Genomic DNA, 56,176 nt, shown 5'->3' with positions numbered 1-56,176 from the left:
TTCGATCTTCCACTCGCCGGACAAAACTGCAGAAACAGCGGCGCCAATTGCAACGCCCGGAACCAGACCAATGCCAAAGGACAGCGCAATGTTCCGTTCGGCCACCAGCGCCATCAATGTGTCCGTTGCCGGGCCGGTGAACGTGACCGAAGACACCGGCACGACTTCGAAGGAGGCTTGTGCAATCGCAAATGTCATCAACCAGCCAAGCGCCACTGCGACACCAACTCCGGCGGCCGTGACAATCTTTGTAACTGTCACCTGCTGGCGCGCTGCAAACACGACAGCCAGAACAAAGGTCCCTGCGGCAAAGACTGTGTATGCGATGGGCGAAAACCCAAGTAGTGCCGAAAGGTCGCGCGCATTGCCACCTGTGATCGTCCAAAGACCGGACAGCGCCTCGCGCGCGGGGCTGAGCACACCCGTGTAAGCCGCTTGCGCAACCAATGTCAGAACCAGCCCCGTCACCATAGCCCGCAGGTTGCCGCATGAGGCCAACACCAACAGGCGCGACGCGCATCCGCGTGCCAAAATCATTCCGGCGCCAAACATCAGACCGCCGATCACTGCCCCACTCAGGCTGCCTGTTGACGCAATTGAACGCGCCCCGGACAAATCGAGCCATTCAATCGAGACGAACCCCTGTACCAGCATCAGCGCCGACGTGAATGCGATCAGCCAGACGGCCAGACGTGGCCCAAGCTCGCCCTCGGCGACTTCAACAGTGGATGCCCGCAAGCAGAAATGAGATTTCTGAGCGGTGACTCCGAACAGGATGCCGACAAGCAAACCGGCAACGGCCAATGTGCCCGAATCTCCCAGCAGATCGATGAGGCGTTCCATAGACAAAAACTCTCACCTCTTTACGTGTCCGTCTTTGCCTTCCGTCAAGTTCTCACTGTGCGGCCATCGGTTTGCGCGCAAGCTGGCACTGTGTCCACAACGCACCCAATGCCTCGACCAACAGGGTTACATCTTCTGACGAATGTACAGGTGAAGGCGTAATCCGAAGACGTTCGGTGCCTTTTGGGACAGTGGGATAGTTTATCGGCTGGATATAAATCCCGTAGTCGCGCATCAAGACATCTGAGATAAAGCGGCACTTAACCGGATCGCCGACCATGACCGGGATTATGTGGCTTGGGTTGGGTGTGTGCGGTATGCCCAAAGCGTCCAGCCTGCCTCGAACCTCGCATACGCGTTGTTGATGCAGACACCTCTCCTCATTGCTTTGTTTGAGGTGCCGTACGGACGCTGCGGCACCAGCGGCGACGGCCGGGGGCAATGCGGTGGTAAAGATAAATCCGCTGGCAAAAGAACGGACAAAGTCGACAAGTTCCTTTGACGCCGCGATGTACCCACCAACCACGCCGAACGCTTTGCCCAACGTGCCTTCGATGACCGTCAGGCGATCCATCAACCCTTCGCGTTCGGCGATGCCACCACCACGCGGCCCATACAGCCCTACTGCATGAACCTCGTCCAGATAGGTCATCGCGCCGTATCGATCCGCCAGATCGCAGATTTCGGCAATCGGTGCGATATCGCCATCCATCGAGTACACACTTTCAAACGCGATCAGTTTTGGCGCGTTGAACGGCAGGTCCATGAGATGTCGTTCAAGGTCCTTCAAATCATTATGCTTCCAGACCCGCTTTGCGCAACGACTGTGGCGGATACCCTCGATCATCGACGCGTGGTTCAATTCGTCGGACAGAACCGTGATACCGGGAATTCGAGAGGCCAGAGTTCCCAAAGCAGCCCAATTTGAAACATACCCGGACGTGAATAGCAGCGCTGCTTCCTTGCCATGCAGATCTGCAAGCTCGCGCTCAAGCAGAACATGTTCATGCGTGGTCCCCGAAATATTCCGGGTCCCGCCAGCCCCTGCGCCGCAGCTATCAATCGCCCGGTGCATGGCTGCCAGAACCTTTGGATGCTGACCCATTCCCAGATAATCGTTCGAGCACCAGACAGTGACTTTCTCAGGTCCGTTTTCTGCATGGTTGTGTGCAGTTGGAAATGCTCCGCAATGGCGCTCAAGCTCGGCGAAGACCCGGTAATTTCCTTCGTCCTGCAACTGCATCAGTTGATCACGAAAATACTGTTGGTAGTTCATGTCAGTTTCCAACAGCTTCTTCTACGATACCGGCCAACAGGGCTTCGACTTTCTCCATCGGTCCGTCAGGATAGCTTCGGTAGCCCACTTTGACACCGCCTTCGTCCTCGGCCACGAATATTCCGTAGGGGCAATAGCCGATATTCATCGGGTCGGCCTCCATCATCTCGCGCGAGAGCTTTGCGGAACAGAAGATAAATATCTCAGCGGCTGTGAAGATTTGCTTGTCGCTGCCGACATCCGCCCCCGTCCGATTCAGCATCTCACCAACATGGCTCACATAATCGATAACCAGCCCCTGCCCAACAATTGCTGATTCAACGGCAAAGGTTGCATCATCAAAGCTCCCATCAAAGGGAACGGCAATGACCTCCTCTGCAATAACCGGGTTTGCCAATGCAACTGAAAGTGCGGCTGATGCGATAAAGTGTTTCATGATGATGTTCCTCCTCCTGAACCACATTTCTTCAGATTTCACCGCCAAGGCTTTGACACCGGTCAAAGCCTTGGCGTTTTTTAGCCGAACATGTCCGATGTGATGCCGGCATACCAACCCAGCGACTCTTGGTAGGTTGCTTTTCTCAGGTCGGAATTCTCGCCGGTCTGGCTGATAAAGCCGTCCACCTTGGCAATTTTTTCAGGCGTCGCTTCATAAGTGGCACCGACCTTGACCCCGTCATCCGTATCAATGAGCGACCAGCACGTGTTCGAAAACTTGGCCGGGAAGATCTTTGATCCGGTCAATGCGCCACGAACCGCATTGGCACAGACTTTCGCCTGGCTGTTGGCCGAAAAACCGGATTTCGGCATGTCACCTTGCTGGCTGGCATCACCAAGAACATAGATGTCAGGGTCAGCTTTCGATGACATGTTCACCGCGTTCACCGGTGCCCAGTTGCCATCGGTTACACCGGCCATTTCCGCAATGCGCCCGGCTTTCATGGCCGGGATCACGTTGCACACGTCGACCTTGGTTTCTTCACCGTCGATGGTCACCGTCATGGCATCCGGATTGACCGAGACATTGCCGCCGCCAAAATCCTCTCCGATCCAGTCGATCATGCCTTCGTAATGGTCGGCCCAACCTTCCTGGAACAAAGACATCTTGGAGAATTTGGCCTTCGGATCAGCAATGATGATTTTCGCTGTCGGATTGTTTGCCTTCAGAACATGCGCAACCATCGAAACCCGCTCATAAGGTCCGGGCGGGCAACGGTACGGGTTCGGAGGTGCGACCATCGCAAAGGTTCCACCCTCGGGCATCGCCATAACCTGCGCCTTCAACAGCTCGGTTTGAGAGCCCGCCTTATACGCATGCGGCATCTTGTTCTGTGCAGTTACATCCCACCCCTCGACCGCGCCATCGACAAAGTCGATACCCGGGCTCAGGATCAATTTGTCATAAGGAATAGATCCGCCACCCGCCAATGAGACGGTTTTGGCGTCGCGGTCGACGCCCACGGCCCAATCGTGAACAACGTTGATGCCGTATTTTGCAGCAAGCGTGCCATAGCTGTGCGCAATGTCCGAAAGCTCTTGAAACCCGCCTAGATACAGGTTCGAGAAAAAACAGGTGTAATATGATTTGGACGGCTCGATCAGAATGACGTCAATCTCGCCTTTACTGTCTTTGGCGATATAGCGCGCCGCGGTTGCGCCGCCTGCCCCGCCCCCAACCACCACGACACGGGGCTTGCCCTGCGCCAGCACCATCGGGGCCGACAGCCCGGCAGCAAGTACCCCTGCGGTTCCCAGAAATGTCCGTCTGTTGAGTGTCATCGCGGTTCCTCCCCTTGGGCATTGTCACTGTGGGTTGTTGAAGTAAGCGGCCAATGCCGCGATCTCATCGCTGCTCAGGCGGCCCGCGATCATCTGCATGACAGGATGCTGCCGCTGCTTGTCCTTGTAGGCGTGCATGGCGACAACAAAATCTTGGTCGGGCCAGTAAACGATCGAAGGGATCCCATCATCAGCTCCTTCTATCTGGTGGCATGTCGTGCATTCGCTGCTCAGATATTCACCGTATTCTGGATCTCCCTGTATCGCGAGGATTTCGGGGTTGACGGAATGGTCCGTTCCCTTTGCCGTTGGGTCGGCTTCGGGGATGTCTTGCGGGTTGTCGGAAAACACACGCAAATAGGCAATTACATTGGCCCGATCTTCCGGGTTCTCGAGCCCGCGAAAGCTCATTCTGGTGCCGGATGCGAAGGCACGGGGGTTTTCAATGTAAGCCGACAATGTGTCGGCGTGCCATTCCAACCCCGAGGTGCCGGCACGGATCAGGCTTTTGGAATAGGTGAACTCCTCAAGCCCGGCCGCCCGGCGGCCAAAAATACCATTCAGATGCGGACCAATCCTGTTTTCAGCGCTCGCGCCGACCTGATGACATCCTTCGCATTGGGCAAACACAAGCTTTCCGGCCTCTGCATCGCCAAGGTCCTCAGTCGCGTTGGCAGCGGTTGCCAGGAAACTCGCAGCAAACATGACACCTGTTGCCCACCGCCGCCGCATGATCAGCTGCCGAAAGAATTCAAGTAAACAATGACCGCGTCGATATCATCCTGTTTCTTTAGCCCGGCAAAGGACATGCGTGTCCCCTTCATGTAGGCTTTAGGCTTGGCCAGAAACGCGGCCATCTCTTCATCCGTCCAGATCAAGCCATCCTCGGCGGCAGCTTTCATGGCCTTGGAGTACTTAAAGCCTTCGACGGAGGCCGCATTGGCACCGGCAACGCCGTTCAATGCCGGACCCGTGCGATGCTTGGCCCCTTCCCCGACCTGATGGCATGACTTGCACTTTTTGAAAACTTTTTCGCCTTTTTCGATCATTTCGGGATCAAGTGCCGCTGTGTCGTCAGCGGTTTCTTTGACCTCGACGGATGCTTCCTCGGAAACAGATGCCGGGTCCGCGCTGTCGGCCCCGGCTTCATCAGGAGTTACATCCAGAACGGCGGCGCGCATGGTAATTTCCACACCTTCTTTGCAATCCGTCATGCATGGCTCATCCGTCCAGAAATGCGCCTCGGCGGTTTCGCGGTCATCCACGATGAAACCACCGGCATTCGGCATTTCCACTTCAAGGAAATTTTCGTGCGACAGCGTGAACTCATCATCAACGATGTCATTGGAATACAGTATATAGGCGACAATCGCGTAAACGTCGTCAGGCTCCAGCGTTTGTGCGTCTCCAAACGGCATCGAACGGTTCACATAGTCCCATACCGTCGAAAGGTGCGGCCAGTAAGAGCCCACTGTTTTCAGCGGGTCCTTATCTGCAAGCGTGCCCTCGCCGCCCGCCAGTTTCGGCCAATTGTCCACACCTTCGGCAAAATCGCCATGACAGATCGCGCACCGTTCGGCAAAGACCTCTTCACCGGTGAACACGTCGCCAGAACCTTCGGGCAATCCGGTTCCGTCAGGTGCAACGTCGTGGTTCCATGCCGCGATTTCTTCGGGCAACGCAGGGCGCCCAAGTCCAAGCTTGTCTGCATGGGCTGGAACCGCCACGCATAACCCAAGGGCCGAGGCGGCCAATAGCCTACGATACTTCGACATTTTCCGCCTCTCCGTTTTCCTTGATCCACCAGGTCTGGATACAATTGTTGTGGTAGATTGAGTTCTCGCCCCGCACGTCCCGCAGCTGAGCTTTGCTGGGTTGGACGTAACCGGTCGAATCCTTCGCGCGGGCCTGTAACAGCATCTCTGAACCGTCCCAGTTATAGTCCAGATAAAACCGGGTCAGCGCCTTGTCTGTCCCGGGGGCCGCCAGACGTGCCGGAACCCAGTTCTTGCCACCATCCACCGACACGTCGACGCCGGTAATCGAGCCCCGCCCGGACCAGGCCAACCCGGTGATCACCAACGGCCCCGGCCCATGCGTGATAGGCGCTTGCGGGCTGGGCGACGTGACGACCGATTTGGCGTCCATGACCCATGTCCACTTGCGTGATGTTCCGTCTTCGAGAGTATCCGTATACTTGGATGTCTCTTCGCGGCTTTCGATAGCCATCTCGGTGACCTCGACCCGGCGCAGCCACTTGACCCACATGTTGCCTTCCCAGCCGGGAACGACAAGACGAACGGGATAACCGTGTTCTTTGCGCAAAGCCTCACCATTGGCTTTGAATGCTACAAGTACGTCGTCCATCGCCTTTTCCAGCGGGATCGAGCGACCATTCGAGGATGCATCCGCGCCTTCGACGTAAACCCATTTGCCTTCGGTCTTTACCCCCGCCTCTTCCAGCAGGGTGCGCAGCGGAACACCGGAATATTCCATGTTGTGGATCATTCCGTGCGTGAACTGCGCGCCGTTGAGCTGCGCACCGGCCCATTCCATACCGGTATTGGCGGCGCATTCGCAGAAATAGATACGGTTTTCACGCGGGAAACGTTCCAGATCTTCATATGTGAAGATCAGCGGAGTTTCGACCAGACCGTTGATCATCAGACGGTAGTCCGCCTTGCTCAGCTCGATGGCACCCGAATGGTGCCGCTCGAACGCGCAACCCTGCGGGGTGATCGTGCCATCCAGCGCGTGGATCGGCGTGAAATTGATCGAACTGATCGTGTCTGCGGTCAACCACTCGACGTTGCGCCGCACGACATCACTCTCGAATTGGATTGGCAGGCCGTAGGGGGTTGCATCCACGCCTTCGCCCGTTGCCTGTGCCCATTCCTGAACCTGCGTGATCAGCGGGTCAGGGCCTGCGGCGCGCGCCGCTGAGGCACCGACCGCACCTACGCCAACCGCGGCGGCACCGCTTAGAAACTGGCGACGCGATGGGGCTTTTGCCCTTGGGTTCTCGCTCATTTTGTTTGCCTCCGTCTTTCGATCAGCAAATCTTGTATTCAATGTTTGACATTCGGTTCGCGCTGTCAGGCTCCGATCACCTCGACCGAGGTATTCGGCTCGACGGTTACGGTGCCCTGACTGCGAATGTGGTTTTCGACGACATCCCAGATGGGCGGGCCTTCGGTGCCCTCGTTGACGCTGGCCCAACCGGCCACAACATAGGATTTCGCCGGATCAATCGCCTCACCTGTCTTGAGCAGGGTCATGTCGCTGATCCGCTGCCCTTGCGGTTTGGTGACATCGATACGGTATCCAAGGCCGCCGACACGCACCATGTCGCCACCCTGCTGGTAATAGGGATCGGGATTGAACAGGTTATCGCCAACATCCTCGAGGATCACGTGAATGAATTCACCCGTCATTTCCGTACGATACGCATTCGGATAGGACATCGAAGTGACGTTCCAGATATCCTCACGCGTGATCTCCTGACCGGGCAGGATCGACGGACCCCATCGCACACCCGGCGACATGGCAATGTCTGCCTCGCGCTCGCTGATCAGTGCATCACAGATCAGATCGTCCCACGTGCCATTGAAGTTTCCGCGCCGATACAGCAGCGAGTCCGTCTTGCCGATCACTTCGCTTAGTGCCGCATCATATGGTGCGCGCTGCTCGTTGATCAGTGCCGTGATTGCCGGATCAGGCGCGATGACGTCTGAAAGGATCGGGATCAGCTTGTGCTTCAGCCCCATCATCTGGCCATCCCGCACGTCCAGATCAACGCGGCTGACGAATTTGCCGTTCGAGCCAGACGCGATGATATGCGTCTTTTCGACTAGAACCGGTTCAGGCAAAGCGTCATGGGTGTGACCGCTCAGGATTACGTCAATCCCTTGAACGCGGCTCGCCATCTTTTTGTCCACGTCAAAGCCGTTATGGCTGAGGACGATGACAACATCGGCACCTGCGTCGCGCACCTCGTCCACCATGGCCTGCATGTTCTCATCACGGATCCCGAACGAGTATTCCGGGAACATCCAACTGGGGTTGGCAATTGGCATATACGGGAAAGCCTGTCCGATGACGGCAATCTTGGCCCCGCCGCGTTCGAAGAACTTGTAGGGCTTGAAAAGCTCCGCAGGTTCATCCCATTCCGCGTCAAAGATATTCTGACCCAGCGCCGCAAAAGGCAAACCTTCAACGATCTCGTTGACCCGCTCGCTGCCCAACGTGAACTCCCAATGGAATGTCATCGCATCGGGCTTGAGTGCATTCATCACGTTGACCATGTCCTGACCCGCCGTCTGATAGCAGGTATACGAGCCATGCCAGGTATCGCCCCCATCCAGCAACAGCGCATCTGGCCGGTCGGCACGGATGGCGTTGATAACGGTCGAAACCCGGTCAAGCCCTCCGACGCGGCCATAGGTCTTCGCCAATGAAGCAAAGTCATTGTAGGTCAGCGCATAGGCGGACGGGCTGCCATCTTCGATCCCGTAAGCCTTGCGAAACGCGGCCCCCGTCACATGCGGCATTTGCCCGCGCGCGTCTCCGATGCCCAGGTTGACCTCGGGCTCGCGGAAGTAGATCGGTTTGAGCTGCGCGTGGATATCCGTGATATGAATCAGGCTGATATTTCCAAAGGTCTCAAATTCCAGCAACTGGTCCTGGGTCAGGCTTTGCTGGGCCGCCAGCCTTGCCCAGTTCCCGAAACCGGATGCCCCGTACAGCGCTGAGGCCGCCATGGAGACCTGTAGAAAATCACGTCGCGATATCATCTGTTGGCTTTCCTATTTCACATATAAATGTGTGAATGTGGCAGAAATGAAAATCCCGCGCCCGGAAATCCCGGCGCGGGTTCTTTGTTACTGACGCACGGCCGGCGTTTCGACCGAAAGGCCGTTGCCGCGCGATGCCACATAAAGTTCCAGTGCCCGGAATTCGTCCGAACCTTCAGCAAAGGTTTCAGCGCGAGTATCACGAATACAGCCGCGGAAACGGTTGTGGCGCGAGATCAGCTTGGCCTGTTTCAGACGATAAGTCGGGAAACCGTTAACCATCCCCTGGCTCAGATGGTCGGCTCGGATCATGTTGCCCCAGTTGTCTTCATGACAGTTGGCGCAGCTCAGCTCCAGCTGACCATATCGGGTGTAGTACATTTCCTTGCCCTGCTCCCAATATGGGGCAGCATCGCCATCAATGGCGACATTCATGGGCAGCCCTCGTGACTGAAAGGCAATCAGCGCTACCATGCCCTGCATATCGGCACCAGACCATTTCCACGCATCTGCTTCCATGCGTTCCGTACGGCACTTGTTGATCAGATCTTCCATCACAACCAGCTTGCCGGTTTCCGCATCGACCTTCGGCATGGACGCTTGCAGCCCTTTGAAGCTTTCCACATCATCGTGGCACGAAGAGCAACTTTTGCCAGCCGCGCCATCGACAGCCTCATAAAGATCAGCGGCCTGGTCGACAAAAATCATAGCCGGGTTGTCGAAATCGTCGATCTGCAACGCCTGCGTTTCATCGGTCCTGAAATGCCACCCCGAATAGATCGTATCGAAGTTCTCGACATGGGCCGGGGCCTCGGTCACCGAAACCATTTCCAGTTCTTCGTTGATCACCAGCTTGTCTTCGTCAGGTCCAGCTGCCACTGAAACCGGGAAAGCCAGAACTGCCGCGATCGCCGTGAGTGCTTTTTTATTCATTGCGTTCCTCCCTTGGGTGACCAGCGCAGGTTTTAACCTCCGGCGCTGATCTGCCGTTACGGTCGAGCCGTCAGGCGATCTCGATCGGTTTTTTTGTGTCGTAAACGGACCCGTCATCGTCATACCACGTGAAAACGAATTCCCCGGCTTCAGGCACGGTTGCATCGAACTGAAAGTACGGGTTTGTCGAAATCGCCGGCTCCATCGTCACGTCTATCACCAGCTCTCCGTTAAACTCGCAGGTGAACCGATTGATGATCGAGCGCGGTATGACGTTGCCTTCCTTATCCTTACGCTGGCCACTTTCCATATTGTGGCTGATCAGCGTTTTGATCGTGATTGCTTCGCCAGCAGCGGCTGTTTTTGGAACCTTGACGCGGGGTTTTACACCGGATGCCATTGGTTGTTCTCCTGTTCTTCAGGGCGCGTGGCGATCAGCCGCCGCAGCCGCCAATTGTCACTTTTACGGTTGCCGAGGCCTTGGCAAAGCTGCCATCAGCCATTTTGGCCACAGCAATGACATCTTGCGTTCCTGCAAGACGAATGCGGGTCGAAGCCGCCTGTGCAGCAGCCAGCGGGCCAAAGTTGAACGTGGCAACGCCGGGCTCGGGGTTTCCGGCCGCTACGACCAGGATCGCAGCCGCACCCGGCGCGCTGACTTCGATCGGAACGGTGTTTCCGTTCTCGGCAATTTCCGGCGCCGTCAGTGTCACACCGCCGTCAGCAATGTCTGCACCGCCCGTAAACGCGGCTATCGCGTCTTCTGCAGCCGCATTTGCGCGGAACGGCATCAGGGTCAGGACCGCAGCGCCCAGACCAAGAGCCAGAGTCTCGCGACGAGAAAATTCCATTTTCAATCTCCTTTGGATCCTCACGAATTCACGCCTGAAAGCGTGATTATTGTTCTTTTAGGGTTGCGAGGAACGCGACGACATCCTCGATTTCCTGAGCAGTCAGGATTGACGTCAAAGGCCCTGACGGGGCTTTGCCCGTATAGGCGTCGCCCGGGCGGATATAGCCGTCATCCTTGTAGAAAGCCGGCATGACCGTTCCGTCAAACGTCATCTTGGCATTTGCGACCAGTCCTCGAAGCTCCGCCTCGGACCACCGGTCCCCGGCCCCATCCAGCAGCGGACCGACTTCGCCATGGAACGGAATATCCGCCAAAGCCGTGACCTGATGACAGGCCACACAGTTGCCCTTGGATTTCTCGCCCACGATGACCGCACCGTTTGCCGCATCGCCAGCGACGCCGGTCAATGAAGCCTCCACCGCGCCATAATCGTCGAACTGTACCTCTTTTGGTCCTGTTTCTGCCGCGATGGCGGCACTGCCTGTTATGATACAAGCCAAAGTCAAGTGTCTCAGCTTCATGATCCCTCCCATTTGCTACCGCGCCGATGGCGCTTTGCGACCCAAAGCCTCTGTGTACCGTAGTCGACGGGCGGGGTTCATCGCAACATTAAATTCATCTTAATGAATTTTTTTATTTATACTGCACCGCGTCAATCTTGCGAAACATTGTTTCGTTCTTGAATGCGGCGCGCATGATACCGTTGAAAATCTTCTCCATTATCAAGCTCGTACCGTTTTTCATTGACCCAGGTAAAAAGATCGAGGGTCGTTCCCTTCGAGAACGCCCCGGGCATGACCGCAACGGCCGCCTCGATTGCTGTGGCATCCTCTGATACGTCCTCCGGCAGGAAAACCAAAGTAGGGGTGAACAGAATCCCCCATTTGCGCATCAGTGATCTTTGCTCGGCTTCTTCTCCGTCAAAATCGATGGCCATCGTACTTCCGTGTAAGTCCAGCTGAACGACAAAGAAGTTTTCCTCGATATACGCAGACAGGTCGGGTTGGGGGAAAACCTCTTCATGCATCTTTTTGCAGTAGATGCAGCCCTGTTGTTCAATGAACAGAACCAGCCGCTTGCCTTCCCCCGTCGCCTCTTCAAGGTCTTCACGAAGGTCTTTGAACGTGTCCCGCATCCACGGCGTTTTATGCAGACCGTCATCCCCCAGTTCAGCCGCGGAAACCGCCCCAGCAAACAGCCCTGCAATCAAGAACAATACTATCCGTTTCATGGTGTTCTCCCGAATTAGCCGATGGCCGCCAGCCAAGGCATGTGATCCAGCATCCATTGTGCGATTAGATTTATGGAATTGGTCGCGATCAGGATGCCAAAAAGAATCAGTAAGACACCCATCGCCTTTTCAATCATTCCCAGATGTTTCCGGAAACGTGCCATCCATTGCATGAAGGGCCGAACCAGAAAGGCTGCCAGAACAAACGGCGCTGTCATGCCAACCCCATAGACGAACAAAAGCACGGCACCACGCCAAGCGGTCTCGGTTCCGGCCGCCGTGAACAGGATCGCCGCCAGAACCGGCCCGACGCAAGGCGTCCAGCCAAAGGCAAAAGCCAGCCCCAGAACATATGCCCCGATCACGCTTACATTTGTCGTCTCGCCGATATCTGCACGAAACTGTCGATACAGGAACCCGATGCGGAAAAGACCCAGAAAATGCAGGCCCATCGCGATGATGATGAGCGCAGCGATCCATCGCAGAATGTCGAAATACGCGCGAACCAGCTGACCAAAGATCGACGCCGTGGCCCCAAGCGCCATGAAGACCGTGATGATCCCTGCAGCAAAAGCAATCGCTGACAGGGTCGCCCGGCGGCGAACATCCGTGGTGATCGTCGAACCGGCCGAAATCTGCTCCATCCCGACGCCTGCAAGATAGCTGAGGTAGAATGGGACAATGGGCAGAATGCAGGGGGACAGGAACGACAAAAGCCCCGCGATCAGAGCCCCTGCAAACGTGATGTCGAGCATGGTCAAATCCGTCCTGACAGGTTACTATTCACACATTCAAAATAATAAAGATGTACCACCCAGGTCAATCGGAGCTTTTGATGCGTCACGTAATACATACATTGCTCGTCATCACATTGCTGATCTGGCCTGCTGCGTCTCGGGCTGAAATGGTGTTGCTGATGGCCGAAGAAGACGGGTGTATGTGGTGCGCCCGCTGGGACGCCGAAATTTCCGAGATCTACCCGCTGACAACGGAAGGAAAAGCTGCCCCACTGCAACGAACGGACATCCACGCAACCACGCCCGAAGGGATTACTCTGGACCGGCCGCTTTTTTATACGCCGACCTTTGTATTGCTGGAGGACGGTCACGAAATCGGCCGGATCGAAGGGTATCCTGGCGAAGACTTTTTCTGGGGGCTATTGGGTGTTTTACTACGTGACGCCGGAGTTAAGATCGAGAGCTCTGGTTAAATCCTCGGGATTTACATATACTGTTTTGAATACGTGAAGCCACGAAAGCGAGATGATCTTGTTGGACAAACCGTCGAAACTGCCCGTGTTCACCAAGGACATGTGCAACGAGGACTTGGACAGGATGATGGATAACGCCCAGACGGCGTCCAATTTCCTCAAGGCGATCAGCCATGAGGGGCGGCTGATGATTCTGTGCTATTTGTCATCAGGGGAAAAATCCGTCACGCAGATGGAGGAAATGTTGTCGGCCAGACAGGCTGCCGTTTCCCAGCAATTGTCCCGCTTGCGCTTTGAAGGGCTGGTCAAGACACGACGCGAAGGCAAAACGATCTACTACAGATTGGCGGACGACCGGTCGACTCAGATTCTGGAAGTCGTCTACAATCTTTTCTGTCGGGACAAATAGAAACCCGCGAAAAACACCGCCAGCTTTGGGAGGAGACTGGCCATGTTCGAACTTCTGGGAGACGCCAATACAGTTGCGCTGATCGGTCTGGTCGGCGGCATTGTACTTGGTCTTGCTGCGCGCATCGGGCGGTTCTGCACCTTGGGTGCAATAGAAGATTATCTTTATGCAAATGACGACCGGCGCCTGCGTATGTGGGCCGTTGCGATTGGTGTTGCGATTGTCGGCAGCCATTTGGGGATGGCGTTGGGTGGGATTGACCCGCTCGGCACGACCTATATTGCGCAGACATGGAATCCGATCGGATCGGTTATTGGCGGATTGATGTTCGGATATGGCATGGCCATCAGCGGAAACTGCGGCTATGGCGCGCTTGCACGCCTTGGCGGCGGCGACCTTCGGTCATTCGTCATTGTCCTGATCGTGGGCCTTTCCGCATATGTGGTCATGTCCGGCCCTCTGGCCTATGTTAGGATCTGGCTTTTTCCCGAAGCCATGGATCTCGGTAATCCACAAAGCGTCAGCTTCCTTGCCGAACGGCTGACGTCGATACCGGCATGGGTTACGGGAACGCTTGTCGGCTCTGCCATAGTAGTGTTTGCCCTGACAAATGACCGTTTTCGTAAATCACCTGCGCAGGTTTTTTGGGGTGCGGCGGTCGGATTGGCAGTCGTTTCAGGCTGGCTTGGCACCAATTGGGTAGCCACACACGGGTTTGACGGTGAGACCTTGCAAACACACACGTTTGCCGCGCCTTTGGGTGATACCGTGTTCTATCTCATGACCGCCTCAGGCAACACGCTCTCGTTTGCGGTCGGTTCGGTTTCAGGGGTTCTGATTGGGGCTTTCCTCGGGTCATGGTCAAAAGGTCATTTCCGCTGGGAAGCCTGCGAAGATCCACGTGAACTTAAGCGGCAGATGCTGGGAGCGGCAATTATGGGACCCGGAGCAATAATTGCGGTTGGGTGCAGCGTCGGGCAAGGCATCTCCGCTTTTTCTCTGCTGGCCTATAGCGCGCCTATAACCTTTGCGGCGATCTTTGCCGGAGCAGCTCTTGGCCTGCGACAGCTTGTGTCAGGATTGTCTTTCATTCCCGAGCGTTAAGCCCCACCACACGCTACGGTTTCTTCGTACAGTCCCTGCGCAGGTTTTCGGCGCATGCTTCAAGCACCGAAAACCTGCAGCAGACCCTTCTCTCAGCCATTGGCCATGATGGAATGCAGTGTGTCGTGTTCCGCTACAAAATGGTCTGGTGCGACCTCCTGCAGCTTTGGAACATAATCACTGTGACCGTTGACCAGCCGACTGGGCAAGAAACGCAACGCGGCTTTGGGATCCAGCGGCGATGGCAGCTCACCCGGCAGTTTGAGGCGCTGCCGCGTCCGCTCTACATCCGGATCCGGTATCGGCACGGCCGAAATCAGCGATTTAGTATAAGGGTGGATCGGTTCCGAGCAGATCACCTCACCATCACCCATTTCCACAATTCGCCCGAGATACAGAACCATGATCCGGTTCGATACCGCGCGCACCACGGACAAGTCATGGCTGATGAAAATCATCGACAGGCCGAATTCCTGCTGAAGTTCCTTTAGCAGCGCGACAATCTGCGCCTGAATGGAAACGTCCAGCGCTGAAACGGCCTCGTCGCAGATAATCAGCCTGGGCTTGTTGATCATCGCCCGCGCAATGCCGACGCGCTGGTTCTGCCCTCCGGACAGCTCGTGCGGGTAACGGTTGATCATGTTGGCCTGCAGACCAACCCGTTCCATCATCGCGGCGACCATCTGCTTGCGTTCCCGGTCCGTCAGATCGGGGCGGTAGGTTTTCAGCGGCTCAGCAATCGACGCTGAAATGGTCATGCGTGGATCAAGACTGGCCAAAGGGTCTTGGAACACGATCTGCAGGTCCTTGCGGTACTTGTTCAGCTCGGATCGCTTCAAGCCGACGATCGGATGGCCCAACCAGCTGACGCCCCCCGCGCTGGGTTCGATCAGTTGCAAAACCGCGCGCGCCAGTGTCGATTTTCCGCAACCGGATTCGCCCACGACACCCAGAGTTTCGCCCTTGCGAATATCAAAGCTGACACCATCGACAGCCTTCAGCGGAACCTTGCGCCCGAACAACCCGCCAGAGACATGAATGGGGAAATGAACTTTGACGTCATCGACCTTGAGAAGGGGTTCTTCGGCCTTTTCCAAAGCGCGCGGCGCGTCGCCGGCATCAATCCGGGGCATCGCCTCCAGCAAGGCCCGCGTGTATTCGTGTTGCGGATTTCGGAACAGCGCGCGTGTTTCGCCGGCTTCGACGAATTCGCCCATGCGCATGACCTGAACCCGGTCGCACATGCGCGCAACAACGCCCATGTCATGCGTGATCAGTGCAATCGCGGTTCCCTCATCCTTCTGCAGATGAACCATCAGATCAAGGATGTCTGCCTGAACAGTGACATCCAGCGCCGTCGTCGGCTCGTCCGCAATAAGCAGTTTGGGACTGCACAGCATCGACATCGCAATCATAACACGCTGTCGCATTCCGCCGGATAATTCGTGCGGGTACTGGTCCAGACGGCGGCCCGCTTCGGGAATGCGCACCCTGTCCAACCACTCCAGACAGCGTGCGCGCGCGGCTGACCCCTTCAGGCCCTCGTGGACCTGCAGCACTTCACGCATCTGTTGCCCAATCTTCAGATGCGGCGTTAATGCAGTCAGAGGATCCTGAAAGATCATGCCGACATCGTCGCCGCGGATCTGGTTCAGCTTGTTCACCGGCAGGTTCAAAATCTCCTGACCGTTCAGCTTGGCAGACCCGCTGGCGTGTCCGGCGGGGGGCAGCAAACCCATTGCCGCCATGAAGGTCTGGCTTTTGCCGGATCCACTTTCACCGACGATACCAAGGCATTCGCCCGGATTGATATCAAAACTGATATCCTTGACCGCCTCAACGACACCATCGGGAGTGTCAAATCGGACGCTCAGGTTCTTTACGGAAAACAGACTCATATCAGCGGTCCTTCGGGTCCAAAGCGTCACGCAAACCATCGCCGATGAAGAACATCGTGATGATAATGGCGACATAGAATGTCAGCGGGAACATCAATTGCCACAGCGTTCCATAGCCCATGGTTCCCGCCCCTTCTGCGATCAGTCTTCCCAGTGACGTGTAAGGTTCGGAAATCCCCAGGCCCAGAAATGAGATGAAACTTTCGGTCAGGATCATCTCAGGCACCAGAAGCGAGGCATAGACGATCACAACACCCAGCAGATTGGGCAAAATATGACGATACATGATCGTAAATTCACTGACGCCCGCCGCTCGGGCGGCCTCGATGAATTCGCGGTTCTTCAGGGCAAGCGTCTGCCCGCGCACAATGCGTGACATGGTCAGCCATCCAACCGCGCCCAGTGCGATGAAAAGCGTGAAGAAGGATCGCCCGGCAACAACCAGCAGAAGAATGATGATCAGAGTTGTCGGGATAGCCAAAAGGATGTCGACAAAACGCATCATCGCGCCATCCGTCCGCCCGCCAAAATACCCGGCAGTAATGCCGTAACACGTACCAACGATCAAAGCGGTCGCCGCCCCGATCAACCCCACAAGCAGGGACGTCGTGGTTGCCTGAATGACGCGGCTGTACAAATCGCGCCCCAAATCATCGACACCAAAATAGTGACCCGTTTCCATCGACGGCATTCCCATGCCCCGGACATCGCCCATGACATTCCAGTCGATCTCTTCATTGCTCCAGACGGCAAAATACGGGCCTATGATCGTGAACAACACGATAAGCAGCAGAATGAACACGCTGGCCATTGCCGCTTTGTTTCGTACAAAGCGCATTCGCGCATCCTGCCAGAGCGAACGCCCCTGAACGGCTGTATAATCGGTGATTTCTTCGGCCAGATGCGCGGCTTTTTGTGATTTTCCTAGCATATCCAGCCCCTCAGTAGCGGATCTTCGGATCGAACCAGGCATAGGCCAGATCGGTCAGCAGGTTTACCAGAACGGTCAGAACGCCATAGAGGATCGTAACCCCAAGCAGCACGGCATAGTCGCGTGATAAGGCCGAGCCGACATAAGCCTGCCCCAGACCACCGGTCGAGAAATAGATGTCAACAAAGACGGATCCGGTCAGCACATAGACAAACACCGGTCCCAGATAAGATACGACCGGCAGCAAGGTCGGCTTCATCGCATGGCGCCAGATCACGGTTCTTGTCGGCAGGCCCTTGGCACGGGCGGTTCTGATGAAGTTCGAATTCAGAACCTCCAGCATTGAAGACCGGGTGATCCGTGCAATCGATCCCATGTAAGATGTCGCAAGGGCGATAACCGGCATGATCAGATAGGGCCACTGACCACCATTCCACCCACCGCCGGGCAACCATCCCAGCCACAGGGTGAATGTCAGGATCAGGATCGGACCCATGATGAAGTTGGGCAGCGCCTGTGCTGCAATCCCCAGCCCAACCGCAAAGTAGTCGATCCAGCTGTTGTGCCGGATTGCGGCGGCAATCCCCAGTCCGATGCCCACCACAGTAGCGACCAGAAAGGACAGCGACCCATAGGTCAGCGAGATCGGAAAGCCCTGCGCGATGATGTCGTTCACATCGCGGTCCTTGAACTTGAAAGACGGGCCAAAGTCGAAATGCACAACGATATTGTACAGATAATCCCAGAGTTGCTTCCACAACGGCTGGTCCAGGCCGTACCGCGCCTCGATATTGGCCAGAACCTGCGGCGGCAATGTCCGTTCCGAGGTAAAGGGCCCACCGGGCGCATAGTGCATCAAGAAGAAACAGGCGACGATCAGCAGCAGAATCGTCGGTATGGCGGTCAGGACCCGCCGAATGACATAGGCAAGCATTCAATGCCCCCAATAGATGGCGCTGCCCCGAAGAAAACTTCGGGGCAGGTCATGGTCAGAAGATGATTACTCGGCGATTTTGTAGAGGTTCTTGGAGTACCAGTTTTGCTCTACGTTTTTGACCGGCCAGTTTCCGACATCGCTATCCATCATGTAGACACCAGCATAGTGATAGATCGGGATAACGGGGGTTTCCTGAGCGATAATACGCTCGACCTCGGTGTACAGCGGAGCCGGATCGTCCGAAGTTTTGGCTTCGGCCAGCAACTCGTCCACGCGGGCATTGTTATACTTGCCGTCGTTGTAGCCCGAATCCGACTGCAACAGGTCAAGGAAGGTTGAGGCTTCGTTATAGTCACCACACCACGCGCCGCGGGCCAGATCAAAGTTCTGGTTGCCCCGCTCTTCCAGGAAGACTTTCCATTCCATGTTGGCCAGTTCAACGTTGGCGCCCAGTTTTTGCTTCCACATCTGGCTCAGCGCGACGGCAACTTTCTTGTGGGCTTCCGAAGTGTTGTAGACCATCGAGAAGGTCAGAGGGTTATCCGCGCCGAAGCCGGCCTCGGCCAGCAGTTCCTTGGCCAGTTCATCGCGCTCAGCCTGGCTCATCGATGCCATTTCAACGACCGGGACAGTAAAACCTGCGGTTGCTTCTGGCACGAATGTATACGCGGGCGGCTCGCCACCGGCCTTGATATTCTTGGTGATGATGTCCCGGTCAACGGCTAGCGACAGGGCCTGGCGAACTTTGGGATCCTTGAATTCTTCAGGGCCGCTGTCCGACACGTTAAACGTGTAGTAGTAGTTGCACAGGCGCGGGAAGCTGATAGCCTCGCCCGGATGCTCTTCCTGCAGACGCGGGAATTGACCGGCGGGAACTTCGGTCCGGTCCAGTTCACCGGCCAGATAGCGGGTCAGGGCTACGTTTTCATCATTGATGACCAGAGCCACAACCTTGTCGATGATGGTGTTGTCATTGTCCCAGTACATCTCGTTGCGCTCACGGACCGAACGTTCCTGTGGCAAGTGCTCGGTCAGAACATACGCGCCATTGGACACGATGTTTCCGGGTTTGGTCCATTCATCACCAAATTCCGCGATCACCTTCTGAGGTGCCGGGAAGGTTGTCGAATGCGTTGTCATCTGCGGGAAATACGGCAGCGGCGCGCTCAGCGTGACTTCCAGGGTTGTGTCATCGATGGCTTTAACGCCCAGATCATCAATCGGTTTTTCGCCTGCGATGATTGCCGATGCGTTTTCGATCGACATCAGTTCCATGAACCACGCGTAGGGAGAGGACAGTGCCGGATCAACCGCCCGTTTCCAGGCGAAAACGAAATCTCCGGCGGTTACCGGGTCGCCATTCGACCATTTAGCATCGCCGCGCAGTGTGAAGGTATAGACTTTCTTGCTGTCATCGACGGTGTAACCTGTGGCAACGCCCGGAACCAGATTGCCATCCTCATCCTGGTTCATCAGCCCTTCAAACAGGTCGCGTACAATTTCAGCACCGGAAACGTCTTCGACAACCTGCGGATCGACCGAGCTGTGCTCGTCCAGAATGCGGTAGGTAAAGGTCTGATCGTCCGCCAGCGCTTCGCCGGTTTCAGGATGCATGCCAGCGGCAAACGCGGCACCTGTGATCATGGTCGACGACAAAAGCCCCGCCACTGAGTTCTGAATGTATCTGTTCATGATTTCTCTCCCATATTTTCGTCGCCGCGCGGCCCCACTTGATCGGGGTCGCACGCAGCAGCCGGGTTAGACCGACGCCCGCTGGGACTTCGTCCATTTCGATTTTGGTTTCGCCAATTCGCAAGGAACACTGCGTCGCAGCTTTCTTGGTTTCTGTCGGTAAAGAAGTTGCGAAAGTTGTCTTTCACTGCGTTGAACCGTGACATCTTTTGGCTCTGGGATAAAGCCTTGATGAAATCTTAGGCAACCACAAGCAGAAATATCTCCAACGACCTATCGCTGGCAATTTTCTGAGGATCAGCTCGGTCTTCGTGACATTTTCATGAAGCCACGCGAATTCCGAACGATCCTTCGAGCCCGAATGGCGACAGCATTCTGGCCTCGGGCAAACCAAAAAACACGCGAATCAGTGACGTCATTTCAGCAAGCCTGTGGTCCATTACATGTATCACACGGTTCAGAATACCACGGGTCAGATCACTGAGCTTTGCCAGGCTCTGTTGCACAGAGTCGAGCGCGCCGAGTAGTTCAGGTGATCGCATGGGCCTTTCCGTCGACACGCAGCTTCGGCGATTGCAGTGGCATGACTGGCATGACCCCGAATATCCAGAACCTCTCCTAACGCATTTCAGAACATATCGAAGAACCTTCGAACGGTGACCGCGGAACCATTATCGCCCAAGCGGGCCGCTTTGGCGGCTGGTCGATTTATGTTGAAAATGGCGTTCCAGCCTATGCCTAAAACTGGTTGGGGATCGAGATATTTACTGTTTCGGCGTCCGAACCTGTGACCGAAGGTACTCATGAAATCGTCCTCGATTTCGATTATGACGGTGGAAGCCCTGGCAAAGGTGGGACGGCACCCTCTTTGTTGACGGGATGCAGGTGGCACAGGGCAGGACCGACCAGACACTGGCCATCATCTTTTCGGCGGACGAAACAGCAGACGTTGGCTTCGACCTTTCCACACCGGTGGCCAAAGCGAACGGCGCCGAAGCAGCTTTGCGTTTTACCTGCAAGGTAATCTCGGTGACGGTGGCGGTTGAGTAAGATCGCTCCGAAAGAGGAGAGGCGTTCAGGCATCTGCCACAACGGGTGCCTGGAACCGTTGATGTAAACACGCTTATCATGACGATTGAAAGGCTTTCGGCACTGCTGAAGCTGGCGACGTGAATTGCTTTTGTGGCTATTCCCGCTGTTGTTTTGGCATTTATTTTTCAGGTAGAGTCGGACCGGCACTGCCATCTACATCTTCAAGTCGCTCGCCTCCTCGCTAACGATTTGTAGGATCCTGTTTCTCTGGATCTTTCCCGACGGGCCCTTTGGAAGATCAATCAGAATATGAACTTTGTCAGGAGACTTGAAACGGCCTAGCTGGGACTCACAGATCTTTGACAAAGCTTGCGGCGTCAATTCAGAACCTTCTCGAATTTTGACCGCTGCCTCGACGGTTTCACCATAGCTTTTGCAAGGGCGGGCAAAGGCCGCAGCTTCAACAACGTCGGGGTGTGAATAAAGTGCCTCGTCAATCTCACGAGGGGCTATATTCTCCCCTCCCTTAATGATCAGTTCTTTCAATCGACCGGTCACATAAACATACCCGTCCTGATCCATGCGGGCGAGATCTCCGGTCAGCAACCAGCCATCCGAAGTAAATGTGCCCGCAGTAGCATCCGGGTCATTGAGGTACTCCAGCATCACATTCGGACCGCGTATGACCAACTCACCTTCTGTTCCGGTAGGTACAGGCCGAAGTTCCGCGTCCAGAATTGAAACCTCATTTCCATATGCAATGCCGGGTGAACCAATCTTCCGAACGCCGGGGGGCAGCGGGTTTGACAGAATCTGAGCGGCAGTTTCCGTCAAGCCCATGGTTTCCACGATTGGGATTTCGAAACGATCCTCAAAGCCACGCTGCACGTCCGGCGCCAAGGCTGACGACGCAGAGCGCCCGAAACGCACGCGTTGCCGGGTTTGCGCATCCGGACTAGTCTCAGAGTGCAGCAGGTGCGAGATAATGGTCGGAACGACCGAGAACCACGTTGCCTCGGACTTTCCTAGATTGTCCCAGAATTTGCTGGAAGAAAATCGTTCGCACATGGCCAACGATCCGCCTGAGACCAGTGTTCCCATCACCGTCACGCAGAGCCCGTTAATATGATAGATCGGCAAGACGCAAAACCCGCGATCAGCCTCGGACAATTCATGGGCAATTTTGGTCGTCCAACCCCCTGCCAACAGGCTGGAATGTGTGTGGACCACCCCCTTGGGGCGACCGGTTGTTCCGGATGTATACATCAACAAAGCGTGGCTATGAGGCGAGAGGCTATGCAGGTTGCTGCCGGACTCAACGGCATCTGCCACCTTCAACTGTTTGATTTTCGCAGGATTGGCCGTTCGCCTGAACAGGTCCGTTTGATCGGAATGTACAAATCCACAGCATGCGCCGCTGTGTTCCAGCGCATAGGCAACGGCGCTGTCACCCGCGACAAGATTGATCATCGTGGCCCGAAACCCGCCATAGAGAACGCCAAAAAGGACCTCAAGCGCTTCCCGGCAATTGGGGTAAAGGATGGCGACGCTTTCTCCCTTCGCCACACCCCGTTCGGTCAACATGCTTGCGATACGGCGAGCTGAGTCACGCAATTCACCCCAAGTCAGGTCCCGCGCCCCGTCCGGGAAAACGAACCCAGTTCCCCCGCGGCTTGCCCGACGGTCAAGCCAGTTCCGGACGGTTCCCTTGGGTGGTTCGATCATTGCCCCGCCTCCGACCAGTAGCCGCCAAATATCACTTCCAATTCGGGTTCGCGAGGAGGCGTTTCACGGATGATCTTTGTCGTTTGTACGAAATGCCGCCAATGCAGATTGGTGTCGATGGAATTGCCTCCCCAACTGCCGCAGCCCATTGAGAGCGAAAATGGCATGCAGTTGGTAAAGCTGCCACCAGTGGCAAAGGTATGCGCCTGATTTACGATGACCCGGCAGGTGGGCAGGTCGCGACCCAACCCAACCGCGCGCGCGTCGTCGCTGGTATGGATTCCGACAGAATGCCCCGCGCCCTGGTGTTCCAGAATACGAGCCGCGATTACCTTGGCTTCTTCAAAATTTGCCGCTCGATAAAGCGCCAGAACCCGGCTGAGCTTTTCCCCCGACAAAGGATGATCCGGGCCAATTCCGTCAGTTTCCACAGCTAGGAACTTGGTCCCCTCGGGGACCTTATCCGCCATATCCAGTGCTTCAAGCATCTTGCCAGCGTCCTGCGCGATTACAGATCGGTTGAGATGCCCATCGGGCCACAGCCGTGCGATGATGTTTCCAGCCTCGGAAGATGGCACCAAGGCACCGCCTTCAACGGCGATCGCGGCGACAAAGGCGTCATAGACCGCATCTACAACAACCAGCGCATTTTCAGACGAGCAGGACGTCGCGTTGTCGAAGCATTTCGATGCCGTGATCTTGGAAGCAGCTGCGGCCAGATCTGCGGTTTCGTCCACAATCACCGTCACATTGCCCGCACCAACCGCCACTGCTGGCGTTCCACAGGATTGTGCGCGTTGGACGTTGTTCTGACTGCCGGTACAGATCACGCGATCTACGGCTTCCATCAACCTTTGTGTCTTGGCCTTGGATCCGGGCGCAGGGATCATCTGGACCAGATCGCGATCGAGGCCGAGCTTGTCAAACTCTGAATAGATAAAAGCGATCAGCATCTCGCAGGAAGCGACTCCTTTGGGGGATGGTGCCACCACGATGGAGTTGCCTCCTTTGAGCGCATTGATGATATTGTTCGCCGGCGTCGCAGCGGGGTTGGTCGATGGAACCACAGCACCGATTACACCGATTGGGCGTGCAATCTCGGTCATGCCGGTTGCTGGATTGTCGCTAATGATGCCGTGGGTTTTCACGTCAGCGATATCGCGCAACAAGCCCAGAGTCTTGCGGTGGTTCTTTGTAATCTTGTCCGGAACATTACCCAGACCGGTGGTCGCAACAGCGATTTCGGCCAGTGCCCGATTGCGTGTTGGCTCCATGATTGCCCATCCCGCCGCCAGCGCCGCCTTGTCGTACAGCGCCTGACTGCCGCTTTCTTCAAAGGTCGCTTGGGCCTTGCGCGCATGCGCTACTATGCGATCAACTTCGTCGATCTCGGGGGAAACCCCTTCCTGAGCGTTCATCTCGGTCCTCGATTGTTTGATCGGGGCGGACCCACTCCGCCCCGTAGGGAGTTGACTGGTTCAGAGCCCAGCCAACAATTCGTTCAGTGTTTGCTGACGTTTCTCCCACATCTTGATCACTTCATCGCGTGTCATGATGTGCATGGGCGATCCGCCGGCTTCCATCTTTTTCACCACACGATCGTTGGCGAACATCTCGGGAACCGTTTCCGCAAGTTTCTCGATCACCTCGGGCGGCGTTCCCTTGGGTACCATCACGCCCCGGAAATTAACCGACGAGTTGTCGACATCGAGCCCCTGTTCCATCATGGTCGGCACGTCGGGCAGGAACGCGTTTCGCTCAAGATCTGCGACACCCAGGATTTTGACGTTGCCCGCCTCTTTTGCGCGGAACGCATCCGACAGGTTGTTTATACCACCCATGACTTCGCCAGCAATTACCGCTTTCATGGCCGCTGCGCCGCCACCTTTGGTCGGGATATAGGCCATCGTTGTTCCTGCAGCCTTGTCGATTTGAAGAGCCGCAATGTGGTGACCAACAAAAAGCCCAGCCCCGGACACGGTAAGCTTGCCGGGGTTTTCCTTGGCATATGCGACAACACCTTCCATCGAGTTGAACGGGCTGTCCGCACCAACCACGAAGACAGCCGGGTCGGCGCCCCAGTTGGCGATGGGCTCAAAGCTGTCGACCGAATACTCGACCCCACCCTTGATCGATTGGGCGATGAAATGTGGAACATTGTAGGCAGCAAGCGTGTAGCCATCGGCGTCGGCCTGGGTTGCGAACCAGTTCCAACCCACACGCCCTCCGGCGCCGGGTTTGTTTATGATGGCGATTGGCATTCCCAGCGCGTCTTCATTCCCGGATGTCATCGTGACAATCCGCGCCTGAAAGTCGGTTGCGCCACCAGCGCCGTAACTGACCATCATCATGATTGGGCGCTCGGGATACTCCTCGGCAACCGCCGCGCCCGTCAGGCTCGTGAGGGCCAGTGCTGCCCCTGTAATCAACCGTTTCATTTGCGTTTCCTCCCTATTTTGGTTCATCCGCATCCCTTGCGGTCAGAACAGAAATTCCCTTGGTGTGTAGACTTGCAGAAGCATGGCAAAGAGCCCGTACATCACCGCCACAAAGATCGCTGTGATGACACCGCGCTTGACCCAGGTTTTGGCTTCGGAATGTGGGTCTGGATCGTAAATCGACAGCAGAATGAAAAACGCAATTGCCGTTGCTGTGTAGAACCCCAGCGATTTGGACGCCCAGAAGACATAGATAAGGGTGACGAACAAGCCCGGCAGCATGTTGATGAACATCATGCGGGTCACGCCGTTGCCTACCTTGGACAATCCCATCAGCGCTTTGCCGAAGGTCCACCCTGCCAAAACCACAAAGACCGAAGCGATAAGACGCGGAAATAGAAATGCCTCGACCGGTTGCTGAGTAAAGCTGACCCAGGTTACCCAAAGTCCTACAGCAAAAACCAAACCCGACCCGATTATGTGTTGTGTGCGGTTCATGCCTGTGCCTCCTCTTTGGTGGTATAGCGCCGGTGGCGAAGTTCCATCCAAACCGAGTAGGCAATTGAGGCCAGTACAACGGCGATCAGCAGAAGATTCAATCCGCCCGTCAGGAAGTAAGAGGCTTTGCCGACGGTCGCGTCCGCGATCATTCCGCCCTGAATGAAGTTGGCTTCGGCAATCGGACCAAGGATCAATCCCAGAACCAACGGAGCAGCCGAGAATCCAAATCGTTCCAGAAAAAACATCCCGATGCCAAGGCACGCCATGACATAGACATCCCCCATCGAACTCTGAACCGAGTAGGCGCCGAAGACCGAAAGGGCCAGAACAACGGCCGCCATGACCGATTGCGGCACCTGCGCGACACGCGCGGCCAGACCAGCAATGTATAGGCCGAAGACGCACATCAGGACCTGGCCGATCAGCATGGAGTTTATGAACGTCCACGCCACGTCCGGGTGGTTGTCGAACAGATCCGAGCCCGGGAAAATTCCGTGAATCAGCAGCCCGCCCAGCAAAACGGCTGCGGTTGGGCTACCCGGGATCGACAAGGTCAACAACGGTACCAGAGATGGGCCCACCATCGCATTGTTGGCGGACTCCGCGGCAATTACGCCCTCGGAATGACCCGTGCCGAACTTGTCCTTCTCGGCTGAAAACTTCTTACTCTGATCATAGGCAACCAGCCCGGCAATCTGCCCGCCAACGCCCGGGATCAGGCCAATGATGGAACCTGTCAGTGTGCCGATGCTAAGTGCTCGGGTACGGCTGAACAGTTCTCGCAATGCGGCCATGATCGAATGGCGCTGTACTTCGATGACTTCAGCACCCGTGTCGTGGCGTCCCTTTGCAAACATCGTCAGCACCTGAGGGATCGCGAACAGACCGATCAGCGCCGCGATAATGTTGATGCCGCCGCCCAGTGCAGGGTGAAAGATAAAGCGTTGTGCGCCCATAATGTCGTCGAAACCGACTGTCGCCAGCCACAATCCGATACAGCCCGATAGCAAACCTTTGACCACGGATGCAGAATCTAGCGTGCCGATCACAGTCACCCCCAAAATGGCCAGCCAGAACAGGTGTGAGGGGCCAAACGCCAGCGCCCATTTGGCCAAAAGCGGTGTCAGAAAGATCAATAGGAGCACACCGAAGATGCCGCCAACCGCCGAGGCCAGAAACGACAGTTGCAGCGCCCGCGCCCCTTGTCCCTGCTTGGCCATGGTGTGGCCGTCCAGAGTGGTGGCAATATTGGCTGGAGCGCCTGGGATTTTCAGTAGAATTGCACTCACCGCGCCACCAGCAACGGTCGAGGTATAGGCGGCTCCCAGCAAGATCAGCCCATGTGCGGCCTCAAGCTGGAAGGTGAACGGAATCAAAAGGGCAACCGCCATCGTTGGTGACAAGCCTGGTGTCGCGCCCAGGATCAGCCCTCCGATCGTGCCGCCCAAAAGCAGCAAGAAGGACATCGGTGTGAACACATCCCCGAAGTAGTAAATGAATTCCATCCAGTGCCTCCCAACCCGTTTGTCTGCACTTTTGGTTTGTTGACAAATCAGGTTAGGGGATGAAAATAGTATTGCAAATGTTTTCATAAAATCGACCGGACAGGACGAAATTATGTCTAATTTTCAGCATGGTAAAGTCGATATCGTGGCAGTCGCAAAGGCCGCGAAGGTTTCACCGTCTACGGTTTCTCGTACCTTCAATCACCCTGATCTGGTCAGCCCTGCGACTCGTAAAAAAATCAACAGGGCAGTGCAGCGGCTCGGGTATATCCGCAATCGTGCCGCTCAAACAATGCATGGCAAACGGTCAGGAACGATTGGCCTGGTCGTACCAACTATCAACCATGCCATCTTCGCCGAGGTCATTCAGGCTTTTTCCGACTCTATCGACAAGGCAGGATTCAGCCTTCTACTGGCGTCGCACGGGTATGATCTAGATCGGGAATACGCGATGGTCCGCAAGTTTCTTGAACATCGCGTGGACGGCGTGGCATTGGTTGGCTTGGAGCATTCCGATGCCACCAATCGGTTGATCACGCAGCAGAAAATACCTGCACTTGCGATTTGGAACTACTCAAAGGATTCGGATCTTCCTTGTGTCGGGGCCGACAACCAGTTGGCCGGCCGTCTCGCAACAGAGCATCTGCTGGCCCTAGGGCATCGTGACATTGGGCTGATCTTTCCAAAGACCAGTGGTAATGACCGCGCGCAACATCGACTTTCCGCCGTGCACGAAGCGCTACAAAATATGGGTGTCTCCGTTCCGGGCGAGCACGAATCTGAAGCTCCTTACAGCGTTTCGCAGGCCAAGCAGGCTGCGCTGAACCTTTTGGCGGAAACATCTCGACTTACGGCTTTGTTATGTGGAAATGACGTCATAGCGCAGGGCGCTTTGTTTGCGGCCCAGAAACTGGGGTTGAACGTTCCCGGCGATCTTTCAATAATGGGCATCGGAGATTTCAAGGGATCGGCTGATGTTGAGCCGGGGCTCACCACCATTCGAATCCCCGCCGAAGCCATCGGTAAACTCGCAGGGGACAAGTTCACCGATTACATTACGTCAGATGAGTCGGAACATTTTAAAATTTGCTGCGAGCTGGAGCATGTTGTTAGAGGAACAACAGGTCCAGTGTCAGTATAATAGTCGGCATTGCCAACTTGTTTGCACATTCTGAACGGATGTGTCGCAAACTATGAGGCCCGGTTGACGAACATGCGCGATTTGACGTTTTTCCCATCGAATAGTTCGTTAACAGGTTTCAACATGATCTCATTAAAAGGCTGCCATCTCCTCAAGGATGCAGTTTTGTACGCTGGGTACATCTATCAGTTCTGAAGGTGTAGACGCCTCCATTCAATTTGTTTGCAAACCCACAATGGCACATCGAGGCTAGCGGGGGCGTCTACACCTTCAGAGCCCATTTATTGGCTATGAGCCCTGACACTAGTCCGACCCTGCGATAACGACTTCGATTTCATTTTTGTCGAGCATGGCCAGGATGTTGGCAGGAGGAACGCGGTCCGTATACAAAACATCAATTCCGGCCATGTTATGGAGAGATATCGGAGCCCGCTTGTTGAATTTTCCGCTGTCGGCTACGACGATGCGCACCTGCGCATTTTCAGCCGCAGCACGCGCGATATTGGCCTCTTCAAGATCATGAAGCATGAAGCCCAAATCGCCGTTCACGGCTCCAACCGAGAACACTGCCAGCTGTACGTTGAAACGCTTCACAAGATCCAATGCCTCTGCACCGAAAGCGCCCCCATCATGGGCGCGCAGTTCTCCACCCGCCAGAAACACCCGGTTGTTGTTGTGCTTTGACAACGTGTAAGCGACGAAAACCGAATTTGTAACTACAAACAGGTCTTTGTGTTTCCGTAGCGCAAGCGCGACGTAGGCGGTCGTCGAACCGATATCCAGAAATAGGGAATCCCCGTCGCTAATTGTATTTGCGACTGCCCGGGCTATTGCTTCTTTCGCATGTGCTTGCGTTCCCAAGCGGTTTTCAAAGGGTGGCTCTATGGCGTCTTCGCTAAGATGTACGCCGCCATGCACCTTCCGCACGATCTTGCGCTCTTCCAGCGCCTTGACGTTGCGCCGGATCGTTTCATTGGAAACATTCAGTTTTTGAGCCAGGAGGCTGACCCTGCACGACCCGCCCGCATTTTGCAGCTCGCGAAGGATTTCTTCTTCGCGCTGATTTGTGGTTTTTCGTGGCTTTAACATGCGACCTCCTGAATGGGGGATACGGCAGTCATCCCAATAAAACAATATTACTCCCAATACTGTGACGCTCGGGGCTTTTTGTGTGAATTATAGCGAATATTCGTGGCGAAGTGTGGTTTTTATTGACGTAGTTGTCAGGTTGGCGCAGCATGGAAGTGTAATAAACGAAAAACACTCAAAAAGCCACATTCAGGGAGCACAACATGATCAGGAAATTCAATGCACTACACGCAATGGCATTAGTCGCTGGCGTAACTGCTTCGGCTTCTTGGGCCGCCGAATCGACGGACCCTATCAAACTGACGTTGCATGATTGGTCAGGGCAGCTGATCAACACCAAGATAATGGGATCAATCCTGCAAGAGGCCGGATACAACGTTGAATATGTACAGGCAGACTATATCGCTCAGTTTGCGGGCCTGAAGACAGGTGATCTACATCTGGCAATGGAAATCTGGGAAACCACCGGGCGTGAAGCGCTGGACGAAGCCACCGCCTCTGGCAATGTGGTGAACGTTGGTGAAACCGGTCTGATGGCGATCGAAGAATGGTGGTACCCGACTTACATGAAAGACCGCTGCCCCGGCCTGCCAAACTGGGAAGCTCTGAAAGACTGCGCAGGGGAATTTGCCACGGCTGAAACCTCGCCAAATGGGCGCTATGTCGGCGGACCCGTGACCTGGGGCGGTTTCGACGAAGAACGCGTCGAAGCGTTAGAGCTAGAGTTTGAAGTTGTCCACGCAGGCACGGATGCTGCGCTTTTTGCAGAGCTGGAATCTGCATATCAGCGCGAAGACCCGATCATGTTGTGGGTCTATGTTCCGCACTGGGCCCCGGCCAAATATGACGGCGAATTCGTGGAGTTTCCGCCATTTTCGGCCGAATGCTACAGCGACCCGTCCGTCGGTGTGAACCCGGCCTTGGCCTATGATTGCGGAAAACCGCGCGGTCCGATCTGGAAGGCTGCTTGGTCTGGCCTGCAAGAAAAGTGGCCGGGCGCGTATGACATCATCGAAGCCTATAACATCAATAACGACGAGATGAGCGCCATGGTCGGCAAAGCCGATCTGGACGGTGTGGATATTGATGCAGTTGTCGCGGATTGGATGGAGACGAACAAGGACCGTTGGTCTGGCTGGATCTCTAAATAATCTGCTTGGCCGAAGCGGTTACCCCGCTCTCCTCTACCGCTTCGGTCTTTTTCCGTCTTAGTCCCGGACACCACAGATGACTCCCACAACAAAACTGTCCTGCCGAAACGTTTGGAAGCTTTACGGTCCAAACGCCGAGACCCTTCTGGCGCAAAATCCGAACCCATCGGCAGATGACATTCGAAATGCGGGTGTGATCGGAGCGGTACGCAACGCCAATATTGAAATCGTTGAAGGTGAAATCTTCATCATCATGGGCCTGTCCGGTTCAGGCAAATCAACCCTGGTTCGTTGTTTGTCCAGGTTGATCGAACCCACAAGTGGTGAGGTTCTGTTCGACGACGCCGACCTGCTGCGCGCCAGCGAGAAAGAAATGATTGAAATCCGCCGACACAAGATGGGCATGGTGTTTCAGCATTTTGCCCTGCTGCCGCACCTGACCGTATTGCAGAATGTGATGTTCCCCCTGACTATTCAGGCTACGCCCAAACACGAAGCCGACGCAAAGGCGAGAGACGTGGTGGAACTGGTCGGCCTGAAGGGGCGCGAGGACTACTATCCACGAGAGCTTTCGGGTGGTCAGCAACAGCGTGTGGGCATTGCTCGATCGTTGGTGACAGAGCCCGATCTTTGGTTTCTGGACGAGCCTTTTTCGGCCCTCGATCCGCTGATCCGGCGCGAAATGCAGGATGAATTTCTGCGACTCCAGGAACGGTTGCATAAGACTATTGTCTTTATCACGCACGACTTTGAAGAAGCCGTTCGCTTGGCCGACCGCATCGCCATTATGAAAGATGGTGAAGTCATCCAGATCGCCACCCCGGAAGAACTGGTGATGAATCCAGCGACAGAATATGTGGCTGAATTCACGCGCCATATTCCGCGCTCCAAGGTTTTGACGGTTGGTGGTGTAATGACCGTCGGCGCTGCAGGTGAAGGTGAGCCCATTGTGCAATCGACCCGCGTCTCGACCGTGGCGGAACGGATCATCGCCGCAGATGCACCAATTCCCGTGACAGACAGCAATGGTCTGGTTATTGGCGCCATTGATCGCAAGGCTGTGGCCCATGTGCTATTCGGTGAAGGGGACGCGGTATGAGCCGCCTGTCCCGCAGTCAGCTAGTCATTCTGCTGCTTGTCGGACTCACGATCCTGCTGGGGTATTTCGGCAGCAACCTGGGAAAAGCGCTCGATGCGCGCTGGATCACCAAATTCCCGTCAGCTTGGGTCGTCCCGTTCAAAACTTATATCTCATCTGCAATGTCCTGGCTGATCGAGGATGCTGCAATCGGCCCAGTTTCGTTCACCGACGTTACCCGCGCTGCTGCTTGGTTGATAGAACAGCCCTATGACCTTGTCTTGTCCCTGCTGGCCGAGGGTTTTGTCACCGGGCAAGGCAACGATGCGCAAGTCATCCTACCTGCAATCAGCTGGATTGTGGTTATCACCGCCGTAATAGCTTTGGGACAGTATTGCCGGGACTGGGGGTTGGCGGCGTTGGTCGGCGGCTGCTTTACCTATCTGGCTGTTTTTGGCCAGTGGGACAGCGCGATGGTAACGCTTGCCTCGGTCCTGATTGCGGTGCCGATTGGCGCGGGCGGCGGGCTGTTGTTGGGGATATTGGCCTATCGCCACCCGACTTTCGATCGCATCATCTCGCCCATTCTGGACCTGATGCAGACAATCCCGATCTTTGCCTATCTGGTACCAATTCTGTTCATGTTCGGCTTTGGACCGATTTCGGCGCTTGTTGCAACTATCATCTATGCGACACCACCCATGGTGCGGATCACCACGCTTGCCTTGAGAGCCGTCGACCCCGAGATTTTAGACTTCGGGCGCATGGCAGGTACGACGCAAAAGCAGTTGATGTGGCGTGTTTTGGTTCCTTCCGCCAGCCACAGTCTGATGGTAGGCGTCAATCAGGTGATCATGCTGACGCTGAACATGGTCATCATTGCCTCGATGATCGGGGCCGGAGGATTAGGGTTTGACGTCCTTGCCGCGCTGCGCCGACTGGACATCGGCGCTGGGTTCGAGGCCGGTATTGCCATTGTGGTTCTGGCCATTGCGGTTGATCGCCTAAGTCAGGCTTTCGCCGAGCGTATGGGGCAGGTACATCACGAGCTCCCCGGCTCGTGGGTCACCCGCCATCGCCGGACGATTCTGGTATTGATCCTACTGATTTTGACTTGGGTTCTGGGGCAGTTTTCGCCCCTGTTGCTGGAATATCCTGAAAGCCAGACGATCACCACTGGCGGGTTCTGGGATGACACGGTCAAATACCTGAACATCAATTATTTTGACACGTTCGAGGCGATCAAGATCTTCTTCCTGACGTGGTTCATGATCCCGATCAAAACGGTTTTGCTGGGAATCCCATGGCCTTGGGCCATTGCCATGCTGACCTTGCTGGGTTGGCACGCAGGGGGCTGGCGGCTGGCGCTGCTGTGCGGAGGACTGGCATCGCTGATCCTCGTGTCAGGACTGTGGGCCAAGGCAATGGTGACAGTTTATCTCTGCGGAGCCTCTGTGTTTCTTGCTACCCTGATCGGTGTTCCACTGGGCGTTGTGGCTGCACTGAACAAACGCGCCGGGACGGTGATCAACCTGTTGATTGATACGTTGCAGACTTTGCCCAGCTTTGTTTATCTGATCCCGGTTGTGATGCTGTTTCGCGTCGGCGATTTCACTGCGCTGATTGCCATAGTCCTTTACGCGCTGGCCCCGGCCGTACGTTATGCGGCCCATGGCGTGCGCTCGGTCAGTGAGGAATTGATCGAGGCCGGATTGGTCTCCGGGTGCACACGCACGCAACTCCTGCGCCATATTCGCTTGCCCATGGCCCTACCCGAAATCCTTTTGGGTATTAACCAGACCATCATGCTGGCGCTGTCCATGCTGGTTATCACCGCCCTCGTTGGCACTCGCGACCTAGGGCAGGAAGTCTACATTGCCCTGACAAAGGCTGACACTGGTCGAGGTCTGGTGGCAGGGCTGTCTATCGCATTCATTGCCATCATCGCTGATAGGCTGATCAACGCAAGCGCTCGTCAGGCACGCATCCGCTTTGGAATGGAGAGTTAATATGACCCAATCCGACCTGATGACCCGCATTCGCAAGCTACCGATCTGGCAGGGCGAAATCAAAGCCACCCCTTTGACGGGTGGGATTACAAATGTGAACTACAAGGTCACTGACAGCAGTGGATCCTATGTGGTGCGTGTCGGTGACGACATCCCTTTGCACCAGGTGATGCGCTTCAACGAACTGGCTGCCAGTAAGGCCGCCCATGCTGCAGGTCTGTCACCCGCTGTAGTGTTTTCGTCCAACGAATTAACAGTGCTGGAATTCGTCGAAAGCCGCACTCTGACCGAAGAACACGTACGCGACCCCAGTATGCTGCCGCGGGTGCTGGAGCTCGTGAAAGCCTGCCACCTTGAGGTGCCCAAGCACCTGCGCGGCCCGTCGCTGGTGTTCTGGGTCTTTCATGTCATCCGCGACTATGCCGCCACCCTCACCGATCGTGGAAGTTCGCATAAAGGCCTGATCCCTGAACTTGTGCGAATTGGAAATGATCTGGAAGCCGAGGCCGGGCCGTACGACATCGTGTTTGGCCATAACGACCTGCTTTGCGGCAACTTTCTGGACGATGGCACCCGCCTGTGGCTGATCGATTTCGACTACGCGGGCTTCAACTCGCCATTGTTTGATTTGGGTGGGCTGGCCTCGAACAACTCTCTTTCCAATGAACAAGAGGACTGGGTTCTGGAAACCTACTTTCAGGCACCCGCCACCAACCAATTGCGTCATCGCTATACGGCGATGAAATGCGCCTCGCTGCTTCGTGAAACCATGTGGAGCATGGTGTCCGAGATCACCTCGGATATCGACTTCGACTACGCAGCCTACACAAGCGAAAATCTCGCACGGTTTCGCACGGCCCTGACCGATTACAAAAACACCTGAGGACAGATATGACCGACCTTCCAAATACAGCCAAAGCCGTCATCATCGGCGGCGGCATCATCGGCTGCTCGACCGCCTATCACCTTGCCAAGCTCGGTTGGACCGACACGGTGCTGCTGGAGCGCAAAAAGCTGACTTCGGGCACCACATTCCATGCTGCGGGTCTGGTGGGGCAGCTGCGTTCGAACGCCAATATCACTCAGCTGCTGGGATATTCAGTCGATCTGTACAACAAGATTGAAGAAGAAACCGGTCTGGGAACGGGTTGGAAAATGAATGGTGGTTTGCGCCTTGCCTGCAACGAGGAACGCTGGACCGAGGTCAAACGGCAGGCCACCACAGCCCATTCCTTTGGTCTGGACATGCAGCTGCTAACTCCGAAGGAAGCGCAGGAACTTTGGCCGCTGATGGATATCGGTGACGTCATCGGCGCGGCGTTCCTGCCCACCGATGGGCAAGCAAACCCCTCGGACATTACCCAGGCGCTGGCCAAGGGAGCGCGCATGGCAGGCGCGAAGATATTCGAGGATACCAAGGCCACCGATCTTGAAATCGAGAACGGCAAGATCCGCGCCGTAATCACTGAACATGGCCGTATCGAATGTGAAAAGGTGATCGTGTGTGCCGGTCAGTGGACGCGCGACTTTGCCGCCAAGTTCGGCGTTAATGTGCCGCTGGTGCCAATGGAACACCAATACATGGTCACAGAACCATTTGGTGTACCCGGCGATCTGCCCACCCTGCGGGATCCCGATCGGCTGACCTATTACAAGGAAGAAGTTGGTGGGCTCGTCATGGGCGGTTATGAGCCGAACCCAATCCCATGGGCGGTGAATGGCATACCTAAAGATTTCCACTACACCTTGCTCGACAGTAACTTCGACCATTTCGAACAGATCATGGAGCTGTCGCTGGGCCGGGTGCCAGCGTTGGAGACCGCGGGGATCAAGACCCTGACCAATGGCCCCGAAAGCTTCACTCCGGATGGCAACTTCATTGTAGGTGAAGCACCAGAGCTGAAGAATTTCTTTGTTGGTGCTGGTTTCAACGCCTTTGGCATTGCCTCTGGCGGTGGCGCCGGAATGGTGCTGGCAGAATGGGCCGCCAAGGGCGAGCCGCCCTTTGACCTGTGGTCCGCCGACATTCGCCGTTTTGGCCGCCCGCATTTCGACACCGATTGGGTTCGCACCCGAACAGTCGAAGCATATGGCAAACACTACACTATGGCCTGGCCTCATGAAGAACACGAGTCCGGCCGCCCCTGCCGCAAGTCACCGCTGTACGATACGCTTATGGATCAGGGCGCGTGTTTTGGTGAAAAACTGGGTTGGGAACGCCCGAATTGGTTTGCCGACACATCGCTGGGTGAAACGCCCAAGGACGAATACAGCTTTGGTCGCCAGAACTGGTTTGCTGCCGTTGGCCGTGAACACAAAGCGGCCCGAGAAGCGGCAGTGCTGTTCGATCAAACATCATTTGCCAAATTCGCGCTGAAAGGCCCGGACGCCTTGGCGGCGATGAACTGGATTTGTGCCAATGATGTGGACAAACCGGTGGGAGCGCTGGTCTATACCCAGATGCTCAATGACAAGGGCGGAATTGAATGCGACCTGACCGTGGGCCGTGTAGCGCATGATGAATTCTACATTGTCACTGGTACGGGCTATGCCACCCACGATTTTGACTGGATCAGCCGCAATATTCCGGACGGGCTGAACTGCCAGCTGTTCGATATCACCTCCTCGAACGCAGTGTTGTCGCTGATGGGGCCGAAAGCACGAGATATTCTGGCGGCAGTTGCCCGCGATGATGTCTCGAATGACGGGTTCAAGTTTGGCACGATCCGGACAATCGGCATCGCCGGTTGCCCGGTCAGGGCGCTGCGGGTGACATATGTGGGCGAGCTTGGCTGGGAACTGCACTTGCCTGTCGAATACGCGCAAACAGTCTATTCTGCGCTGATGGAAGCAGGGCAACCACAAGGGCTGGTTAATGCGGGCTACCGCGCAATTGAATCTCTTCGGTTAGAAAAGGGTTACCGCGCTTGGGGGTCTGATATCGGGCCTGATCACACGCCGTTTGAAAGCGGTCTGGGATGGGCTGTGAAACTGCGCAAAAACATAAACTTCAAGGGTCGCGCGGCAAGCGAGAAGCAAAAGGCCGAGGGCGTCAAAAAGATGCTGGCCTGCTTCACCGTCGACCCCGATGTGGTGCTGTTGGGCCGCGAAACGATATACCGGGATGGAGAACGGGTGGGTTGGCTAACGTCGGGAGGCTATGGCTATACAACCGGCAAATCCATCGGTTACGGCTATGTCCGAAATCAGGGCGGCGTCGATGCAGATTTTGTTACGTCCGGCACGTATGAGTTGGAGGTTGCGACCCAACGTGTCTCCTGCGACGTGACACTTCAACCGCTTTACGATCCCAAAATGGACCGTATCAAATCGTAACATAAACTCCTGTTACCTTGATGAGGTTGGGGCAAATGTGTCCCAACCTCAATACCTCAGGAAACGTGGTTATTTTCCAGGTAAACCGAGAGGTGTCTCGGCAGGATTTACCGCCCAGATCACCAGGTTTCTGGCAGATTTGGAATGCACAAGCACTTTGTTTCCAGTTCTCGCCGCGCAAAAGTCAAATACCCCACCAGACTACATGCTCTGGAGAGGCTCAAGTCAGATGTTCAACTGCATGGATGACTTTGTTCGGTCCATTGCAACGAATGTTCTGAACTTTCGGATGTTCTTGTTCGAAAAGAACAACCGTTGGGTAAGCTTTTCATATTCGGACATATCTCGAACGATAACGATCAAAACAAAATCTACTTCACCAGTAACATAGTAGCATTGCTGAACCTCAGGGGCATCATAGAAGCTGTTCTTGATTTCATCGATTTTTCCGCCAGTCTCGGTTTTTAGTTCGACTTCGACGAAAATGGTCAGCGGCAATCCCACGGCTGCCGGATCAATATGCGCTGACTGCGCGGCAATGACCCCCTCCGCCTCCATGCGTTTGATCCTCCGCTGCACGCTGGGCGCGGACAGATTCACGCTTTCACCGATTTGACGGTGCGGCACCGTATTGTCCTGCTGCAACACCCTAAGAATCGCGAGATCGAAGCTATCCAGACTTCCCGATGAATATTTTTGTTTCACGGCGACCTCATGCAAGTTTGCTTCAAAATTACCAGCAACTCAGAGCGAAAACATCACTGACATTGAATTATATTTGCACCAACAATGGAAGGACCACAAAATGCTCGCAAACTTTGAGACAGTCGGAATTGAAAGCCATACAGCCAAGCCAGGCTTTGGCCATGCCGCCACAGCCACCTTACCCCGCGAGGGATTTGACCTCGCACAGAGGGAAATTCAAAGCTGGAGTGGGTACAAAAGAGCGCCAATGCCGTCTCTTCAAGGTCTAGCCGAAGCACTGGATCTGGGCGCAGTCTATTACAAGCATGAAGGGTTAAGATTTGGCTTGGGCAGTTTCAAAGCACTTGGCGGCGCTTATGCGGTTCTGCGAGTATTACAGCGCGAATTAACCAAAAAGACAGGCCGTGAAGTCACTGCCGATGAGATCCGAAACGGCACCCATACTGCCGGAACTGCAGACATAACCGTCATTTCGGCGACAGATGGCAATCACGGTCGTTCAGTGGCTTGGGGTGCCCAGCGCTTCGGCGCGCCATGCCGAATTTACATTCACAAAGAAGTAAGCGCATTCCGCGCCGACGCAATGCGCCAGCTGGGGGCCGAAGTGATCAGGGTTGATGGAGATTACGACGCTTCCGTGGCACAGACCCGGACCGATGCAGCGGCACACGGTTGGTTGATTGTTTCAGATACTTCCTGGCCCGGTTACACTCAGGCACCTCTTGATGTCATGGCTGGTTACGGGGTCATGGCGCGCGAGATCGTGCAGGATTTGGCTTTGCCACCCACTCATGTCTTCCTTCAAGGCGGCGTTGGAGGCTTAGCGGCTGCCGTCACCGCGGTATTCCTCCAGGAATGGGAGCAGAATGCGCCGCGCGTCATCGTGGTCGAACCTGAATTGGCCCCCTGCCTTTTTGCAAGCGCCCAGGCAAATCGGCCTACAGCCGTCGAAGTAGGCGAAGAAACCATAATGGCTGGTCTATCCTGCGGCGCGCCGTCCGAATTGGCATGGAACGTTTTGGAAGAGGCCGCCAGCGGTTTCATGAAAATCCCGGACCAGCTTGTGGCACCGGCCGTCCGCCTATTGGCAAACGGCGCTTTCGGAGATGAGCCAATCGAAGCCGGAGAAAGCGCCGTGGCCGGTCTGATTGGCTTGATCTGCGCGTCATTGCGCACCGACCTGCGGCAACAATATCAAATTACGCCGCGATCCCGAGTGATGTTGATCGGGTCAGAGGGCGTCACAGATCCGCATGTTTTCGACCGGATCATGAATGATAGCAACTGACTTGCGGAAATGACCCGGCGTGGTATTCCCCCTTGGTGGAAGCCGCGCCCGGCTTCCACCTTCCGGCCGCGCCGCCGGAGTTTACCGCTGTCCGACCTGCAAGATACGCCCTTGTTCTTGGCCAATCATGCAGGTTCACTTCCTTTCGACAGTGAACCGCGTTCCCCAAGGGTCCGTCAGCTCTTGCGGTTGCAATACAGTCCCATCCGTCAACAGCACGATCTCATCCAAGCCGCTGCTGTCAGTTGGACGAGCTTTTGCACCATTGCTGTTCCAGATATTGCCTGCAAAGTGATGGTGGTACCCACCCGAACTGTAGAACCCTGCTGAACCTTCGTGCAGCATGCGATCCTGCGCTAGATGTCGTGTCATGAATTCGTCGACCGCATTGATGTCCCCGACCTGTAGGTGGACATGTCCGACCACCATATTTTCCGGAGCCCCGGACCAGTCTTGACGGGCCGCACCTGCAATGGCCTCCAGGTCCAGATGATGCGAGCCCATGCGGATATACTCTCCATCCATCTGCCATGTTTCAACAGGCCGGTCGGCGTAGATTTCGATCCCATTGCCTTCTGGATCGTTTAGATACAGCGCCTCGCTGACGTCGTGATCCGCCGCCCCGGTCAAAGGGATGCGGTTTTGTGCAGCATAGATCAGCCAGCGTCCCAGGTAATCGCGGTCCGGCATCAGAAAAGCTGTATGGAAAAGACCCGCCGCATGCGGATAGCGCCGCGCAGCACGGTCTTGGCGCAACTCGAGCAGAACGTTTTTTCCTGCGCCCAGTTTCAGGGATCCGCCATCCCGCGCCAATTCCTCAAAGCCAAGCACTTGTTGGTAAAAGGTCCCAACAGTGTCCAGATTGTTCACAATCAGTGCCACATGGCCGATTGACACGGGGGCTTCGCTGCTTCTCATGCCATAGGCTCCTTTTCTGAGTTTCGAAACCCCCTTCCCATCAACCACGCTGGCGTAGGCCCGCGTTCCCAGCATATCAGCGATCATCGCTGTACCGGCGGCGGCCAGACGTCTGGAGGTCACACAATCCACTGTCAGCCATGGATTAAACCGGCTACGCGGAATTGTGAAAGATGAGCTGTTTGCCCCGATGGGGCGCGGTATCTCTCCTACGCCGCGCACAGCCCAGTTGTTTGCACAGGCGCAACATATTCTGGAGGCAGTGGACGCATTTACAGAACCCGCGCAATACGAGCCTCGTGATGACAGCGGCCAGTTTGTGATCGCCGCCAATGATTATGAGACCGAAATCGTGCTGAAACCTTTATTTCTCGCGTTGCGACACCGCGAACCGAGGGTACAACTGCGCATCTGGCGCGCGCAGTCGCAACAAGACTGGGCCGAACTATTACGCAACGGGCAGGTCGATCTGGTGCTGGCGCCCGAGCTTACCGGAACCGAAGCCGACTTGATGCAGAAACTGATCCTTGCCGACAATGATCTTTGCTATTTCGACCCTGACCACGTGACTGCTCCTGATACAATCGCGGCTTATTGCGCGTTGCCCCACGCGGTCATGATGCCTGGGCAACATGAACTTACCGCTATCGATTTGGCGCTCAGCCACCTGGAAAGGCACCGTCGCATCTCATTGACGCTGCCTGGTTTCTCGACAATCGCCTCTCTTATTCGCGGGACCAATACTATTGCGACTATGCCTGCGCGATTAAAGGGCAATATCTTTGCCGGCTTTGCTCATTGCAGCCCACCCGTCGACCTGCCACCCGATAGAATTGCGCAGATCTGGCACGTGCGCCAGGCAGCGTCACCTCGCCACCAATGGCTCCGCGCGCTGATCTCGGAGATAGCGACCGCCCGATGAACGGGCAAAGGAACTTTGATTGCCATCTCTGAGATGGCGCGCAAAAGACGTGGTCCGCCGCATGCGGACCCTCCTTCCGACAACCGGAACCGATATCCTAACTGCGAAAGCGGAACGTTCACTGGAAACTTCCTGGCTGATCAACCGCCAGAAATTCATATAGCCCCTTGACGTGCCGATGTGCACCGCGCTGACCACCTGCCCATGTCTTCCGACAAACATGCTAAAGCCTCGCAGTGGGGCCTTAATGCGATGTGTTCGACATGCTCCCCAATCTCGCGCGCGTATCTTCATTTACGTCGCCCATCGCCATGCGCGCAAAGGCTTGCCGCCAGCCAGGGGCTAGGTCTGTCAGATTTGCGAGGGCTTCGGCATCCTTGCGGGAAACTCGTCGTGTCAGGCGGGCGCGGGTCACGTGCTGCACGCTCCAGTCCGGATTGCGCCTTTCAATCAACGTTATTCGATCTCCTGCTTCGACCTCACCGGTTTCCAGAACACGGTAGTACCACCCAGTGCGACCCGTTTTTTGAAACAGGTAGGGCATCCTTTCATTTCCGGTGTGCAGTCCCAGTTTCCAGCAGGGCTGACGGCCCTGGCTGATTTGAACGATTGCCGTGCCCAGCCTCAGGATGTCGCCAATGCACAGATTTTCCTCGGTTAAACCGGTTGTTGAGATGTTTTCACCAAATGCTGCGGGCTCTGCGCCGGGGGGCAGCTGCCCCTCTCTCTGCCAATCCGCATAGTGATCCTGCGCATAATGGTGAATGGCTTTTTCTGCACCGCCATGCACGGTCAGGTCCGCCTGTGCATCATCTGAAAATCCAGTAAGCGAAATGACCTGACGGCCAGACACCCGATCCTTCTGAATGGCAGAGGGCGGCTTTGCCTCCCAGCGGTTCGTGACACAACCCAGGAAAATGCCACCTATTACTGTCGATAGTTCAGGAAGGGTCATTCAGGCCTCTTTGTGTTCAATACATATCTTTTCTTCTTCGCCACGCTCGAGGCTCACTTCCAGCAAGCTGCAGAAGCCATTTTCCTGACCTTTCTTATGATAGGCGCAGGTCATGCATTTCCCGAACGAGTGACCGCCGTTCGCTGCCAATGCCAACATCAAGCTCTGAAGCAGACCATCCTTGAGAGACACCTGAACGCTGGAGGGCAGATTGCCGATGGCGTCAGCAATCGGATTGGCCTCTGTCAAAACAGAGGCGCCCGCTTTGGACAGTTCGTACGAGATCGACCGCTGGTCAGATTTTTGTCGGTGCTCGGCAGCGTATCCCTTGCGCACAAGCGCTTTCAGCGTCTGGGACATCGTTCCGCGGGTTGTCCCAAGGTACTCAGCGACATGTGACGGTGAACGGGAAAACTGATTTGCCTCGGAAAGGTACTCCAGCGCCGCCCTTTGCGTCGGGTTCAGGTCGCCCGTCCAGCCCGCAGCGGAATCTATCCGGGCAAGACGGTTGATAAGGATACGAATACTGTGGGCGGTTCTCATGTCTAACAAGTAGCGAGTCGAAATTAAAGTTGCAATATGTTTCTCCCTTTGGTAGCGAGTCGATATCACTTTACCGGAGATAAGAAATGACACTCACCTGGAAATCACTTGCTGCAGTTGTGATCGGAGCTTCGTCCGCCGTCGCAGAAGGCGATCACGCGGTACATCAGGAGGGGGCTGTTGTCTCTCCCGCTGATGTCGCCAAGGTGGCCGACTTTGACATCCTTGCAGCGCATGCGCATCGCAACGGCAAAACCATTACGTTCCAAATGACCACCAATGGTACTGCCGGGGCATCGGTGCCGTCAGAAACCGGGGCAGTAGGAGGGTCAGACGTCTGGTCCTATGTGTGGCCTACAACCCTGGATCCGTCTGCAGTAGGTTTCGAAGGCGGCGCCGGCATCTTGGCAATGGCTGCAACCAGCCACCCGGATTTTGACGACACCCCGCTGTTTGATGAAAACGGCGATGGCGACCCAGCCAACGACGGTATCGAATGGCACAGCCACTGGGTTGTTCTCGCCCCGACCGAAACTTGCGGCCCGGGCGCCCTTGCAGTGCGCGATATCCCTGAAGGGACGACGCCTAAGCTTCCTGCAACCTGGCCTGGATTCCCAATCTTCCTGGACAGCCCAGGGTTCACACCGCTGTTCGATGGTCCGGAAATTCAAGTCAAAGCCGGATTTTCCAACGACGTTCAGTTGGAAGGCATCGCTTATGATGGCGTAACCTCCGCTCTGCAGGTAAACGCCAACATTCACGCTCCGCTATTGTGCGTCACGGATGTTTTCGACATTGCCTCGGGCGACCTGAGCCTACCGGGCAAGCTTCAGTAACGATGTCAGCCGGTCGTCTCAGGCAGGCGGCCGACCTCTGAACAGGAGAGATCAATATGCAAGCGCCTGAACTGCAGGTCAGTGAATGGTTCAACACTGACAAGAACTTAATGCTTTCGGATTTCCAGGGTAAGGTTGTCGTCATTGAGGCTTTCCAGATGCTATGCTCAGGCTGCGTCATCCATGGCATCCCTCTGGCACAAGCTGTGCGGGAGCAATTTTCCAATGAACACGTCGCCGTAATCGGGTTGCACACCGTTTTCGAACATCACGACGCAATGACGCCGGTATCACTGAAAGCCTTTCTTCACGAATACCGCATCAGGTTTCCTGTGGCGGTCGACAAACAGGGCACCGGGCCTTTGCCGGAAACCATGGCAGCATACGGAATGCGCGGCACGCCCAGCCTTGTTCTATTGGATCAGTCAGGCCGGATTGCGGCACATCACTTTGGCCAGGTCTCTAAGCTGCAGCTGGGTGCAGAGATTGGAAGCCTACTTGCCAGCGAGGCTGCCGCTGTGGACGCAAGTCGGCAACCAGCCAGGCCAGGCGGTGTGATGACACTGGCTGCGCTGTGTGAAACGGCGGCATACAGAGGGCAAACCTAAGCGTATCTACCTCCTCGGCGTGCGCGACATTGGTTCTCCATTTTCTCAGCTGAGCAAGACTGTCCAGGTTCCACATGTTCGTTTAGGCCCGGCACCACGCCCGTTTCAGACTTGCGTACCTGCGACAGCAATATGGCCGGATCATCTGGACCACGGCTTCACATCATTTGGGGGAAGGTTCGCGAACTCTGTCGTGTTCGACTGCAAACCTTGTCGCGTATGAGCGAGTGAACCCAGTGAATTTCTTACTAAATCCGTGCGATCGGCAAGCTTCGTCGATACCTTGTTTCTTGCAATACTCGGGGAAAATGGCTGATGAAATTCATTCACATCACTGACATACACCTCGTCCGCGACTCTGGCCCGCTAAACGGCGGCTTTCCATCCCAGCGGCTGGACGCCTGTTTGGACGATATCCTTCGGTGGCATTCCGATGCGGCGTTCTGTGTCATCTCTGGCGACTTGGCTGAATTTGCCGAGGATGAGGCCTATCGGGCGCTCAAAGCGAAACTGGCCGCATTTCCGCTCCGCTCTTTTCTGCTGATTGGAAATCACGACGACCGAACTGTTTTCCAATCGGTCTTCCCGGATCATCCAAAGGATGCCAACGGGTTTGTCCAGCATCGGTTCGACACGGATGAGGGGGTTTTCTTGTTTGTCGATTCAACCAAAGACGGGCGCGATGTGCATGAAGGGCAGCTTTGCCCTGCCCGGCTGGACTGGCTCAGGCAGCAACTGACCCAGGCCGAGGACAAGCCAACCTATGTGTTCCTGCACCACCCGCCCTTTGACCTTGGCATTCCCCTTGTGGACGAGATCAGGCTGGTCGAGGCGGACGCCTTTGCTGACGCACTCAAACACGGGCGCAACATTCGGCATGTGTTTTACGGCCATGTGCACCGCATGACCTATGTGAACTGGCGCGGCATTCCATTTACCAGCCTGCCCAGTCTCAACCATCAGATTCCGTTGAATGCGGCCAGTGTCGATGGCGAGTTCTGCGACGAACCTCCGGCCTACGGTGTCGTACAGATCGCCGAGGATCAGTTGACGGTGCATTTCAACACTTTCCTGCAACGTAACCCATTGCATCAGACCTGAGGTATGGAAGCCTATTGGATCGCATTGGTTCTGGTTTCGGCGGCAACCCACCCATTGCGCGACCTTACGCTGAAAGGGGTTGCGCATCCGGTGTCGTGCTATGTCGGAGTGTCTCTGACCTGGGTGATCCTGGCGGCGGTTCATACGCTGGTCATGGGTCAGGAATTGAGCCTGCCGCTTGAGACCTGGCCCTTTGTCGCAATCTCAGCCCTTGGGTTGACCTTCTACTACTACGGCACATTGTCGGCCCTGAGACGTGGGAACCTGTCGGTTTATTATCCGATTATCCGTTCGTCGCCGATTGCCATTGTCGCCTTCAGCTGGCTGGCCCTTGATCAGCATTACTCGTGGTTCACCCTGCTGGGGATCGCATTGGTCCTGCTAGGCAGCCTGATGATTCAGAAGTCGCCTGGCGGGCTGCTGCATGATCACAAAGCGTTCGCGATGGCAAGTATGGCGATGCTGGGATCTGCCGCTTATTCGCTAAGCGATGCCCAAGCGATGAAGCTGACCAATCCGGCACCTTTCCTGTTTTTCACCTATATTCTGGTGACACCGCTGCTTGCTGGCATCAGAGCCTGGGAAGATCGCCACTTGTCAGCCCCGTTTCTGGGGGTCGTGCGTGGCTGGGCGCAGGCACCGGTGCGGATCGCTTTTGCCGGGATTGCGTCATATCTGTCTTACCTGTTCATCCTGACCGCGTTCCAGCTTGGGGCCGAAGCCGCCACAGTCAGCGCGGTACGGCAAGCATCGATCCCGGTTTCAGTGACCCTCGCGGCGATCATATTGAAGGAATCCCGTTTTCTGCACCGTATCGGCTGGGCAAGCCTGATCGCATTGGGAATCCTTTTGATTACGCTGTCCCGAGGTTGAAACTGTAGTCACTGTCTTGACGCGCTACGAATTCGTCATTTCTTTACTGGCCTTGTTTGGGATCTCTCTGGACGTAAATAATCGGTCCTGTAATGGCCGTGCACGACAGAATCAAACGGCTACACTGATGATCCGAAACACTCCATCTCTGGAACCAACGTGTAGATGCTATAGTCGCTCGGGCAGTGCAAATACGCCAACTCCTTGACGAAAACGAACTTGGCAATCCTTAAGATCTAAATGCCGCTACGGTAGCCGATCTCCAGGTTTTCGCAGCGACAGCCTGCAACAGTCACCGGCCACTGATCCTGCCGAGCCACTCGGATGTCGCTTCTAGCCCTTGTCGCAGAATAGCAAACATATGCTCGATTTCGCTTTTTGTAATGATGAGGGGCGGTGAAAGAACACACATGTTGATCACGGGTCGTACAAGCAGACCGCGTTTCTGGCATTCCATATCGATACGACTGCCAATCTCATAGTCGCGCCCAAGCTCGCTCTGGGGATCGCCATCGACTGAGCACTGAACACACCCCATCAATCCCATCCCACGGGCATCGGCCACAATGTCAATCTGACGCAACTGCTGTAATTGATCCTGAAAAACCGGGCCGACTTTTTGAACGTGTTCGAGTATCTTTTCCCGCTCGAAAATCTCGATGTTTTTCAACCCGGCAGCCGCGCTGACCGGATGGCCCGAATAGGTGTAGCCATTCGAAAAGGTGGCATCTTTTCCCGCAACATCCGCTATCAGCCGATCTGAGATAATCGCGGCCCCCATCGGCGCATACCCGGATGTCATCCCCTTGGCGCAGGTGATTATGTCGGGCTGAATGCCAAAGACAGCCTCGGAGGCGAACCAATGACCCAATCGGCCGAAAGCCGTGACAACCTCGTCTGATATATACAGGACATCATACTTCCTGCAGATGTTCAGGCAGCGTGCGTGATATCCGATTGGTGGCACGATGACACCGCCCGAGGCCAAAACCGGTTCAGCGATAAAAGCGGCAACACTTTCCGGGCCAAGTGCCACAATGGCGTTTTCGAGATCGGCAGCTTTCTCGTTCAGAAAGCTCTCATCGCTTTGACCGGGCGCGCGGTAAAGCGGGTTCACGTCCGGCAGGAAATGCGCCAGGTCGTCGGCCTTGTCGAGCCAAAGCCTGTCACGTTCTTTTCCACTGACGCTGGCTGCCAGATAAGTGCTTCCGTGATAGGCTTTTTGCCTTGAAATGATTTTCTTTTTCTCTGGCCGACCCATAAGGTTGTTGCGGAAATGGACAAACCGGATGGCTGTATCAACCGCGGTGGAACCGCCGGTTGTAAAGAAGACATTATTCAGATCGCCGGGCGCACGTTTGGCGATTTCGCGGGCGAACTGTGCCGCAGTCGAGTTGGTGTTGTTGAAGGGTGAGAAATAGGCAAGATTCCGGGCTTGCTCGGCCATTGCTTCGGCCATTTCCGTGCGCCCATACCCAATCTGGGTGCACCACATTCCCCCCGGTCCGTCGATCAGGCGAGCACCCTTTTCGTTTATCAGATGAATGCCGCTGGCACCTTCGATAAAGGTGCGGTCGTTTTCACCCAAAGCCTCCATCCCTTCCCACGGGTGCAGGAAGTGGTCGTTGTCCCATTGCTTGGCGTTGGAGTTATCCATGGCGGGCCATGCTTTCCGCGCTTAGTACAATAGGGAATTCTTCGCGCACCCGAGCGTCCAAAGCACCAAAATAATTAGGAAAATGGTTGTCGAGGATGGAATTCGCCTTGTTGCGGGCGCGGTCCAACAGATCCGTTTTCCCCTCATTCTCCCAAGTGTCCGTACGCTCGCGGTCCATCAGCTGAGGGTAGACGAATTCACTGTTCATATAGCTCAGCGTGTGCGGATTGCCGAGGAAATGACCTGGATCTATGGCACATTGGTGGATCACATCCACCGCCATGGTTTCATCAGTAACCTCTATCCCACGCAACGATCGCAGGATCATGCCGCCCGCTTCGTCATCGATGACCATGCTTTCAAAGCTGCATCCCATCAGGCTACCGATCATGCCACCAAACTCGCACAGGCGATTGGCACCGGCATGCGCTGCAAGGGTAAAGGTCAGCGCCTTTTCCAACCCGTATTGCGCATCAGGTATTTTTGCATCGGTCATACCTGCGCCCACCGAAGTGGGAAGGCCGTAAAAGTTGCCCATCTGAATTGCTGCGGCACCGATCAGCGCCTGTTCGCCACTGCCACCGGTGAAAGACCCGCTGCGCAAGTCAGTAATGAAGGGCCAGGCCGCAAAGCAGATGGGGCACCCCGGCGTGATCAGGTTAACGATGGCAACACAGGCAAGCGTTTCGGCTACGGTTTGAACCAGCGTTCCCGCAAGCGTCGCAGGTGCCGTGGCCCCGGCTTGAGGCGGCACAGCCAAATCGACAGTCAGGCCAAGTTTGGCGGTATCAATCAGGATCTCCATATTTTCCTTGCCGATCCGCAAGGGGGAAACTATGGGGCAGCCGCCGAATATGACGCTTGGCTTTTTCAGGAAAGCCCCCTCGCCTCCTTGGGCCAGATCAAACATGCGAATGGCATGTGGAATGTGGCTGCGGTCGCGGAACGTCAAGCAGGCGGGTTTTTGGCTGCCCGCAAGCATGGCATAAATGGTGTTCATGTCATGGGTGAAGTCATCGGTCACATCCGTCGCCAGAACCGTGTCGCCCAGCATGTGGATGTTTTCCAAACAGTCGACCAGGCGGGTGAAATCATAAACATCACGCAGAACCGACGGACGGTAGGTTTTGGATTTGGAGTCGAATGTTGTCACGGCGGTGCCGGAATTGGCGAAATAGACGCTTTCTGCCGTGCAATGCATGTCGTCCTTACCTTCGCGCTCCCCTCGGGCATAGACGTAAAACTCCTTGGCGGCACCTGCCAGAATGTCCTCCATCAGGGCGCGTGGGAAGCACAGCCGGTTGAGGTCACTCAGCACTGCACCTTTGGGAAGCACCAGCTCAAGCAACTCCGGGAAATGGTCGGTAATTCCGGTTTGTTCCAGGACGGTCAAGGCTGCATGATGGATGTTCTCCATATCGGTCTGAGTCAGCGGTCTATAGCGTCCGCCGCTCAGACCCCCGCGTACGGCTTCGTTACCCGTGGTCGTCTGTTGTACCTTCAGACGCGCTGCGCGCCCCCCGCCCCCGCGACGACGTGAACGGGGTGCTTCATTGGTGCTGTTCATGTTGCATCCTCTGCCAAATCAATAATCTCACGGCGAAACCAGTCTTTGTCTGCATCGGCCTTTGGGCGTTCGAAATCGCGGGCGGCGCGATGGCCTGCAAAAACCGCGTCTGCGATCAGCCCCGGCGACGCGGCATCACCAATGAGGTCAAGGGTTTTCAAACCGGCTCTCTTCAGGCTGTCGAAAAGGGCGGTTTCACGCTGACGCTCGGTCACAAGAACCGTTGAGGCGCACGGGATTTCAGTTTCGCGGCCTGTAAAGACACAGCCGATCCGCACCGCGTTGCTCTGAACCGCCGTAAGCACTTGATTGCAGCGGATATCGACCCCCAGTTCGATCATGCGGGCCTGGATGCGGGACTGTTCCAAAGTATGAACGGCGTAGGCCGAAACCAAACTCTCTGGCGTGGCAAAAATGACCTGATATCCGGCTGCCGCAAGTTTTTCGGCAATCACTCCCGCCAGATAGATATGATCATCATCATAGATCATCACCGGACCGTCCGGGGGCAGAACCCCATTCATAATGTCACCAGGCGTCAACACCTTGGCATCCGGCGTGATCGTGGGCAGACGGCGCTGCGTATTACGACCCACTCCATCGGCACGCCAATAGCTGCCGGTTGCAATAAAGACATGTTCGATGCCAAGCTCGGCGACTTGTCCGGCTTCGAGCTTGCTGTCAGTGAATAACTGAACGTTGGCCCGCTGTTTCAGATCGTTCAGGCGATAGTCAACCACCCGCGACCAAGCGGCGAGGCCTGGAAGTCTGCTTTCCATACCTACCCGTCCACCAAGTTCGGCCGAGGCCTCGGCCAGAGTCACCTGATACCCGCGCCGTGCCAATTGCATGGTGCATTCCAACCCCGCAGGTCCACCACCGATAACCAGCACTTCGGCCTCGCTTTTTTTCGGCGCGATGATCTCGGGGTGCCAGCCGCGGCGCCATTCCTCACCCATCGTTGGGTTTTGCGTGCAGCGGATCGGAATACCCAGATTGTCCGACGACACGCAGATATTGCAGCCGATACATTCGCGGATTTCGTCGATCCTGCCTTCCTCGATCTTTTTTGGTATGAAAGGGTCCGCAATGGATGGCCGCGCGGCACCGATGAGGTCGACAATTCCCTTTTTGACCATCGACAGCATCATGTCCGGGGACGTCAGTCGGCCCACGCCAACAACAGGCTTTCGGGTGATCTGTTTGACGTGGGACAGAAACGCATTCTGATAGCCATCTTCGGGCTGAAAACGGGTCGTTGCGCTGTCATTGGACCAATCCGCCACATTCACGTCCCACAGGTCGGGAAGATCGGCCAATAGCTCAACAACCGCGCGGCCTTCTTCTGCCGCCTGCATACCGTCGGCGCCCATCATCTCGTCAATGGCAAAGCGGAACGCCACGGCACAGCTGTCGCCTATGGCATCGTGGGTGTCTTCCAGCAACTCACGGGTCAGCCGCACACGGTTTTCAAGCGACCCCCCATATTCATCGCTGCGTTGGTTCATATGGGCCAGCATGAAATGTTGCGCCAATGTCATGTTGTGCCCGGCATAGACATAAACGATGTCAAACCCGGCCTCTTTCGCGCGCAGGGCTGCGTCGCGGTGCCAGCGGCGGAGTTCCCGGATATCGGCCTTGTCCATGGCCTGCGCGTACTTTGGTTGCGTCGTATCCACAGACATCTCGGACGGCGCAAGAACCGGAGCGCGGGTTAGCAGGTTTTGCGCGTGGTTGCCGTTATGAACCAGCTGTATGGCCGCCAACGCGCCATGTGCATGCACTGCATCCGTCATCAGCCGCAGCGCAGGCACATCGCGTGCGTCCCACAATCGCCCTTCGGGGAACGGGGACAAGTCCGAGGTCGGATGAATCTCGGTCTCCTGATTGGACACCACCGCCCAGCCACCTTCTGCTTTCATGCCCCGTACGGCAGCGTCCGCCCGCGGCCTGAGATGCCCCATCCCGGTGCAATGCGGCACCTGATAAAAGCGATTTCTGGCTGTGACGGGCCCGATCTGGACCGGTTCGAAAAGCAGAGCATATGGGTTCGCGTTCGACATAATCACGCGTTTTCCTGTATTTGAGTTCCGGAGCCTTAAGGCTCCGGATAGTGGGTTATGTTAGAAGCCGGCTTTGATCCGCTCGAATTCGGCCAGCATCTTCGCCTCAAGCTCGGGGTTCACAGCATCAAAGAACAAACTGCCCTCGAAAAAGCTTTTGGGATCGGAAAAACCATAGGCTTCTATGCTGCCCTGATCGGCGATTTCGAAAGCTTTTGCGTTGGAATGCGGGTAACCCCAGTTGTCGATGATGTACTGACCACTGGCAGGGTCCGTAAGCGCGTTCAAAAGGTCATAGACCTGATCGACCGGTGTCGTGGACGATTTCAGATGCACATAGCCACACGCCCAGGTCGCGATGCCCTTGTCCACGTTGCGCATCATGGCCGCGGGCACTTCGTTCCAGATCAGGTTCAGTTCGGACTGGTTCCAGGCCCACCCCATTTCGATCTCGCCACTGGTCATGGCCTGGTCAAACTGACCCGCATCGGACCAGTAAAAACGCATATTCGGGTGGATCGAGCGCAGGAAATCCGATGCTTCCTTGAATTGCTCATCGCTCAGGTTGGTGTAGTCATCTGCGTTTCCGGTGGCCAGCGCGGCCAGGGCATAAGCAGACGATGCGGCATCCGGGATGGCGATTTTGCCTGCATAGGCCGGGTCCGCCATCAATTGCAGTGAGATGTCATCCCCTGATATCTTGTCGGTGCGATAGATAAGACCTGTGTTCCCCCATTCGAACGGCAGCATGTAAAGCTGGCCGTCCAGAACGATGGCGTCGACCTCTTTGATCTCGGGCAGCACATCCGCCCAATTGGTCAGCTTGCTTTCATCCAAAGGCTGAATCAGATCAGCTGCGACCCATTTTCTGACCGCGTCAGAACAAGGATGTGCCAGATCAGCGGTAAAACCGGAACTCAGCTTGGTAAAGGCTTCTTCCTGGCTTCCGAAATAGGAATAGCTTGGCGCTTCATCCCCGTATTTTTCCATGTAGCTGGCAAAGAATCCGGGATCTTCATACCCCGACCAGTCAAAAACCGTCAGATCGGCGCCACCTGCACTGGCAATGCCTGTCGTTATTGCCGTCGCACATGCGAAGGCCGCAATTCCCTGAAGTTTCATTCTATCCTCCCTCTGTTTTATTCCGAGATCGTACCAAGATCGATCACGCTAGCCGCCTGAAGCCCCAGCCAAACGACATCGCCGCGTTTAAAGTCGACCGTGTGGAAATAGTTCGGAACCGAGACCGAGATTGGTTTCTCGGCCCCAGCCACTTGAATGTGGTAGTGAATATTCTCACCGTAGAAGGCGACGTTGCTGACAGTGCCCTGAACCGTTGATGGGTAGTCTTCAGGACGGTCCGCAGCAATCTCCAACTGTTCCGGTCGAATACCGATGTTCATGTTTCTGGCGCTGGTCGCCACATTGGGGTTTCTCTCGATTTCCATCCGCCCGAAGGCAGCCGCATCGATTGACAACATGTCACCGCTTTCGCTCAGTAACCGGGCCGGCAATATGTTCATCTCACCGATGAAGCTGGCCACTTGTTGATCACAGGGACGGGCATAAAGCGTCGTTGGCGTGTCAACTTGTTTGAGTTGTCCGTTGAACATCACGCCGATACGGTCGGACATGGTCATAGCCTCGTACTGGTCATGCGTGACCATCACAAAGGTAATGCCAAGCGACTGTTGCAGATTGCGCATTTCAAACTGCATCTGTTCGCGCAGCTTCTTGTCAAGCGCTGACAAGGGTTCATCCAAAAGCAACACCTTTGGCCGCATGATCAGCGCGCGGGCAAGCGCCACCCTTTGACGCTGCCCGCCCGACAACTCGCTTGCGCCGCGATCCTGAAGACCACCCAGTTCAACCATCTCCAAAGCTTCGGCGACGCGCTGGTCGATCTCGGCCTTGGGTGCTTTGCCCCGCAACCCGTAGGCTACGTTGTTCCCGACATTGAGGTGTGGGAAGATTGCGTAGCTTTGGAAGACCATGTTCGTCGGGCGGTTGTTGGCGGGCACTCCTTCCATATTCTGACCGTCAATCAGCACCTTCCCCCTGGTGGGTTCCTGAAAGCCCGCGATCATGCGTAAAACCGTGGTCTTGCCACATCCCGAAGGACCGAGGAGCGAAAAGAACTCGCCCTCTCTGAGGTCAAGGTTTATTCCGCTCGCGGCCACAAATGTTCCGTAGCGCTTTTCGATGTCCCTGAGCTCTATGATGTTTCTGTTTGTCATCGGACCTCTGATGCGGATGAACGGCGGCGGAAGTATTCGGCCAGAACCAGAAGCAGAACCGAAGTCAGCAGCAGGATCGACCCCAGCGCCAACACATTTGGAAGCTTGGCGGGGAAACGGATCTGGCTCCAGATGTAAACCGGCAGGGTTGGCTGGTTGCCGGACAGGAAAAAGGCAAGGACGAATTCATCGAAACTGACGGTGAATGTGACCAAAACACTGGCTACGATACCGGGGGCGACGACCGGCAGCGTCACGCGGCGGAAGGTTTCGAACACACCGACGCCCAGATCGTAAGATGCTTCCTCCAGTGATGCGTCGAAGTCATCAAAGGCGGATTTCAAGATCGAGACAGAGAACGGCAGCGCGAGAAACGTGTGGCCCAGAATGACGGTCAGCAATGACGGCTTGAGACCAAGAAACAGAAACAGGACCAGCATTGAAGAGGCGACGATAATACCTGGGATCACCAAAGGCAGCATCACCAGACCTTCTGCCGCGCGTTGACCCCGAAAACGGTACCGAACGAAGGCACGGGCGGCGAACAGCCCCATGGCGGTCGACAGAAGCGCAACAACAGTGCCGACGGCAAGCGAGTTCCAAAGCGCCTGGATCAACGTGTCCTGCTCGCCTAGCTTACGATACCAGTCCAGTGTCCAGCCCTTAATCGGGAACGCAACGATTGTGCCGCTATTGAAAGAGAACAGGGGCAGGAACAGAACCGGCAGGTACAGAAACAGCAGATACAGGAACGCATAGGCTGTCAGGGTCGAAGGACGTCTCATCTGATCCGCCTCCCCAGCCGCGTCGCGGACATGACAAACACGATGGCCACAAAACCCACCGAAAGCATTGCGATCAGCGACAGCGTGGCCCCAAGGGGCCAGTTGTTGGCGGCCCCGAACTGCACCTGAATAAGATTGGCGATCATCTTCCCGTCTGAACCACCAACCAAAGCCGGGGTCACATAATCACCGACGGTAGGGATGAAGATGATCAGGCAAGCAGCAATGATACCTGGGATCGTCAGTGGCAGGGTCACCCGCATGAAACGTTGAAAGGGGCTGTTCCCAAGATCTGTTGCAGCCTCAAGAAGGCTCGGATCGATCTTTTGCAGTGAGACATAGATCGGCAGGATCGCAAATGGTGCCCAGGCATGAGCGAGCGTCAGCACGACTGCAAATTCGTTGTAGAGCAGGAAGTCGAGAGGTTCGCTGATCAAACCCAGCGCCAGAAGCGCAGAGTTCATCACGCCGTTGAACCCCAGAATGAGCTTCCAGGCAAATACGCGCAGCAGATAGCTGGACCAAAACGGAATGGTGATGAGCAGAAGCCAGATGGTCTTTTTCTGGGCCTTCATCGCGATAAAATACGCGATGGGATAGGCCAGTGAGACGGTGACTACGGTCACCGCTCCGGCAATCCAGATTGATCTGAGCATCAGGTGCCGGACCAGCGGATCCGCAAACGCATCGCTGTAATTCTTCAGCGTCGGTGTCTTGTCGAGCGTCACATAGGTTTGGGTCCAGAATGAATAGGCAATCAGGATCACCAATGGCGCCGCGACCAGAAAGCCCACGTAAGCCGTGGCTGGCGCGCTAAGGGTATATCCCCGGGACGCTTCGCTGCGAAAGATCACCCAACCTCCCTTCCCGCAATTCACGAGTCACTAATGGACGATCGTCCATTAAATGTTGCGCCAGAATGGCCTTTCGTGTCAATATTCCTGTGAGCTACCTCTATGAGACATTCACAAACGGTTGGTAACATTGAATAAAGCGCAAAGCGTCAAGGAACAAAAACGCGGTTCAAAGCGGGATCCGGAAGCCAATAAACAGCTACTGATCGACGCGACTCTGGACACGATTGCCGATATTGGGGTGACCGATACCTCGGTCAGCCGAATCTGCGAGCGCTCCGGTCTGTCACGCGGAATGATCCATTTGCATTTTGGGGGTAAGGAAAATTTACTGACCGCAGCCGCCCAGCACTTCAGTACCGAGTATTATGCCGAGATGGACAGAAGGACAGATCTGGGCGCGAGCGCAAGACCCGAAGACCGTGTTATCGCAGTGATTGAGGCCGACCTGTCAGAAGCACTGCTCAATCCCCGCAGTACTAAAATCTGGCATGCGTTTCGGGGTATCGCAAGCTCTCATCCAGGTATCGCCCGTTACAGCAGCACTCAGGATGACAAACTTGTCGAAACCTTGCGGTCCGCGTTTACAAAGATAGCCTCGGAAAACAGGGGCGACCCGAACCTGGTAGATGACGCAACCAGCGGAACGCTGGCCTTGCTGGAGGGGATGTGGGTGAACTACCTAACCGATATGCAGGGATTTTCACGCCGCCGCTCTGTCAACCTTGTTCGAAGGTTTTTATGCGGACTTTTCCCCGGAAAATTCTAGGTCTAAGCCTATGCGACGTTCCAATTCAAATTGGATAGCTCGGAGACAGAAGTTTCTGAGAGATAATTGTTCCGGGCGCATGCAATCAGCTCGCCTGTGCTTTCGTTTTGCAAGATTTGCGATAGCCGTACCAACACTTAAATGTCCTTACTTCAGATACTGACAGGTGACGAAGCGCCCTGCCCCTCGGGCGCAAACGCGCTTGTCCCACTTGTCTAACAGATACAGGTTCTTCGTACCCAAACTGGATTTGAGTGACCTTTCCCGTAGGCTCGGAATTCGGCTTTACCATCAAAACAATGCCCACACGCCGCCGAAAAAATGTTTCACTTTGGGGAATTTTTTCCAGGCGCCTTCGTAGTTGTATTGTCTGCCATCCGGCAGACTTGAAACAGTCGGAGAATCCAATGTCCCTCAAATCCCTCATTTTTGCTGGCATCGCGCTAGCTGCGACTACAACCGTTTCTTTTGCGGATGGTCACACCGGTGCGCCAGCCGTAACTGGCAAGCTCAACGGAGAAACCTTCCTGATGGATGCGCACAAGATGACTCTCTATACCTTTGACAAGGACGAAACAGGCGTTTCGAGTTGCTACGATGA

General features: G+C 55.7%; 54 protein-coding genes and 1 pseudogene (2 of these 55 cut by a window edge). 19 read left to right on the top strand and 36 right to left on the bottom strand.

Annotated elements, in window-relative coordinates; genetic code table 11:
• The 14 genes from ACR0LL_RS15465 to ACR0LL_RS15400 all read right to left on the bottom strand — a co-directional run.
• Nucleotides 1-843, bottom strand: partial view of a YeeE/YedE family protein gene (locus tag ACR0LL_RS15465; RefSeq protein ID WP_480588174.1) — the 5' portion only. It extends 216 nt beyond the left edge of the window; only the first 843 of its 1,059 coding nucleotides appear in the window; its start codon is at nucleotides 841-843; its stop codon lies beyond the left edge, outside the window.
• A 52-nt stretch (nucleotides 844-895) separates the two neighbouring features.
• Nucleotides 896-2,119 (bottom strand): 5-aminolevulinate synthase, encoded by a 1,224-nt coding sequence (hemA, locus tag ACR0LL_RS15460; RefSeq protein ID WP_480588173.1) that lies wholly within the window; start codon nucleotides 2,117-2,119, stop codon nucleotides 896-898.
• Between the two features lies 1 nt (nucleotide 2,120).
• Complete coding sequence (locus ACR0LL_RS15455) at nucleotides 2,121-2,555, bottom strand: DUF302 domain-containing protein (RefSeq protein ID WP_480483429.1); 435 nt, start codon at nucleotides 2,553-2,555, stop codon at nucleotides 2,121-2,123.
• A gap of 80 nt (nucleotides 2,556-2,635) precedes the next feature.
• The gene (locus ACR0LL_RS15450) at nucleotides 2,636-3,898 is read right to left on the bottom strand and encodes an FCSD flavin-binding domain-containing protein (RefSeq protein WP_480588171.1); all 1,263 of its coding nucleotides are present in this window, start codon (nucleotides 3,896-3,898) and stop codon (nucleotides 2,636-2,638) included.
• A gap of 24 nt (nucleotides 3,899-3,922) precedes the next feature.
• Nucleotides 3,923-4,630: a c-type cytochrome gene (locus ACR0LL_RS15445; protein WP_480588169.1), complete on the bottom strand. Its 708-nt coding sequence runs from the start codon at nucleotides 4,628-4,630 to the stop codon at nucleotides 3,923-3,925.
• A gap of 2 nt (nucleotides 4,631-4,632) precedes the next feature.
• Nucleotides 4,633-5,673 carry a c-type cytochrome gene (locus ACR0LL_RS15440; protein ID WP_480588168.1) on the bottom strand — a complete coding sequence of 347 codons (1,041 nt, stop codon included), beginning with the start codon at nucleotides 5,671-5,673 and terminating at the stop codon, nucleotides 4,633-4,635.
• Nucleotides 5,657-6,928 carry a sulfite dehydrogenase gene (gene soxC, locus ACR0LL_RS15435; RefSeq protein ID WP_480588166.1) on the bottom strand — a complete coding sequence of 424 codons (1,272 nt, stop codon included), beginning with the start codon at nucleotides 6,926-6,928 and terminating at the stop codon, nucleotides 5,657-5,659. The genes ACR0LL_RS15440 and soxC overlap by 17 nt, the downstream gene beginning before the upstream one ends.
• A 65-nt stretch (nucleotides 6,929-6,993) precedes the next feature.
• Nucleotides 6,994-8,691, bottom strand: coding sequence for a thiosulfohydrolase SoxB (gene soxB / locus ACR0LL_RS15430; RefSeq protein ID WP_480588164.1), 1,698 nt, complete (start codon nucleotides 8,689-8,691; stop codon nucleotides 6,994-6,996).
• Nucleotides 8,692-8,778: 87 nt separating this feature from the next.
• Nucleotides 8,779-9,624 (bottom strand): sulfur oxidation c-type cytochrome SoxA, encoded by an 846-nt coding sequence (gene soxA / locus ACR0LL_RS15425; protein ID WP_267366180.1) that lies wholly within the window; start codon nucleotides 9,622-9,624, stop codon nucleotides 8,779-8,781.
• Nucleotides 9,625-9,694: 70 nt separating this feature from the next.
• On the bottom strand, nucleotides 9,695-10,024 hold the full coding sequence (gene soxZ / locus ACR0LL_RS15420; protein WP_209507503.1) for a thiosulfate oxidation carrier complex protein SoxZ: 330 nt from the start codon (nucleotides 10,022-10,024) through the stop codon (nucleotides 9,695-9,697).
• Between the two features lie 34 nt (nucleotides 10,025-10,058).
• Nucleotides 10,059-10,475 carry a thiosulfate oxidation carrier protein SoxY gene (soxY, locus tag ACR0LL_RS15415; RefSeq protein WP_480588163.1) on the bottom strand — a complete coding sequence of 139 codons (417 nt, stop codon included), beginning with the start codon at nucleotides 10,473-10,475 and terminating at the stop codon, nucleotides 10,059-10,061.
• A 46-nt stretch (nucleotides 10,476-10,521) separates the two neighbouring features.
• Nucleotides 10,522-10,998, bottom strand: coding sequence for a sulfur oxidation c-type cytochrome SoxX (gene soxX / locus ACR0LL_RS15410; protein WP_267366181.1), 477 nt, complete (start codon nucleotides 10,996-10,998; stop codon nucleotides 10,522-10,524).
• Between the two features lie 131 nt (nucleotides 10,999-11,129).
• A complete protein-coding gene (locus ACR0LL_RS15405) occupies nucleotides 11,130-11,708 on the bottom strand; it encodes a thioredoxin family protein (protein ID WP_480588162.1) in 579 nt (192 codons plus the stop codon).
• A 14-nt stretch (nucleotides 11,709-11,722) separates the two neighbouring features.
• Nucleotides 11,723-12,463, bottom strand: a complete 741-nt coding sequence (locus tag ACR0LL_RS15400) for a cytochrome c biogenesis CcdA family protein (RefSeq protein WP_480588160.1) — start codon at nucleotides 12,461-12,463, stop codon at nucleotides 11,723-11,725.
• Nucleotides 12,464-12,543: 80 nt separating this feature from the next.
• On the opposite strand from ACR0LL_RS15400, the gene ACR0LL_RS15395 reads away from it, so the two are divergent.
• Genes ACR0LL_RS15395 through ACR0LL_RS15385 form a run of 3 tightly spaced genes read left to right on the top strand, consistent with a single transcriptional unit; the run spans nucleotide 12,544 to nucleotide 14,431 of the window.
• Complete coding sequence (locus ACR0LL_RS15395) at nucleotides 12,544-12,918, top strand: hypothetical protein (RefSeq protein WP_480588158.1); 375 nt, start codon at nucleotides 12,544-12,546, stop codon at nucleotides 12,916-12,918.
• A gap of 52 nt (nucleotides 12,919-12,970) precedes the next feature.
• The gene (locus tag ACR0LL_RS15390) at nucleotides 12,971-13,327 is read left to right on the top strand and encodes an ArsR/SmtB family transcription factor (protein ID WP_209507497.1); all 357 of its coding nucleotides are present in this window, start codon (nucleotides 12,971-12,973) and stop codon (nucleotides 13,325-13,327) included.
• Nucleotides 13,328-13,369: 42 nt separating this feature from the next.
• Nucleotides 13,370-14,431, top strand: coding sequence for a YeeE/YedE family protein (locus tag ACR0LL_RS15385; RefSeq protein WP_480588156.1), 1,062 nt, complete (start codon nucleotides 13,370-13,372; stop codon nucleotides 14,429-14,431).
• Nucleotides 14,432-14,523: 92 nt separating this feature from the next.
• On the opposite strand, the gene ACR0LL_RS15380 is transcribed toward ACR0LL_RS15385, so the two are convergent.
• The 5 genes from ACR0LL_RS15380 to ACR0LL_RS15360 all read right to left on the bottom strand — a co-directional run bounded on the left by ACR0LL_RS15380 (nucleotide 14,524) and on the right by ACR0LL_RS15360 (nucleotide 20,431).
• Nucleotides 14,524-16,329, bottom strand: a complete 1,806-nt coding sequence (locus tag ACR0LL_RS15380; protein ID WP_480588154.1) for an ABC transporter ATP-binding protein — start codon at nucleotides 16,327-16,329, stop codon at nucleotides 14,524-14,526.
• A gap of 1 nt (nucleotide 16,330) precedes the next feature.
• Complete coding sequence (locus ACR0LL_RS15375) at nucleotides 16,331-17,260, bottom strand: ABC transporter permease subunit (RefSeq protein WP_209507494.1); 930 nt, start codon at nucleotides 17,258-17,260, stop codon at nucleotides 16,331-16,333.
• Nucleotides 17,261-17,270: 10 nt separating this feature from the next.
• Nucleotides 17,271-18,194, bottom strand: coding sequence for an oligopeptide ABC transporter permease OppB (gene oppB, locus ACR0LL_RS15370; RefSeq protein WP_209507493.1), 924 nt, complete (start codon nucleotides 18,192-18,194; stop codon nucleotides 17,271-17,273).
• 66 nt (nucleotides 18,195-18,260) lie between these two features.
• Nucleotides 18,261-19,889, bottom strand: a complete 1,629-nt coding sequence (locus ACR0LL_RS15365; protein WP_480588152.1) for a peptide ABC transporter substrate-binding protein — start codon at nucleotides 19,887-19,889, stop codon at nucleotides 18,261-18,263.
• Between the two features lie 320 nt (nucleotides 19,890-20,209).
• Nucleotides 20,210-20,431: a hypothetical protein gene (locus ACR0LL_RS15360; protein ID WP_480588151.1), complete on the bottom strand. Its 222-nt coding sequence runs from the start codon at nucleotides 20,429-20,431 to the stop codon at nucleotides 20,210-20,212.
• Nucleotides 20,432-20,768: 337 nt separating this feature from the next.
• On the opposite strand from ACR0LL_RS15360, the gene ACR0LL_RS15355 reads away from it, so the two are divergent.
• The gene (locus ACR0LL_RS15355) at nucleotides 20,769-20,939 is read left to right on the top strand and encodes a hypothetical protein (RefSeq protein WP_480588149.1); all 171 of its coding nucleotides are present in this window, start codon (nucleotides 20,769-20,771) and stop codon (nucleotides 20,937-20,939) included.
• 195 nt (nucleotides 20,940-21,134) lie between these two features.
• Here the strand turns inward: ACR0LL_RS15355 and ACR0LL_RS15350 are convergent, their stop codons facing one another.
• From ACR0LL_RS15350 to ACR0LL_RS15330, 5 genes are read right to left on the bottom strand one after another with little or no spacing between them, the layout of a single operon-like run.
• Nucleotides 21,135-22,646, bottom strand: coding sequence for a class I adenylate-forming enzyme family protein (locus ACR0LL_RS15350; RefSeq protein WP_480588147.1), 1,512 nt, complete (start codon nucleotides 22,644-22,646; stop codon nucleotides 21,135-21,137).
• Nucleotides 22,643-24,064, bottom strand: coding sequence for an acylating sulfoacetaldehyde dehydrogenase (gene sauS / locus ACR0LL_RS15345; protein ID WP_480588145.1), 1,422 nt, complete (start codon nucleotides 24,062-24,064; stop codon nucleotides 22,643-22,645). Before sauS ends, ACR0LL_RS15350 begins: the two co-directional genes overlap by 4 nt.
• A gap of 60 nt (nucleotides 24,065-24,124) precedes the next feature.
• Nucleotides 24,125-25,084: a Bug family tripartite tricarboxylate transporter substrate binding protein gene (locus tag ACR0LL_RS15340; RefSeq protein WP_480488016.1), complete on the bottom strand. Its 960-nt coding sequence runs from the start codon at nucleotides 25,082-25,084 to the stop codon at nucleotides 24,125-24,127.
• 42 nt (nucleotides 25,085-25,126) lie between these two features.
• Nucleotides 25,127-25,582: a tripartite tricarboxylate transporter TctB family protein gene (locus ACR0LL_RS15335; protein WP_480483463.1), complete on the bottom strand. Its 456-nt coding sequence runs from the start codon at nucleotides 25,580-25,582 to the stop codon at nucleotides 25,127-25,129.
• Nucleotides 25,579-27,090 carry a tripartite tricarboxylate transporter permease gene (locus ACR0LL_RS15330; protein WP_480588143.1) on the bottom strand — a complete coding sequence of 504 codons (1,512 nt, stop codon included), beginning with the start codon at nucleotides 27,088-27,090 and terminating at the stop codon, nucleotides 25,579-25,581. Before ACR0LL_RS15330 ends, ACR0LL_RS15335 begins: the two co-directional genes overlap by 4 nt.
• Nucleotides 27,091-27,202: 112 nt before the next feature.
• On the opposite strand from ACR0LL_RS15330, the gene ACR0LL_RS15325 reads away from it, so the two are divergent.
• The gene (locus ACR0LL_RS15325; RefSeq protein WP_480588141.1) at nucleotides 27,203-28,231 is read left to right on the top strand and encodes a LacI family DNA-binding transcriptional regulator; all 1,029 of its coding nucleotides are present in this window, start codon (nucleotides 27,203-27,205) and stop codon (nucleotides 28,229-28,231) included.
• Between the two features lie 303 nt (nucleotides 28,232-28,534).
• On the opposite strand, the gene ACR0LL_RS15320 is transcribed toward ACR0LL_RS15325, so the two are convergent.
• On the bottom strand, nucleotides 28,535-29,320 hold the full coding sequence (locus ACR0LL_RS15320) for a DeoR/GlpR family DNA-binding transcription regulator (RefSeq protein WP_480588139.1): 786 nt from the start codon (nucleotides 29,318-29,320) through the stop codon (nucleotides 28,535-28,537).
• 203 nt (nucleotides 29,321-29,523) lie between these two features.
• Between ACR0LL_RS15320 and ACR0LL_RS15315 the strand changes: the two genes are divergently transcribed.
• From ACR0LL_RS15315 to ACR0LL_RS15295, 5 genes are all read left to right on the top strand, one after another.
• A complete protein-coding gene (locus ACR0LL_RS15315) occupies nucleotides 29,524-30,471 on the top strand; it encodes an ABC transporter substrate-binding protein (RefSeq protein WP_480588137.1) in 948 nt (315 codons plus the stop codon).
• Nucleotides 30,472-30,547: 76 nt separating this feature from the next.
• Nucleotides 30,548-31,570 carry a quaternary amine ABC transporter ATP-binding protein gene (locus tag ACR0LL_RS15310; protein ID WP_480546022.1) on the top strand — a complete coding sequence of 341 codons (1,023 nt, stop codon included), beginning with the start codon at nucleotides 30,548-30,550 and terminating at the stop codon, nucleotides 31,568-31,570.
• Complete coding sequence (locus ACR0LL_RS15305) at nucleotides 31,567-33,558, top strand: ABC transporter permease (protein ID WP_480588136.1); 1,992 nt, start codon at nucleotides 31,567-31,569, stop codon at nucleotides 33,556-33,558. Before ACR0LL_RS15310 ends, ACR0LL_RS15305 begins: the two co-directional genes overlap by 4 nt.
• Nucleotide 33,559: 1 nt before the next feature.
• Nucleotides 33,560-34,441, top strand: coding sequence for a phosphotransferase (locus ACR0LL_RS15300; protein WP_480588134.1), 882 nt, complete (start codon nucleotides 33,560-33,562; stop codon nucleotides 34,439-34,441).
• An 8-nt stretch (nucleotides 34,442-34,449) separates the two neighbouring features.
• Nucleotides 34,450-36,894, top strand: coding sequence for a GcvT family protein (locus ACR0LL_RS15295; RefSeq protein WP_480588133.1), 2,445 nt, complete (start codon nucleotides 34,450-34,452; stop codon nucleotides 36,892-36,894).
• Between the two features lie 225 nt (nucleotides 36,895-37,119).
• Here ACR0LL_RS15295 and ACR0LL_RS15290 read toward each other — a convergent pair whose 3' ends face one another.
• Nucleotides 37,120-37,599 carry an Lrp/AsnC family transcriptional regulator gene (locus tag ACR0LL_RS15290; RefSeq protein WP_480588131.1) on the bottom strand — a complete coding sequence of 160 codons (480 nt, stop codon included), beginning with the start codon at nucleotides 37,597-37,599 and terminating at the stop codon, nucleotides 37,120-37,122.
• 100 nt (nucleotides 37,600-37,699) lie between these two features.
• On the opposite strand from ACR0LL_RS15290, the gene ACR0LL_RS15285 reads away from it, so the two are divergent.
• On the top strand, nucleotides 37,700-38,887 hold the full coding sequence (locus tag ACR0LL_RS15285) for a diaminopropionate ammonia-lyase (RefSeq protein ID WP_480588129.1): 1,188 nt from the start codon (nucleotides 37,700-37,702) through the stop codon (nucleotides 38,885-38,887).
• 135 nt (nucleotides 38,888-39,022) lie between these two features.
• Here the strand turns inward: ACR0LL_RS15285 and ACR0LL_RS15280 are convergent, their stop codons facing one another.
• Nucleotides 39,023-39,928, bottom strand: a complete 906-nt coding sequence (locus ACR0LL_RS15280) for a VOC family protein (protein ID WP_480588127.1) — start codon at nucleotides 39,926-39,928, stop codon at nucleotides 39,023-39,025.
• Here ACR0LL_RS15280 and ACR0LL_RS15275 point away from each other — a divergent pair.
• Together ACR0LL_RS15275 and ACR0LL_RS15270 are read left to right on the top strand one after the other, a co-directional pair.
• Nucleotides 39,918-39,965 (top strand): annotated as a pseudogene (locus ACR0LL_RS15275) (hypothetical protein); the annotation flags it as partial. The gene ACR0LL_RS15280 and the pseudogene ACR0LL_RS15275 overlap by 11 nt on opposite strands.
• Nucleotides 39,966-39,995: 30 nt before the next feature.
• Nucleotides 39,996-40,727: a LysR substrate-binding domain-containing protein gene (locus ACR0LL_RS15270; RefSeq protein WP_480588126.1), complete on the top strand. Its 732-nt coding sequence runs from the start codon at nucleotides 39,996-39,998 to the stop codon at nucleotides 40,725-40,727.
• Nucleotides 40,728-40,971: 244 nt separating this feature from the next.
• Here ACR0LL_RS15270 and ACR0LL_RS15265 read toward each other — a convergent pair whose 3' ends face one another.
• Complete coding sequence (locus ACR0LL_RS15265) at nucleotides 40,972-41,682, bottom strand: MOSC domain-containing protein (protein WP_480588124.1); 711 nt, start codon at nucleotides 41,680-41,682, stop codon at nucleotides 40,972-40,974.
• Nucleotides 41,683-42,225 (bottom strand): MarR family winged helix-turn-helix transcriptional regulator, encoded by a 543-nt coding sequence (locus ACR0LL_RS15260; protein WP_480588122.1) that lies wholly within the window; start codon nucleotides 42,223-42,225, stop codon nucleotides 41,683-41,685. It lies immediately after the preceding gene.
• Between the two features lie 86 nt (nucleotides 42,226-42,311).
• On the opposite strand from ACR0LL_RS15260, the gene ACR0LL_RS15255 reads away from it, so the two are divergent.
• The 4 genes from ACR0LL_RS15255 (at nucleotide 42,312) to ACR0LL_RS15240 (ending at nucleotide 45,643) form a co-directional block, all read left to right on the top strand.
• Nucleotides 42,312-43,061 carry a hypothetical protein gene (locus ACR0LL_RS15255; protein ID WP_480588120.1) on the top strand — a complete coding sequence of 250 codons (750 nt, stop codon included), beginning with the start codon at nucleotides 42,312-42,314 and terminating at the stop codon, nucleotides 43,059-43,061.
• Nucleotides 43,062-43,117: 56 nt separating this feature from the next.
• A complete protein-coding gene (locus ACR0LL_RS15250) occupies nucleotides 43,118-43,669 on the top strand; it encodes a redoxin domain-containing protein (protein ID WP_480588118.1) in 552 nt (183 codons plus the stop codon).
• Between the two features lie 315 nt (nucleotides 43,670-43,984).
• Complete coding sequence (locus tag ACR0LL_RS15245) at nucleotides 43,985-44,770, top strand: phosphodiesterase (protein WP_480588116.1); 786 nt, start codon at nucleotides 43,985-43,987, stop codon at nucleotides 44,768-44,770.
• A gap of 3 nt (nucleotides 44,771-44,773) precedes the next feature.
• A complete protein-coding gene (locus tag ACR0LL_RS15240) occupies nucleotides 44,774-45,643 on the top strand; it encodes an EamA family transporter (protein ID WP_480588114.1) in 870 nt (289 codons plus the stop codon).
• Between the two features lie 292 nt (nucleotides 45,644-45,935).
• Here ACR0LL_RS15240 and ACR0LL_RS15235 read toward each other — a convergent pair whose 3' ends face one another.
• Genes ACR0LL_RS15235 through ACR0LL_RS15205 form a run of 7 tightly spaced genes read right to left on the bottom strand, consistent with a single transcriptional unit; the run spans nucleotide 45,936 to nucleotide 54,806 of the window.
• Entirely contained in the window at nucleotides 45,936-47,300 is a 1,365-nt protein-coding gene (locus ACR0LL_RS15235) for an aminotransferase (RefSeq protein WP_480588112.1), read from the bottom strand.
• The gene (locus ACR0LL_RS15230; protein WP_480588110.1) at nucleotides 47,293-48,867 is read right to left on the bottom strand and encodes a trimethylamine methyltransferase family protein; all 1,575 of its coding nucleotides are present in this window, start codon (nucleotides 48,865-48,867) and stop codon (nucleotides 47,293-47,295) included. The genes ACR0LL_RS15235 and ACR0LL_RS15230 overlap by 8 nt, the downstream gene beginning before the upstream one ends.
• Entirely contained in the window at nucleotides 48,864-50,930 is a 2,067-nt protein-coding gene (locus ACR0LL_RS15225; protein ID WP_480588108.1) for an FAD-dependent oxidoreductase, read from the bottom strand. Before ACR0LL_RS15225 ends, ACR0LL_RS15230 begins: the two co-directional genes overlap by 4 nt.
• Before the next feature lie 60 nt (nucleotides 50,931-50,990).
• Nucleotides 50,991-52,052 carry an extracellular solute-binding protein gene (locus tag ACR0LL_RS15220; protein ID WP_267366085.1) on the bottom strand — a complete coding sequence of 354 codons (1,062 nt, stop codon included), beginning with the start codon at nucleotides 52,050-52,052 and terminating at the stop codon, nucleotides 50,991-50,993.
• A gap of 17 nt (nucleotides 52,053-52,069) precedes the next feature.
• A complete protein-coding gene (locus ACR0LL_RS15215; protein WP_480588106.1) occupies nucleotides 52,070-53,167 on the bottom strand; it encodes an ABC transporter ATP-binding protein in 1,098 nt (365 codons plus the stop codon).
• Nucleotides 53,164-53,952, bottom strand: a complete 789-nt coding sequence (locus ACR0LL_RS15210) for an ABC transporter permease (RefSeq protein ID WP_480588105.1) — start codon at nucleotides 53,950-53,952, stop codon at nucleotides 53,164-53,166. Before ACR0LL_RS15210 ends, ACR0LL_RS15215 begins: the two co-directional genes overlap by 4 nt.
• Nucleotides 53,949-54,806, bottom strand: a complete 858-nt coding sequence (locus ACR0LL_RS15205; RefSeq protein WP_480588103.1) for an ABC transporter permease — start codon at nucleotides 54,804-54,806, stop codon at nucleotides 53,949-53,951. The genes ACR0LL_RS15210 and ACR0LL_RS15205 overlap by 4 nt, the downstream gene beginning before the upstream one ends.
• Nucleotides 54,807-54,936: 130 nt before the next feature.
• Here ACR0LL_RS15205 and ACR0LL_RS15200 point away from each other — a divergent pair, with 130 nt between their 5' ends.
• Nucleotides 54,937-55,575, top strand: a complete 639-nt coding sequence (locus ACR0LL_RS15200) for a TetR family transcriptional regulator C-terminal domain-containing protein (protein WP_480588101.1) — start codon at nucleotides 54,937-54,939, stop codon at nucleotides 55,573-55,575.
• A gap of 254 nt (nucleotides 55,576-55,829) precedes the next feature.
• Nucleotides 55,830-56,176: the 5' portion of a COG4315 family predicted lipoprotein gene (locus ACR0LL_RS15195; protein WP_480588099.1), read on the top strand. The gene runs 199 nt beyond the window's last position; 347 of the gene's 546 nt are visible here — the first part of the coding sequence; it begins with the start codon at nucleotides 55,830-55,832; its stop codon lies beyond the right edge, outside the window.

The organism is Ruegeria sp. AI2 (assembly GCF_056541275.1).
Note: the sequence above shows the minus strand (reverse complement) of the source record. Positions and strands in the feature narration are given on the sequence as shown.

What these genes read in the sequence shown, in the direction of transcription:
- hemA (WP_480588173.1), bottom strand. Translation starts at nt 2,119, where the DNA reads ATGAACTACCAACAGTATTTTCGTGATCAACTGATGCAGTTGCAGGAC.
- ACR0LL_RS15455 (WP_480483429.1), bottom strand. Translation starts at nt 2,555, where the DNA reads ATGAAACACTTTATCGCATCAGCCGCACTTTCAGTTGCATTGGCAAAC.
- ACR0LL_RS15450 (WP_480588171.1), bottom strand. Translation starts at nt 3,898, where the DNA reads ATGACACTCAACAGACGGACATTTCTGGGAACCGCAGGGGTACTTGCT.
- ACR0LL_RS15445 (WP_480588169.1), bottom strand. Translation starts at nt 4,630, where the DNA reads ATGCGGCGGCGGTGGGCAACAGGTGTCATGTTTGCTGCGAGTTTCCTG.
- ACR0LL_RS15440 (WP_480588168.1), bottom strand. Translation starts at nt 5,673, where the DNA reads ATGTCGAAGTATCGTAGGCTATTGGCCGCCTCGGCCCTTGGGTTATGC.
- soxC (WP_480588166.1), bottom strand. Translation starts at nt 6,928, where the DNA reads ATGAGCGAGAACCCAAGGGCAAAAGCCCCATCGCGTCGCCAGTTTCTA.
- soxB (WP_480588164.1), bottom strand. Translation starts at nt 8,691, where the DNA reads ATGATATCGCGACGTGATTTTCTACAGGTCTCCATGGCGGCCTCAGCG.
- soxA (WP_267366180.1), bottom strand. Translation starts at nt 9,624, where the DNA reads ATGAATAAAAAAGCACTCACGGCGATCGCGGCAGTTCTGGCTTTCCCG.
- soxZ (WP_209507503.1), bottom strand. Translation starts at nt 10,024, where the DNA reads ATGGCATCCGGTGTAAAACCCCGCGTCAAGGTTCCAAAAACAGCCGCT.
- soxY (WP_480588163.1), bottom strand. Translation starts at nt 10,475, where the DNA reads ATGGAATTTTCTCGTCGCGAGACTCTGGCTCTTGGTCTGGGCGCTGCG.
- soxX (WP_267366181.1), bottom strand. Translation starts at nt 10,998, where the DNA reads ATGAAGCTGAGACACTTGACTTTGGCTTGTATCATAACAGGCAGTGCC.
- ACR0LL_RS15405 (WP_480588162.1), bottom strand. Translation starts at nt 11,708, where the DNA reads ATGAAACGGATAGTATTGTTCTTGATTGCAGGGCTGTTTGCTGGGGCG.
- ACR0LL_RS15400 (WP_480588160.1), bottom strand. Translation starts at nt 12,463, where the DNA reads ATGCTCGACATCACGTTTGCAGGGGCTCTGATCGCGGGGCTTTTGTCG.
- ACR0LL_RS15395 (WP_480588158.1), top strand. Translation starts at nt 12,544, where the DNA reads ATGCGTCACGTAATACATACATTGCTCGTCATCACATTGCTGATCTGG.
- ACR0LL_RS15390 (WP_209507497.1), top strand. Translation starts at nt 12,971, where the DNA reads ATGATCTTGTTGGACAAACCGTCGAAACTGCCCGTGTTCACCAAGGAC.
- ACR0LL_RS15385 (WP_480588156.1), top strand. Translation starts at nt 13,370, where the DNA reads ATGTTCGAACTTCTGGGAGACGCCAATACAGTTGCGCTGATCGGTCTG.
- ACR0LL_RS15380 (WP_480588154.1), bottom strand. Translation starts at nt 16,329, where the DNA reads ATGAGTCTGTTTTCCGTAAAGAACCTGAGCGTCCGATTTGACACTCCC.
- ACR0LL_RS15375 (WP_209507494.1), bottom strand. Translation starts at nt 17,260, where the DNA reads ATGCTAGGAAAATCACAAAAAGCCGCGCATCTGGCCGAAGAAATCACC.
- oppB (WP_209507493.1), bottom strand. Translation starts at nt 18,194, where the DNA reads ATGCTTGCCTATGTCATTCGGCGGGTCCTGACCGCCATACCGACGATT.
- ACR0LL_RS15365 (WP_480588152.1), bottom strand. Translation starts at nt 19,889, where the DNA reads ATGAACAGATACATTCAGAACTCAGTGGCGGGGCTTTTGTCGTCGACC.
- ACR0LL_RS15360 (WP_480588151.1), bottom strand. Translation starts at nt 20,431, where the DNA reads ATGCGATCACCTGAACTACTCGGCGCGCTCGACTCTGTGCAACAGAGC.
- ACR0LL_RS15355 (WP_480588149.1), top strand. Translation starts at nt 20,769, where the DNA reads ATGCAGGTGGCACAGGGCAGGACCGACCAGACACTGGCCATCATCTTT.
- ACR0LL_RS15350 (WP_480588147.1), bottom strand. Translation starts at nt 22,646, where the DNA reads ATGATCGAACCACCCAAGGGAACCGTCCGGAACTGGCTTGACCGTCGG.
- sauS (WP_480588145.1), bottom strand. Translation starts at nt 24,064, where the DNA reads ATGAACGCTCAGGAAGGGGTTTCCCCCGAGATCGACGAAGTTGATCGC.
- ACR0LL_RS15340 (WP_480488016.1), bottom strand. Translation starts at nt 25,084, where the DNA reads ATGAAACGGTTGATTACAGGGGCAGCACTGGCCCTCACGAGCCTGACG.
- ACR0LL_RS15335 (WP_480483463.1), bottom strand. Translation starts at nt 25,582, where the DNA reads ATGAACCGCACACAACACATAATCGGGTCGGGTTTGGTTTTTGCTGTA.
- ACR0LL_RS15330 (WP_480588143.1), bottom strand. Translation starts at nt 27,090, where the DNA reads ATGGAATTCATTTACTACTTCGGGGATGTGTTCACACCGATGTCCTTC.
- ACR0LL_RS15325 (WP_480588141.1), top strand. Translation starts at nt 27,203, where the DNA reads ATGTCTAATTTTCAGCATGGTAAAGTCGATATCGTGGCAGTCGCAAAG.
- ACR0LL_RS15320 (WP_480588139.1), bottom strand. Translation starts at nt 29,320, where the DNA reads ATGTTAAAGCCACGAAAAACCACAAATCAGCGCGAAGAAGAAATCCTT.
- ACR0LL_RS15315 (WP_480588137.1), top strand. Translation starts at nt 29,524, where the DNA reads ATGATCAGGAAATTCAATGCACTACACGCAATGGCATTAGTCGCTGGC.
- ACR0LL_RS15310 (WP_480546022.1), top strand. Translation starts at nt 30,548, where the DNA reads ATGACTCCCACAACAAAACTGTCCTGCCGAAACGTTTGGAAGCTTTAC.
- ACR0LL_RS15305 (WP_480588136.1), top strand. Translation starts at nt 31,567, where the DNA reads ATGAGCCGCCTGTCCCGCAGTCAGCTAGTCATTCTGCTGCTTGTCGGA.
- ACR0LL_RS15300 (WP_480588134.1), top strand. Translation starts at nt 33,560, where the DNA reads ATGACCCAATCCGACCTGATGACCCGCATTCGCAAGCTACCGATCTGG.
- ACR0LL_RS15295 (WP_480588133.1), top strand. Translation starts at nt 34,450, where the DNA reads ATGACCGACCTTCCAAATACAGCCAAAGCCGTCATCATCGGCGGCGGC.
- ACR0LL_RS15285 (WP_480588129.1), top strand. Translation starts at nt 37,700, where the DNA reads ATGCTCGCAAACTTTGAGACAGTCGGAATTGAAAGCCATACAGCCAAG.
- ACR0LL_RS15270 (WP_480588126.1), top strand. Translation starts at nt 39,996, where the DNA reads ATGGGGCGCGGTATCTCTCCTACGCCGCGCACAGCCCAGTTGTTTGCA.
- ACR0LL_RS15265 (WP_480588124.1), bottom strand. Translation starts at nt 41,682, where the DNA reads ATGACCCTTCCTGAACTATCGACAGTAATAGGTGGCATTTTCCTGGGT.
- ACR0LL_RS15260 (WP_480588122.1), bottom strand. Translation starts at nt 42,225, where the DNA reads ATGAGAACCGCCCACAGTATTCGTATCCTTATCAACCGTCTTGCCCGG.
- ACR0LL_RS15255 (WP_480588120.1), top strand. Translation starts at nt 42,312, where the DNA reads ATGACACTCACCTGGAAATCACTTGCTGCAGTTGTGATCGGAGCTTCG.
- ACR0LL_RS15250 (WP_480588118.1), top strand. Translation starts at nt 43,118, where the DNA reads ATGCAAGCGCCTGAACTGCAGGTCAGTGAATGGTTCAACACTGACAAG.
- ACR0LL_RS15245 (WP_480588116.1), top strand. Translation starts at nt 43,985, where the DNA reads ATGAAATTCATTCACATCACTGACATACACCTCGTCCGCGACTCTGGC.
- ACR0LL_RS15240 (WP_480588114.1), top strand. Translation starts at nt 44,774, where the DNA reads ATGGAAGCCTATTGGATCGCATTGGTTCTGGTTTCGGCGGCAACCCAC.
- ACR0LL_RS15235 (WP_480588112.1), bottom strand. Translation starts at nt 47,300, where the DNA reads ATGGATAACTCCAACGCCAAGCAATGGGACAACGACCACTTCCTGCAC.
- ACR0LL_RS15230 (WP_480588110.1), bottom strand. Translation starts at nt 48,867, where the DNA reads ATGAACAGCACCAATGAAGCACCCCGTTCACGTCGTCGCGGGGGCGGG.
- ACR0LL_RS15225 (WP_480588108.1), bottom strand. Translation starts at nt 50,930, where the DNA reads ATGTCGAACGCGAACCCATATGCTCTGCTTTTCGAACCGGTCCAGATC.
- ACR0LL_RS15220 (WP_267366085.1), bottom strand. Translation starts at nt 52,052, where the DNA reads ATGAAACTTCAGGGAATTGCGGCCTTCGCATGTGCGACGGCAATAACG.
- ACR0LL_RS15215 (WP_480588106.1), bottom strand. Translation starts at nt 53,167, where the DNA reads ATGACAAACAGAAACATCATAGAGCTCAGGGACATCGAAAAGCGCTAC.
- ACR0LL_RS15210 (WP_480588105.1), bottom strand. Translation starts at nt 53,952, where the DNA reads ATGAGACGTCCTTCGACCCTGACAGCCTATGCGTTCCTGTATCTGCTG.